This is a genomic window from Rhodoferax antarcticus ANT.BR (assembly GCF_001938565.1).
Taxonomy (GTDB): Bacteria; Pseudomonadota; Gammaproteobacteria; order Burkholderiales; family Burkholderiaceae_C; genus Rhodoferax; species Rhodoferax antarcticus.
This window is the reverse complement of the sequence record NZ_MSYM01000017.1, coordinates 229,576-278,951: the sequence shown is the minus strand read 5'-3', so window position 1 is coordinate 278,951 and position 49,376 is coordinate 229,576. Positions and strand designations below refer to the sequence as shown.

Annotated in this window: 38 protein-coding genes, 2 tRNA genes and 3 pseudogenes (1 of these 43 running past the window's edge); 16 read left to right on the top strand and 27 right to left on the bottom strand. The window is 58.3% G+C overall.

Annotated elements, in window-relative coordinates:
- From BLL52_RS16220 to BLL52_RS16190, 7 genes are all read right to left on the bottom strand, one after another.
- The coding region (locus tag BLL52_RS16220; protein WP_139313428.1) for a hypothetical protein at positions 1–379 on the bottom strand (379 nt) is incomplete at its 3' end.
- Positions 376–1,614, bottom strand: coding sequence for a tyrosine-type recombinase/integrase (locus BLL52_RS16215; protein WP_075587677.1), 1,239 nt, complete (start codon positions 1,612–1,614; stop codon positions 376–378). The genes BLL52_RS16220 and BLL52_RS16215, both read right to left, overlap by 4 nt.
- A 900-nt stretch (positions 1,615–2,514) precedes the next feature.
- On the bottom strand, positions 2,515–3,333 hold the full coding sequence (locus BLL52_RS16210) for a sulfite exporter TauE/SafE family protein (RefSeq protein WP_075587676.1): 819 nt from the start codon (positions 3,331–3,333) through the stop codon (positions 2,515–2,517).
- A gap of 282 nt (positions 3,334–3,615) precedes the next feature.
- Entirely contained in the window at positions 3,616–3,849 is a 234-nt protein-coding gene (locus BLL52_RS16205) for a septum formation initiator family protein (protein WP_338065746.1), read from the bottom strand.
- 50 nt (positions 3,850–3,899) lie between these two features.
- Complete coding sequence (eno, locus tag BLL52_RS16200) at positions 3,900–5,186, bottom strand: phosphopyruvate hydratase (RefSeq protein ID WP_075587674.1); 1,287 nt, start codon at positions 5,184–5,186, stop codon at positions 3,900–3,902.
- Positions 5,187–5,245: 59 nt separating this feature from the next.
- Positions 5,246–6,103, bottom strand: coding sequence for a 3-deoxy-8-phosphooctulonate synthase (gene kdsA, locus BLL52_RS16195; protein WP_075587673.1), 858 nt, complete (start codon positions 6,101–6,103; stop codon positions 5,246–5,248).
- On the bottom strand, positions 6,103–7,770 hold the full coding sequence (locus tag BLL52_RS16190; protein ID WP_075587672.1) for a CTP synthase: 1,668 nt from the start codon (positions 7,768–7,770) through the stop codon (positions 6,103–6,105). Before BLL52_RS16190 ends, kdsA begins: the two co-directional genes overlap by 1 nt.
- A 113-nt stretch (positions 7,771–7,883) precedes the next feature.
- On the opposite strand from BLL52_RS16190, the gene coaBC reads away from it, so the two are divergent.
- Both coaBC and dut read left to right on the top strand, forming a co-directional pair.
- Positions 7,884–9,104: a bifunctional phosphopantothenoylcysteine decarboxylase/phosphopantothenate--cysteine ligase CoaBC gene (gene coaBC, locus BLL52_RS16185; RefSeq protein WP_075587671.1), complete on the top strand. Its 1,221-nt coding sequence runs from the start codon at positions 7,884–7,886 to the stop codon at positions 9,102–9,104.
- 2 nt (positions 9,105–9,106) lie between these two features.
- Complete coding sequence (dut, locus tag BLL52_RS16180) at positions 9,107–9,556, top strand: dUTP diphosphatase (RefSeq protein ID WP_075587670.1); 450 nt, start codon at positions 9,107–9,109, stop codon at positions 9,554–9,556.
- 27 nt (positions 9,557–9,583) lie between these two features.
- On the opposite strand, the gene BLL52_RS16175 is transcribed toward dut, so the two are convergent.
- The 5 genes and pseudogenes from BLL52_RS16175 to tnpA form a co-directional block, all read right to left on the bottom strand.
- On the bottom strand, positions 9,584–10,117 hold the full coding sequence (locus BLL52_RS16175; RefSeq protein WP_075587669.1) for an FKBP-type peptidyl-prolyl cis-trans isomerase: 534 nt from the start codon (positions 10,115–10,117) through the stop codon (positions 9,584–9,586).
- 733 nt (positions 10,118–10,850) lie between these two features.
- Positions 10,851–11,598, bottom strand: a pseudogene (locus tag BLL52_RS22165) (IS66 family transposase); the annotation flags it as partial.
- Between the two features lie 19 nt (positions 11,599–11,617).
- Positions 11,618–12,094: a transposase domain-containing protein gene (locus tag BLL52_RS22160; RefSeq protein WP_476748462.1), complete on the bottom strand. Its 477-nt coding sequence runs from the start codon at positions 12,092–12,094 to the stop codon at positions 11,618–11,620.
- A 110-nt stretch (positions 12,095–12,204) separates the two neighbouring features.
- Positions 12,205–12,528 carry an IS66 family insertion sequence element accessory protein TnpB gene (gene tnpB, locus BLL52_RS16145; RefSeq protein ID WP_274534905.1) on the bottom strand — a complete coding sequence of 108 codons (324 nt, stop codon included), beginning with the start codon at positions 12,526–12,528 and terminating at the stop codon, positions 12,205–12,207.
- Entirely contained in the window at positions 12,483–12,743 is a 261-nt protein-coding gene (gene tnpA / locus BLL52_RS22040; RefSeq protein ID WP_406681642.1) for an IS66 family insertion sequence element accessory protein TnpA, read from the bottom strand. Before tnpA ends, tnpB begins: the two co-directional genes overlap by 46 nt.
- 179 nt (positions 12,744–12,922) lie before the next feature.
- Between tnpA and nhaD the strand changes: the two genes are divergently transcribed.
- The 4 genes from nhaD to BLL52_RS16125 all read left to right on the top strand — a co-directional run bounded on the left by nhaD (position 12,923) and on the right by BLL52_RS16125 (position 18,072).
- Entirely contained in the window at positions 12,923–14,209 is a 1,287-nt protein-coding gene (nhaD, locus tag BLL52_RS16140; protein ID WP_075587665.1) for a sodium:proton antiporter NhaD, read from the top strand.
- A gap of 4 nt (positions 14,210–14,213) precedes the next feature.
- Positions 14,214–15,197 carry a 2-hydroxyacid dehydrogenase gene (locus tag BLL52_RS16135; RefSeq protein WP_075587664.1) on the top strand — a complete coding sequence of 328 codons (984 nt, stop codon included), beginning with the start codon at positions 14,214–14,216 and terminating at the stop codon, positions 15,195–15,197.
- Positions 15,198–15,385: 188 nt separating this feature from the next.
- Positions 15,386–16,801 (top strand): DNA recombination protein RmuC, encoded by a 1,416-nt coding sequence (locus BLL52_RS16130; RefSeq protein WP_075587714.1) that lies wholly within the window; start codon positions 15,386–15,388, stop codon positions 16,799–16,801.
- A gap of 161 nt (positions 16,802–16,962) precedes the next feature.
- Complete coding sequence (locus BLL52_RS16125; RefSeq protein WP_241839226.1) at positions 16,963–18,072, top strand: MFS transporter; 1,110 nt, start codon at positions 16,963–16,965, stop codon at positions 18,070–18,072.
- Between the two features lie 7 nt (positions 18,073–18,079).
- Here BLL52_RS16125 and BLL52_RS16120 read toward each other — a convergent pair whose 3' ends face one another.
- The 3 genes from BLL52_RS16120 to earP all read right to left on the bottom strand — a co-directional run bounded on the left by BLL52_RS16120 (position 18,080) and on the right by earP (position 20,829).
- Positions 18,080–18,955: an LOG family protein gene (locus BLL52_RS16120; RefSeq protein WP_075587663.1), complete on the bottom strand. Its 876-nt coding sequence runs from the start codon at positions 18,953–18,955 to the stop codon at positions 18,080–18,082.
- A 91-nt stretch (positions 18,956–19,046) separates the two neighbouring features.
- Positions 19,047–19,601: an elongation factor P gene (efp, locus tag BLL52_RS16115; protein ID WP_075587662.1), complete on the bottom strand. Its 555-nt coding sequence runs from the start codon at positions 19,599–19,601 to the stop codon at positions 19,047–19,049.
- 91 nt (positions 19,602–19,692) lie between these two features.
- Entirely contained in the window at positions 19,693–20,829 is a 1,137-nt protein-coding gene (earP, locus tag BLL52_RS16110) for an elongation factor P maturation arginine rhamnosyltransferase EarP (protein WP_075587661.1), read from the bottom strand.
- A 27-nt stretch (positions 20,830–20,856) separates the two neighbouring features.
- Here earP and uvrC point away from each other — a divergent pair, with 27 nt between their 5' ends.
- Both uvrC and pgsA read left to right on the top strand, forming a co-directional pair.
- On the top strand, positions 20,857–22,896 hold the full coding sequence (gene uvrC / locus BLL52_RS16105) for an excinuclease ABC subunit UvrC (protein WP_075587660.1): 2,040 nt from the start codon (positions 20,857–20,859) through the stop codon (positions 22,894–22,896).
- Between the two features lie 132 nt (positions 22,897–23,028).
- Complete coding sequence (gene pgsA / locus BLL52_RS16100) at positions 23,029–23,595, top strand: CDP-diacylglycerol--glycerol-3-phosphate 3-phosphatidyltransferase (protein WP_075587659.1); 567 nt, start codon at positions 23,029–23,031, stop codon at positions 23,593–23,595.
- Between the two features lie 98 nt (positions 23,596–23,693).
- Here the strand turns inward: pgsA and BLL52_RS16095 are convergent, their stop codons facing one another.
- Positions 23,694–25,736, bottom strand: a complete 2,043-nt coding sequence (locus tag BLL52_RS16095) for a 3'-5' exonuclease (protein ID WP_206744495.1) — start codon at positions 25,734–25,736, stop codon at positions 23,694–23,696.
- Positions 25,737–25,861: 125 nt separating this feature from the next.
- Between BLL52_RS16095 and BLL52_RS16090 the strand changes: the two are divergent.
- Positions 25,862–26,956, top strand: a pseudogene (locus BLL52_RS16090) (tartrate dehydrogenase).
- 90 nt (positions 26,957–27,046) lie between these two features.
- Here the strand turns inward: BLL52_RS16090 and bamC are convergent.
- The 5 genes and pseudogenes from bamC to BLL52_RS16070 form a co-directional block, all read right to left on the bottom strand.
- A complete protein-coding gene (gene bamC, locus BLL52_RS16085) occupies positions 27,047–28,132 on the bottom strand; it encodes an outer membrane protein assembly factor BamC (protein ID WP_075587657.1) in 1,086 nt (361 codons plus the stop codon).
- Between the two features lie 37 nt (positions 28,133–28,169).
- On the bottom strand, positions 28,170–29,063 hold the full coding sequence (dapA, locus tag BLL52_RS16080) for a 4-hydroxy-tetrahydrodipicolinate synthase (protein ID WP_075587656.1): 894 nt from the start codon (positions 29,061–29,063) through the stop codon (positions 28,170–28,172).
- 61 nt (positions 29,064–29,124) lie between these two features.
- Positions 29,125–29,637, bottom strand: a pseudogene (locus tag BLL52_RS16075) (class I SAM-dependent methyltransferase); the annotation flags it as partial.
- Positions 29,634–29,759, bottom strand: coding sequence for a hypothetical protein (locus tag BLL52_RS21780; RefSeq protein ID WP_264567884.1), 126 nt, complete (start codon positions 29,757–29,759; stop codon positions 29,634–29,636). The pseudogene BLL52_RS16075 and the gene BLL52_RS21780, both read right to left, overlap by 4 nt.
- 13 nt (positions 29,760–29,772) lie before the next feature.
- Positions 29,773–30,993, bottom strand: coding sequence for an MFS transporter (locus BLL52_RS16070; RefSeq protein WP_075587712.1), 1,221 nt, complete (start codon positions 30,991–30,993; stop codon positions 29,773–29,775).
- Between the two features lie 168 nt (positions 30,994–31,161).
- Here BLL52_RS16070 and BLL52_RS16065 point away from each other — a divergent pair, with 168 nt between their 5' ends.
- Both BLL52_RS16065 and parC read left to right on the top strand, forming a co-directional pair.
- The gene (locus BLL52_RS16065; protein WP_075587654.1) at positions 31,162–33,132 is read left to right on the top strand and encodes a DNA topoisomerase IV subunit B; all 1,971 of its coding nucleotides are present in this window, start codon (positions 31,162–31,164) and stop codon (positions 33,130–33,132) included.
- A 578-nt stretch (positions 33,133–33,710) separates the two neighbouring features.
- Complete coding sequence (gene parC, locus BLL52_RS16060; protein WP_075587653.1) at positions 33,711–36,113, top strand: DNA topoisomerase IV subunit A; 2,403 nt, start codon at positions 33,711–33,713, stop codon at positions 36,111–36,113.
- A 142-nt stretch (positions 36,114–36,255) separates the two neighbouring features.
- Here the strand turns inward: parC and BLL52_RS16055 are convergent, their stop codons facing one another.
- From BLL52_RS16055 to BLL52_RS16040, 4 genes are all read right to left on the bottom strand, one after another.
- The gene (locus BLL52_RS16055) at positions 36,256–36,609 is read right to left on the bottom strand and encodes a carboxymuconolactone decarboxylase family protein (RefSeq protein ID WP_075587652.1); all 354 of its coding nucleotides are present in this window, start codon (positions 36,607–36,609) and stop codon (positions 36,256–36,258) included.
- 118 nt (positions 36,610–36,727) lie between these two features.
- Positions 36,728–39,073, bottom strand: coding sequence for an RNA polymerase sigma factor RpoD (rpoD, locus tag BLL52_RS16050; RefSeq protein WP_075587651.1), 2,346 nt, complete (start codon positions 39,071–39,073; stop codon positions 36,728–36,730).
- Between the two features lie 247 nt (positions 39,074–39,320).
- A complete protein-coding gene (dnaG, locus tag BLL52_RS16045) occupies positions 39,321–41,189 on the bottom strand; it encodes a DNA primase (RefSeq protein WP_075587650.1) in 1,869 nt (622 codons plus the stop codon).
- Positions 41,190–41,279: 90 nt separating this feature from the next.
- The gene (locus BLL52_RS16040; RefSeq protein ID WP_075587649.1) at positions 41,280–42,038 is read right to left on the bottom strand and encodes a 3-hydroxyacyl-CoA dehydrogenase; all 759 of its coding nucleotides are present in this window, start codon (positions 42,036–42,038) and stop codon (positions 41,280–41,282) included.
- Between the two features lie 134 nt (positions 42,039–42,172).
- Here BLL52_RS16040 and BLL52_RS16035 point away from each other — a divergent pair.
- The 3 genes from BLL52_RS16035 (at position 42,173) to rimO (ending at position 44,409) form a co-directional block, all read left to right on the top strand.
- Positions 42,173–42,249: transfer RNA gene (locus BLL52_RS16035), tRNA-Val, on the top strand.
- Between the two features lie 207 nt (positions 42,250–42,456).
- Positions 42,457–42,996 carry a polyhydroxyalkanoate synthesis repressor PhaR gene (gene phaR / locus BLL52_RS16030; RefSeq protein ID WP_075587648.1) on the top strand — a complete coding sequence of 180 codons (540 nt, stop codon included), beginning with the start codon at positions 42,457–42,459 and terminating at the stop codon, positions 42,994–42,996.
- Between the two features lie 18 nt (positions 42,997–43,014).
- Positions 43,015–44,409: a 30S ribosomal protein S12 methylthiotransferase RimO gene (gene rimO / locus BLL52_RS16025; RefSeq protein WP_075587647.1), complete on the top strand. Its 1,395-nt coding sequence runs from the start codon at positions 43,015–43,017 to the stop codon at positions 44,407–44,409.
- Between the two features lie 111 nt (positions 44,410–44,520).
- On the opposite strand, the gene BLL52_RS16020 is transcribed toward rimO, so the two are convergent.
- Positions 44,521–44,605: transfer RNA gene (locus BLL52_RS16020), tRNA-Leu, on the bottom strand.
- Between the two features lie 50 nt (positions 44,606–44,655).
- Between BLL52_RS16020 and rnr the strand changes: the two genes are divergently transcribed.
- Positions 44,656–46,929 carry a ribonuclease R gene (gene rnr, locus BLL52_RS16015; protein ID WP_241839218.1) on the top strand — a complete coding sequence of 758 codons (2,274 nt, stop codon included), beginning with the start codon at positions 44,656–44,658 and terminating at the stop codon, positions 46,927–46,929.
- A 118-nt stretch (positions 46,930–47,047) separates the two neighbouring features.
- Positions 47,048–47,803, top strand: coding sequence for an SDR family oxidoreductase (locus BLL52_RS16010; protein WP_139313427.1), 756 nt, complete (start codon positions 47,048–47,050; stop codon positions 47,801–47,803).
- A 115-nt stretch (positions 47,804–47,918) separates the two neighbouring features.
- Here BLL52_RS16010 and BLL52_RS16005 read toward each other — a convergent pair whose 3' ends face one another.
- Positions 47,919–49,376, bottom strand: the 3' portion of a protein-coding gene (locus BLL52_RS16005) for a bifunctional ADP-dependent NAD(P)H-hydrate dehydratase/NAD(P)H-hydrate epimerase (protein ID WP_075587645.1). Its footprint extends 9 nt past the window's final position; only the last 1,458 of its 1,467 coding nucleotides appear in the window; its start codon lies beyond the right edge, outside the window — the gene reads right to left on this strand; the stop codon is at positions 47,919–47,921.

Below are 49,376 nucleotides of genomic sequence, written 5' to 3'. Positions count from 1 at the left end.
CGGTAACGGTTTTCAATAGATCAGCGGTTTTTGTGAAAGCTGATTCAGTTTCAGGGTAGTTATTTGGATTCAGGAGCGGATAGCCTTGCTCACTGAATGATTGAACATGAAATTTCACGTTTGAGCGGTGCGTTTCATGCTTTTCGCGCTGCTTTTCGCGCTGATTAATTGCACACCCAAAGGGAGTAGCCAGATCATCAAACAAGCCGTCGCGGTAGCTCATAAACGCTTGCTCAAGCCGTGCGATTAGGTAGGGTGATGCTGGCGCTCCAATGTGCAAAACCATCATTAGGGCGGCCTCCAGGTCGCAGTCGCCCTGCATTAGCTTTTGATCCCATAGGTCGCGCTCTGCTAGCTGTGCTGCACCGATGGTAATCATGCTGCAACCCCTTGAAACGGAATCACCTTGGCATCCGTGGTGATGCGGTCGCAGTGATCTGCCCAGGACTGCATCAGCGCCCGGCGTTTCTCTAGTTGGTCTGAGCGTAGGTAAGCGGCCTCGACCTTGTCTTCTAATTTGTGCGCCAGCGCCTGCTCTGCCAGCTCTCGCGGGAAGTTGGTACGCTCTGCAGCCCAATCGCGAAACGTCGATCTAAAGCCGTGTGGGACGGCATCAATGCCCATGCGCCGGGTTAACGCGGTCAGTGTCATATCTGAAAGCACGCCACCACGCGGCGCGGGAAACAATAGGTCATCTGGTTTTGCGTCTTTTGAACGCTCGTTCAGGATTTGAATCAGCGGTGCGCTTAATGGGACGCGATGTTGTACTTTGGCTTTCATGCGCACTGCGGGAATGACCCAGATTGCCGCGTCCAGATCAAACTCTGACCACTTCGCGCCCCTGACTTCACCTGAGCGTGAAGCGCACAGAATCGCAAACTCAAGCGCCCTTGCAGCCGTGCCTTCGCGCTGGCGCAGGTCTGCCATAAACGCGCCCATCGCATCAACGGGCAATGCTCGGTGGTGCTCGACCTTGGTGATCTTGCCGGGTGCCGGTAGCAGTTGCTCAAGGTGGCCTTTCCAGCGGGCAGGGTTTTCGCCGGTTCGGTACTTGCGGACGGTGGCATAGTCCAGAATTTTCTCTATGCGCCCGCGAACCCTCGTTGCAGTCTCGGTTTTGGTTTTCCAGATTGGTTCAAGTGCGGCAAGTACATGCGCCTGCCCCACGTCACACACCAGCAAATCACCCATGAAAGGGAATGCGTATGTCTCAAGCGTTGCTGTCCATTGTGCAGCGTGCTTGACATTGGCCCAGGTGTCGCGGTGGGTGTCGATATATTCAAGCGCCGCCTGCCGGAACGTCTTTTCAGTGGCTTGCTTGGCAGATAGGGCGCTCTTGGCTTGTTTGCGCTCGGTGATAGGGTCAATGCCAAGCTCGATTGAATCACGCGCTCTGCGGGCCTTTTCTTTTGCCCCTGCCAGGGTTACATCAGGAAACCCGCCTAGACCCATATCGCGGCGCTTGCTGCCGATCTTGCTTCGCAGTATCCATGACTTCGCGCCAGATTTATTGATGTGCAGATACAGCCCGGCCACGCCACCCACGGCCACCATGCCGGGCGCATTCAGGCGGCTAATTTCTATGGCGGAGACTTCTTTGGCTTTTTTTGGCATTTTCGTTTCCTGTTGTCCTATCAATGTTCCCATCATAAACGATAAGATTGAATGAGACAATAGGTAATCTCATGTTGCATCACATCATTGGTTTATCGTTGTAAATCAATGGCTTATGACGCTATATGAGACTACCTGAAACGCTAAAATAGCGGCCTCCGTTTCCGCCAGGATAAAGCCTAAGCAATTGAATTGCTTAGGCTTTTTTTGTGGGCTTACAGCATGGGCGCCCCCTACGGGTGCAAGTCCCGTCGTAAGTTGATCACAACGAGTGAAGCGCATGCGCAACTGCACGACGGCGACTGGTTGTGGGAAGGAAGCCTAGAACACAAATTGTGAGCCGATAGCCAAGAATCAGATAGAAGGCGTTGCCAAGCAGGGCGAGCAGGCATTTGACCGCAAAACTCACGTGATGAAGGCGAAATGGCGTAAATCCGGCGGTTGTGCAATGAAGGAGCGTGTTTTTATCTGGGGAGATTTCGCCTCATGCTTGAAAGAGCGACTGGGCAACCTGGAGTGCGAACCCGAAACCCGAATGGGAGGCGCGGTTGGTGCGAAGGACCGAACCAGAGTGAGTGATCAAGGATCAGGGGATGTCAAAGGCCATGCGTCAGATGCCGGGCGACCTGAGCGGGTGGGCGTAGCGCACGGTGCAGCCGGACGCGATCCCATCAGCGACGAAGCCTGTGGGGCCCGCCTCTTGCATGGTGGGACACGGCGTTGGAATTGCACAAGACGAGGACTGGTTTCTCGTTGGATACCGAGCCAAGACTCAAACTCTCGAACCGCCCGCGCTTGCCGGGTGGCGTGTGGCAGGGGCGCAGTCACAATGACTGCCCTCTATGCCGATAACCGAAAAAATGTGTTGGCCCGTTCATACGGGACTGCTCACAATAAAGTTCACAAGCTAGCCAAGCCCCGGTACAACATGTATGCTGCCAATAGGTAAAGAATGCTGGCAAACACCCGCTTGAGTTTCTTGACCGGTAACCTGTGCGCTGCGGCTGCGCCCAGTGGCGCTGTCAAAACGCTGCAACTTGCGATCACCGCGAGCGCTGGCAACCAGATGTAGCCCACCGAATAGGGCGGCAAGTCTACCAAGCCTCTCCCGCCTATGACGTAGCCAACCGCGTTGGCCAGCGCGATGGGGAAGCCGAGAGCGGCAGAGGTCGCTACGGCGTTGTGTATAGCGACGTTGCACCAAGTCATGAACGGAACGCTGATAAAGCCACCGCCCGCACCGACCAGCCCTGACAAAAATCCGATCACGGAACCGGCGCCCATCAGGCCAACCGTGCCAGGCGCAGAACGGCTGGGCGTTGGTTTTTTGTCGAAAAACATCTGGGTGGCGGAGAAACTCACAAACGAGGCAAAAACAAGCGCCAACGCAGAGCCTTTGAGAATGGAAAAAACACCCACGCTGGCGATGGCAGCGCCCAAGACGATGCCGGGCGCCAAACTTTTGACCAGATCCCAGCGAATCGCACCGCGCTTTTGATGCGCCCTCACGCTGGAGATGGAGGTGAAAATAATGGTGGCCATGGAGGTGGCAATTGCCATCTTTATAGACAACTCAGCACCCACGCCGCGATTGGACAAAATCGCAGTGATGAACGGCACCATGATCATGCCGCCGCCAATGCCCAACAAACCCGCCAAGAAGCCGGTGGCCAAGCCAAGAAGGCACAACGACAAAATCAGGGAGGGCTCAAATGGCATGACAGGGTGGGAGGGGTGTCTGCCGCGTCACCGGACCGGCATCCTGAACCGGGGTTCAGGTGGGCGAGGTCAGTGCTATCTTGGGTTCATCTAACGCGAGATGATCACGCTGACAACACGATGTTCCAAGCCCTGGCTCGATGAGCATTGGTTCAAGAAATATACAGCCCAGCAAACACGACAGACGTCCCCATTGTAGAGCGCTGCATGGGTAGCGGGTGGGTCAAGTGTCCAGAAACCTGGAAGAGCGCAGTCCCTTAAGTGGACTCCGCAGCCGATGGCTCAGCGAGAAATTTGGACGTAAATCTCGTTCGTTTTCACCATGCCCAACGCCATTCGGGCGTGTTCCTCAACCATCTCCAGACCCTCTTTCAGGTCGCGAACTTCAGCTTCAAGCTGGTCATTGGCTTGTACTGCTTGATCATTTCTCTGCTTTTGCTCAGCAAGATCCGAGCGCAGCAGTGCAATGCTGGGCAGGCTACCGCGCCCATACCACAGCTGCGCGTGCAAGACCACGAGCAGCGTGATGAGAATGGCTGGAACAAGACGCCTGCCCACAGGCCGACTTAGCGCAGGTTGTAAAAGGCGTCACGGCCAGGATAGCTGGCGACATCACCCAAGTCTTCTTCGATACGCAGCAGCTGGTTGTACTTGGCCATGCGGTCTGAGCGGCTCAGTGAACCGGTTTTGATCTGTCCTGCATTCATGCCCACAGCGATGTCGGCAATGGTTGAGTCTTCGGTCTCACCTGAGCGGTGGCTGATCACGGCGGTGTACCCGGCGCGTTTGGCCATCTCAATGGCGGCAAAGGTTTCGGTCAGCGTACCGATCTGGTTGATCTTGATCAGGATGGAATTGGCAATGCCTTTGTCGATGCCTTCCTTGAAGATCTTGGTGTTGGTCACAAACAGGTCGTCGCCGACGATCTGCACGTTTTTACCCAATCGGTCGGTTAAGACTTTCCAGCCGTCCCAGTCGCCTTCTGCCATGCCGTCTTCAATGCTGATGATCGGGTATTTATCGACCCAGGTGGCCAGCATGTCGGTCCACTCCTCGGCGCTTAAGACCAAGCCTTCACCTTCGAGATGGTACTTGCCGTCTTTGTAAAACTCGCTGGCAGCACAGTCCAGACCTAAGGCGATGTGTTCACCCGCTACAAAACCAGCCTTGTCGATTGCTTGCAAAATCAGCTGGATCGCGGCTTCATGGCCACCTTCCACCTTGGGGGCAAAGCCACCTTCGTCACCCACGGCGGTGCTGATGCCCTTGTCATGCAGGATCTTTTTGAGCGCATGGAACACTTCCGCGCCATACCGCAAGGCTTCACGGAAAGATGGTGCGCCCACCGGGATGATCATGAACTCCTGCAGATCCAAGTTGTTGTTGGCATGCTCGCCACCGTTGATCACGTTCATCATTGGCACCGGCATCTGCATGCCACCCATGCCGCCAAAGTAGCGGTACAGCGGCAGGCCAGATTCTTCTGCTGCAGCACGGGCTACCGCCATAGAGACTGCCAGCATGGCGTTAGCGCCCAGGCGGGATTTGTTCTCGGTACCGTCCAGATCAATCAGGGTCTTGTCCAGGAAGGCTTGTTCCGACGCGTCCAAACCGAGCACGGCTTCCGAGATCTCGGTGTTGATGTGCTCAACGGCTTTTAAAACCCCTTTGCCCAAGTAACGGCTTTTGTCGCCATCGCGCAGTTCAATGGCTTCTCGGCTACCAGTGGAAGCACCCGACGGGACAGCAGCACGCCCCATGGTGCCGCTTTCCAGCAACACGTCGCATTCGACCGTGGGGTTGCCACGGGAGTCCAAAATTTCACGGCCTACGATATCTACGATTGCACTCATTGGCTTCTTTCAGTAGTTAAAAACGAGGAAAATGCGCCTGGTGAACATCACCAATTTAATTACGCAGCGAAATCATTTTCAAGAAAACCATGTTTCTTGGTGACTTGGTCCAATTCCAAAAGGGTTTCCAGCAGGGCTTTCATGTGTCTGAGCGGAACAGCGTTAGGCCCATCACTCATGGCTTGCGCCGGATTTGGGTGGGTTTCCATGAACAAGCCCGCCACGCCGACGGCGACAGCAGCGCGCGCCAGCACTGGAACCATCTCGCGTTGACCGCCACTGGTGGTGCCTTGGCCGCCAGGCAGTTGGACCGAATGCGTCGCATCAAACACCACCGGTGCACCGGTGTCGCGCATGATGGCAAGGGAGCGCATGTCACTGACTAGGTTGTTGTAGCCAAAACTCACGCCACGCTCGCAGGCCATGAAGTTGTCTTCAGGCAGGCCGACCTCACGTGCTGCAGCACGGGCTTTTTCAATGACATTTTTCATGTCACCTGGGGCCAAAAACTGCCCTTTTTTGATGTTCACCGGCTTGCCACTTTGGGCCACGGCGCGAATGAAATCCGTTTGGCGGCACAAAAACGCTGGCGTTTGCAACACATCAACCACCGACGACACCTGAGCAATCTGTGCTTGCGAATGGATGTCGGTGAGCACCGGTAAGCCCAACTCACGCTTGACCTTGGCCAGAATTTCCAGGCCCTTGTCGATACCTGGGCCACGGAAGGTGCTGCCGCTGGAGCGGTTGGCTTTGTCAAAGCTGCTCTTGAAAATAAATGGGATGCCCAGGCTGGTGGTGATCTCTTTCAAGGTGCCAGCGGTGTCCATCTGGAGTTGTTCAGACTCAATCACACAAGGCCCGGCAATCAGAAAAAATGGCTGCTGCAGCCCAATCTCAAAACCACAGAGTTTCATCAGGCCAACGCTTTCTCAGGTGTGGTTGCGACCTGCTGGTCCAATGCGGCGCGAATGAACGCGTTGAACAGGGGGTGACCGGCCCATGGCGTGGACTTGAACTCGGGGTGGAACTGCACCCCCATAAACCAAGGGTGAACCTCTTGTGGCAGTTCCACAATTTCAGTCAGGTGTTCACGCTGGGTCAGCGCCGAAATCACCAGCCCGGCTTGGCGCAGCGCGTCAAGGTAATTCACATTCGCTTCAAACCGGTGGCGGTGCCGCTCGGTGACCACATCGCCATAAATTTTTTGCGCCAGTGTGCCCTTGACCACGTCGGAGCTTTGCGCGCCCAGGCGCATGGTGCCGCCCAGGTCAGAGTCTTCGGTACGCGTTTTGATGCTGCCATCCGCGTCTTTCCACTCGGTGATCAGGGCAATAACAGGGTTGGAACAGTCGGGCGCGAACTCGGTGCTGTTGGCATCTTTCAAGCCGGCCACGTGGCGGGCGAATTCGATGGTGGCCACCTGCATACCCAGGCAAATGCCCAGGTAAGCAATCTTGTTTTCACGGGCAAAACGTGCCGCGCAAATTTTTCCTTCGACGCCGCGCACGCCAAAGCCGCCCGGCACCAGAATCGCATCAAACTTGGCCAGCTGTGCCACGTTGTCAGGTGTAAGGGTTTCGGAGTCGATATAGCTGATTTTTGCCCGCACATGGTTTTTCATGCCTGCATGACGCAGCGCCTCGTTGAGCGATTTGTAGCTGTCGCTCAATTCAACGTATTTGCCCACCATGGCGATAGTGACCTCGCCCTTCGGATTCTCTGTCTCGAACACCAGATCGTCCCAGCGCTTGAGGTTGGCGGGTGGCGTGTTCAGACGCAGCTTGTCGCAGATCAGGCCGTCCAGCCCTTGCTCGTGTAGCACGCGCGGCACTTTATAAATAGTGTCTACGTCGGGCATGGAGATCACACCCCACTCTGCGACGTTGGTAAAGAGCGAAATTTTTTCACGCTCATCATCGGGAATATAGCGGTCAGCGCGGCACAGCAGGGCGTCGGGCTGGATACCGATCTCGCGCAGTTTTTGCACCGTGTGTTGTGTCGGTTTTGTTTTGAGCTCACCGGCGGCGGCAATCCACGGCACATAAGTCAGGTGCACAAAGGCCGTCTGATTAGGCCCCAGGCGCAGGCTCAACTGGCGCACGGCTTCCAGAAACGGCAGCGATTCGATGTCTCCCACCGTGCCGCCGATTTCCACAATGGCCACGTCCACCGCATCCGGTGTGCCGAAGTCGGCACCGCGCTTGATGAAATCCTGAATTTCGTTAGTCACGTGCGGAATCACCTGAACGGTTTTACCCAGGTAGTCGCCGCGGCGCTCTTTTTCCAGCACGCTTTTGTAAATTTGGCCAGTCGTGAAATTGTTGGCTTTTTTCATGCGCGTTTCGATGAAACGCTCATAGTGGCCCAAGTCAAGGTCGGTTTCAGCACCGTCATTGGTGACAAAAACCTCACCATGCTGGAACGGTGACATGGTGCCAGGGTCGACATTCAGATACGGATCCAGTTTGATCAGGGTGACTTTGAGGCCACGCGATTCAAGGATGGCGGCGAGTGAGGCAGAAGCGATTCCCTTGCCCAGGGAAGACACCACGCCGCCGGTGACGAAGACAAATTTGGTCATGTCGAGCTGAGCTGCACGCTCAAGGAGCTGGTAAAAAAAGATTATAGAAGCCTGTTCTTACAGCGCTTGCTTTTGACGTGGCGCCTGGATACGCCTCTGTTACATTGCGGCGCATGAAAGACCTTGCTGGAAAACACATTGTTTTGGGCCTCACCGGCGGCATTGCCTGCTACAAGTCTGCCGAGCTATGCCGACTGCTGATCAAGGCCGGTGCCACGGTGCAGGTGGTGATGACCGCCGCTGCCGAGCAATTCATCACCCCAGTGACCATGCAGGCGCTCAGCCAGCGGCCGGTGGCGACTTCGCAATGGGATGCGCGTGAGGCCAACAACATGGCGCACATCAATTTGAGCCGCGAAGCCGATGCTTGCCTGATTGCCCCTTGCAGCGCTGATTTCATTGCCAAACTGGCGCACGGCCAAGCGGATGATCTGCTGAGCCTGATGTGTCTGGCCCGGCCTTTGGACATATTGCCGTTGCTGCTCGCGCCCGCCATGAACCGGGAAATGTGGGCGCACCCCGCCACCCAGCGCAACCTGACTCAGGTAGCCGCCGATGGCGCCCATGTATTGGGTGTTGGCGCAGGCGATCAGGCTTGTGGCGAGACTGGCGACGGCCGCATGCTGGAGCCGCCAGAGTTGGTGGACGAGCTGATTGCGCTCTTTCAGCCCCAGGTGTTGAAAGGCCAGCATGTGCTGGTGACCGCCGGGCCGACTTATGAGGCCATCGACCCGGTGCGTGGCATCACCAATTTGTCCAGCGGCAAGATGGGTTTCGCCATCGCCCGCGCGGCGCGCGAGGCCGGTGCGCAGGTCACGCTGGTGGCGGGGCCAGTGAGCTTGCCAACACCCAGGGGCGTGCAGCGTGTGGACGTGCGTTCAGCATCAAATATGCTTGAAGCCGTTATGGATAAAGCGCCAGTAGCTAGTATTTTTATAGCTACTGCCGCGGTTGCCGACTGGCGGCCAGCGCACGCTTCAGAACAAAAATTAAAGAAAGACGGCTCAAACGCCACGCCCACATTGAGTTTTGTGGAAAACACCGACATCCTGGCCACGCTGGCGCAGTCGCCGCGCGCTCAAAGCGGTGCGCTGTTTTGTGTCGGCTTTGCCGCCGAGAGCCACGACCTGCTGGCCAACGCCCAGGCCAAGCGCCTGCGCAAAGGTGTGCCGTTGCTGGTGGGCAACATCGGCCCAGCGACCTTTGGCCAGGACGACAACGCTTTGATCTTGGTAGACGAGCGCGGTACGGTGGAGTTGTCGCGTGACAGCAAGTTGGCGTTAGCTCGTAAATTAATAGCTGACATCGCAGACAGAATAAGGGCTAGAGACTAATAATGCTTGATATTGACATCAAAATCATCGACCTGCGTATGGCGGATCAGTTGCCCGCCTATGCCACGCCGGGCAGCGCCGGGCTGGATTTGCGTGCCTGTTTGGCCGAGCCTTTGACGCTGCAAGCCAATGCCTGGCAGTTGGTGCCCACTGGCATTGCGATCTATCTCAAAGACCCGGGTTATGCGGCCATCATCTTGCCGCGCTCAGGGCTGGGCCACAAACATGGCATCGTCCTGGGCAATCTGGTTGGGCTGATTGACAGTGATTACCAGGGCCAGTTGATGGTCAGCGCCTGGAACCGCAGCGACACGGCTTTCACCATCGCGCCGATGGAACGCATCGCCCAACTGGTGGTGGTGCCGGTGATGCAGGCGCGCTTTCATCTGGTGAAAGCGTTCCCCTTGAGCGAACGCGGTGAGGGCGGTTACGGGTCTACCGGCAAGGCTTGAGCCGCGCTCCGCGACCAACCTGCAGGTTCAGTGCAGCGCGTCGCTGGGGGGTGCCAGATTCACAATTGGCGTGATCCTGAAAAAACCGGTGCCCGCCGTGCCGCAGCCGATTTCTTCCTCGGTGGCTTCACGCACCGCGCGCACCGTCAGGCTCAGCCGCAAGGCGATGCCCGCCAGCGGGTGGTTGCCGTCCAGCACCACATGCTCAGGGTAAATTTCGGTCACGGTGTAGAGCGCATCCTGCGGGGTGTCTGGGCTGCAGCCAGCGGGCAGGGCAGTGCCATCAAACTTCATGCCTTCTTCCAGCTCGGCCGGAAACACCGCACGCGGCTCCAGAAACACCAACTGCCCGTTGTATTCACCAAAACCCTGCTCGGGCTCGATCTGCAGGTTGATCGTGCTGCCGGCACTGCAGCCTTGCAGGGCGTCTTCTATGACATCAAACAGGTCGTCTCCGCCAATCAAAAATTCGACCGGCTCCTCGAGCACGTCCAGTTCTTCGCCCAGCGTGTCACTGAGCGTCCAGCTTAAAGCAGCCACGCATTGTTTGGTTATCTTCATGCCGAGAATTGTCTCATTACAGGATGTGTCGATATAAAAAGCGATGAACCGTGTTTTCTCGCCTTGACGCCGCCAGGGCGCTTCGCAGTGCTGATGCGCCGCTTGGACAACCAGCGCCAGCTCTGTCAAAACACGCAGCACCAGGCCAAAGAACTGATCGCTGTCTGGGCTATGACCGGTTGACCTACCACGGTTTAGGCCCCAAACACAGTAGGTGCTTGACGTCAATGGGGCTAACCATCAAAGATCTGCCTATAATCAAGGGCTGAGCAAATTTCGCGTTAGCGTGGTGTGCTTGGTCGAAGCGGGAAACCGCATCAACAGTTTCCGGAAAATTGAATTTTTAAAATCTAGGTACTAACAAATGAACAAATCTCTCGCTCTGATTGCTGTGATCGCTGCTGCTGCGGCCTTGTCGGCTTGTGGCAAAAAAGAAGAAGCAGTTGCACCTGCACCTGAACCCGTTCCTATGGCTGCACCTGCTGAGCCAGTCGCAGCACCTGCTGAGACAGTTGCTTCTGATGCTGTTGCCGTTGACGCTGCTGCTACAACCGACGCTGCTGCCGCTGCTGCTGCCGCAGCTGCCGCTGCTTCCAAGTAAGCCGGTCGTTCCGCAAAAAAAGCCACCTATAGGTGGCTTTTTTATTGCTTGAATGCTGGCGCAAGGTTGTAAGCGCTTCAGCAACCCCAGTAGCTCAGGAATCGTTTTGGCCGCCAAATCTGCTAGACGCATATTCCAAGGCAGCAGCGCCTCCACTACTTCAACCGTATTGGCGGCTGGCAAGTCGCGCAGCACCCGGCGCAGCCAGGCATAGGGCTCCAGCCCATTGGCTTTCGCGGTCCGCACCAATGCGTAGATCACCGCACTGGCATGCGCGCTGGCCGACGTATCACTGAACAACCAGGCCTTGCGACCCATCACAAACGGGCGGATCGCGTTTTCACAGCGGTTGTTGTCGATCGGCAAATCCCCGCGCTCGGTATAGCGCGTCAGCCGACTCCACAAATTGCCCATGTTCGCCATCGCGGTACCCAAGGTGCTCTTGGGGGTCACCAATGACTGGTTTTTCTGTAACCACGCCTGCAACTCAGCCAGAACCCCCACACTGCGACTCTGACGCGCGCCATAGCGATCCTCATCACTGGCATCTTTGAACTCACGCTCAACGCCATACAACTTGCCGATCATTGCCGCCGCATCATCGGCCAGGCCACGTTTACCCTTGGGCTGCAGCAGGCTTGAGCGGTCGATCACCCAGCGCGCCAAGGTTTGCCGGGGCACCACCACATCATGGCGACTCCAAACATGTTCGAAACGCGCCAGTGGCAAACCATCAACGAACACGGGCGGCCAACAACATGGCCAGAAAGTCTGAACTGGCGTTGCTCTTGGGCAGTGGCTGAGGTGGCAGTGCTGCCGTGATCGGGGCATGCACGCTGGCCGGGCAGCCGTAGCGCTTGCGGATGTTGCGGATCACACGCACTTGCATCGGCACGATATCAATCTGCTCGCTGATGTCTTGGCCTTGTCTGCACCATGGGGGTGCCGCAGTCACAAGTGCGATCAGCTTGCGGGACATCATGAATCACGTCCACACGTGGCAACTCTGCGGGCAGTGGGCGGCGTTTGCCGCGGGCCACGGGTTGGGCTGGCTTGGTGGGGGCACCATCTTCAGCGCTTGCCTGTGGCGCTGGCGCGATGATGGCCTGGTCTTGGCTCTCAGGGTTGAGTTGCACCAGTACCTTGGCCTCATCGAACAAGCGGCTCTGGGCTGAGAGTTGTTCGGAGCTGGCACCAAACAGGCAGTGCCTAACCAAGGTGGCCTGCTCAAGCATGCGAATGATGTATTCATGGGCTTGCTGCCGGATGCTCTGAACGGCTACCTGGTAAGCCTCTTGACAGGCCTTTTCGCAGACCGCCTGGGTGTCTGCAAGCAGTGCTTCAAGGGTGTCTTGGGTGGCCGGTAAAACGCCCACTTCAGACGGCTTTGGAAAGACGATTTTTAAAGGAGAAAAGGTGGCATCCAAACGGCTAAAAGACAGGCTGTATTTAAGCTTTTTCTCAGCTCTTTTCTCAGCTCTTTCTCCTATGAAAAACGCTCAAAATTGAGCGTTTTATGAGGTATGTTTTTCGACAAGTCAAAGCCCTCCAAAAGCCAGCCAAATTCTTGCAAACTGCAGCTGGCGGTGGCCGCTTTTTGATCCACAGGCCAGGCGAATTTATCGGCCTCCAAGCGCTTTTGCCACAAGCAAAATCCGTTGCGGTGCCAGTACAGGGCTTTGAGCTGGGTGTGCCTGCGGTTGGTGAAGACGTACAGGGCACTGGCAAAGGGGGATAAGCCCAGCTCTTGTGCAACCAGCACGCTTAAGCCATTGATGGCTTTTCTGAAGTCAATGGGTTGTCGGCACAGGTAGACCTGATCGATGCTGCAGCCCGGATGCCGACTGGTGGGCCAGCGTTTAACAGCCCGTTAGCTGAATTGCAATTTGCCGAGCTGAGCCTTTGCTGCCACCGGTACAGGGTAGAGGCACTCAGACCGTGCTTTTTGGCATAAGCACCAGCGCTGAGGGCTTCAAATTTTGCGGCCGCTATGTGCTGCGACCAGTATTGCCAGCGATTTTGCATTTGCGCTTTTCCATCTGTGTTGAGATGGTGCGAACGTGCTGAATTCACACGCGCTTCGCAAGTCTGGGGTTCGTGGAGCGCTTGCGCAAGGTCTGCATTGTTGGACTTGCGACGTGGGCCATTTGGTGTCAGTCGCAGGCCATAATTCACGACTTGCTTTTTTACCCGAGGTAATCTTCATGCTGACTGCACTGGTCATTGTTTTCGTACTGGCGTACGCCGCTATTGCGCTCGAACACCCCCTCAAAGTCAACAAATCCGCCTCGGCTCTGATTGGGGCGGGCTTGCTGTGGACGATTTACGCCCTGGCCAGTGGCGATTCTCATCTGGTGAGTGAGAACTTGTCCGAGTCGCTCATGGGCACCGCACAAATCGTGTTTTTCCTGATGGGGGCCATGACCATTGTGGAGGTGGTGGATGCACACAATGGTTTTGAGGTGATCACTTCGCGCATCAAAACCACCAAACTCTCCACGCTGATGTTGATGGTCGGCTTTGTCGCATTTTTCCTCAGTGCCATGTTGGACAACCTGACCACCACCATCGTGATGGTGTCGCTGATGAAAAAGCTGCTCGCCAAGCGAGAAGATCGACTTTTCTTCGCTGGCATTATTGTGATTGCCGCCAACGCCGGCGGCGCCTGGACGCCGATTGGCGACGTCACCACCACCATGTTGTGGATTGGCGGGCAGATTACCGCGCTCAACATCATGAAAGAGCTATTCATACCCTCCATGATCAATCTGCTGGTGCCGCTGGCGGTGACCGCCTTCATTCTCAAGGGCAAGCCCGTGGCGTCACCTGCAAGGCAGACCGAGTCGACGGATCTGGCTTCGACCGACGCTGAGCGCAACATCATGTTTTTTCTGGGTCTGGGCATTCTGGTCGCCGTACCGGTGTTCAAGACGGTCACGCATTTGCCGCCGTTCATGGGCATTTTGTTTGGTTTGGGCATTTTGTGGCTGGTGGGTGATTTGCTGCACCACAACAAGACCGACGAGGACAAAGAACACTTCACCCTTGTGCATGCCCTGTCCAAGATCGACATGGGTTCCATCGTGTTTTTCATTGGCATTCTGTTGGCCGTGGCTTCGCTGGAACACACGCATATCCTGGCCTCCATCGCAGAGTGGCTGAACACCACCGTGGGCAGGCTCGATGTCATCATTTTGATCATCGGTCTGGTCAGTGCGGTGGTCGACAACGTGCCGTTGGTGGCAGCTTCGATGGGCATGTATGACCTAGCGCAGTTTCCAGCGGACAGTTTCCTGTGGAAATTCATGGCCTATTGCGCCGGGACCGGTGGCTCAATCCTGATCATCGGCTCAGCGGCTGGTGTGGCGGCCATGGGCCTGGAGAAGATCGACTTCTTCTGGTACATGAAAAAGATCAGCGGGTTGGCTTTGCTGGGCTATTTTGCCGGTGCCGCGTATTACATCGTTGAAATGCGTTTGACAGGGCTCTAACCGCATGGCCAAACCTGCCGTACTGGTTGCGCGCGCCATTTTCCCGGAGGTGCTGGGAATACTGGCACAGCACTTTGAGGTCGCCAACAACCAAGACGATGTCATCTGGTCGCGCGCTGATCTGATGGCGCGTTTGCAGGGCAAAGTGGGTGTCTTCACCACTGGCAGCGAGCGCATCGACGCCGACATGCTGACCGCTTGCCCAGACCTGAAAATCTGCGCCAACATGGTGGTGGGCTTCAATAATTTTGATCTGGACGCCATGACCGCGGCCGGCGTGCTGGCCACCAACACCCCTGATGTGCTGACCGAGACCACCGCAGATTTTGGCTTTGCGCTGCTGCTGGCAACGGCGCGGCGCATCACCGAGTCCGAACACTTTTTGCGCTCTGGCTCGTGGAGCCGCTGGCGCTACGACATGTTTGCCGGGCCTGATGTGCACGGCAGCACGCTGGGCATTTTGGGCATGGGCCGCATCGGGCAAGGCATTGCCAAACGCGGCGCACATGGTTTTGGCATGAAAGTGGTTTACCACAACCGCTCGCAGCTGGACGCGGCGTCTGAGGCGGCCTGTGGCGCGCGCTATGTCAGCAAGCCAGAGTTGCTTAAAACCTGTGACCACCTGGTGCTGGTGCTGCCTTACAGCGCTGCGTCGCACCACAGCATTGGCGCGGCGGAGCTAGCGCAGATGAAACCCAGCGCCACCTTGGTCAACATCGCGCGTGGCGGCATTGTGGATGACGTGGCGCTGGCCAGCGCTTTGCGCCAAGGCGTGATAGCAGCGGCCGGGTTGGACGTGTTTGAAGGCGAGCCCGTGGTTCACCCGGAGCTGCTGGCGTTAACCAACGTGGTGCTGACCCCGCATATTGCCAGTGCGTCCCTGCCCACCCGGCGCGCCATGGCCAACCTGGCGGCTGACAACCTGATCGGCTACCTGGTGCACGGCATGCCGCTAACGCCACTGAACCCGCAAGTGCTGGCGGCTTGAGAGAGGTGCTGCTGCCAGGCAGCGGCAGGCCAATTCTTTCACTGCATAAAGTATAGCTATTAGCGCTTTATTTATAAGGGCTAGAGCGGTATTTTTCATATAAACGTTGTGCCGACCGGTGCCAGCTGGTGCCGGTTTTTCGCCCACAATAGCGCCCAAGGAGATCTTCTAACGTGAGTGATTTTGTGATGTGGGGCGCGCTGGTGCTGGGTTTGGTGAATGCGGTGTTGTTGGTATTTTTGCTGACTCGCAAGGCAGATACGGCGGCGCAGGAGGCACAGGTGCAAGCCCAAGCACAGGCGCGCTTGGCCGAGCAACAGGCCCAACAAACGCGGCAGCAGGCACTGCTGATGCACATCAACACCCGCACTGAGGCGCTCGCCACAGACTTGCGCCGAGACATCAGCGACTCCGGGCGCGAGGCGCGCAAGGAGCTGGCGAACAACCTGGCCGCCTTCCAGCAAGCCTTGGTGCAGCAGGCCGCCGAGGCCACGCGCACGCAAAACACGCAGATCGACGCCTTTGGCCAGCAGCTCGCGATGCTGCAAAAAACGCTGTCAGACACGCTCTCCCACCAGCTCAACAGTCTGAGCGAATCCAATGTGCGGCGCATGAGCGAGATTCGTGAAACGCTGGACGCGCAGCTGGCCCAGCTGCAAACCAGCAACGCCGCCAAGCTCGATGAAATGCGCGCCACGGTCGACGAAAAGCTGCAAAACACCTTGCAAACCCGCTTGGGCGAGAGCTTCAAGCAAGTGGCTGACCGGCTGGAGCAAGTGCACAAGGGCCTGGGCGAGATGCAAACCCTGGCGCAAGGCGTGGGTGACCTGAAACACCTGCTGACCAACGTCAAAACACGCGGCATCTTTGGCGAGGCACAACTCGCTGGCCTGTTGGAGCAGGTGTTTGTGCCCGACCAGTACGCCGCGCAAGTGGTGACCCGCCCAGGCAGCAAAAACGTCGTGGACTTTGCCATCAAGCTGCCCGGCAAATCCGATTCCGGCGAGCCGCTGTGGCTGCCGATTGACGCCAAGTTTCCGAACGAAGACTACGAACGCCTGCTTGACGCGCAGAGCCGGGCCGACGTGGTGGCGGCCGAGGTGGCCGGGCGGGCGCTGGAACAGCGCATCCGGCTGGAGGCCAGATCCATCTCTGAAAAGTATGTGGAGCCGCCGTACACCACTGACTTCGCCATTCTGTTTCTGCCCACCGAGGGGCTGTATGCCGAGGTGCTGCGGCGCCCGGGCCTGATGGAATCGCTGCAGCGCGACTGCCGCGTGACGCTGGCCGGGCCGACCACCTTGCTGGCCATGCTCAGCTCGCTGCAGATGGGTTTCAGAACGCTGGCACTGGAAAAGCGCTCCAGTGAGGTCTGGCAGGTGCTGGGCGCCGTCAAAACCGAGTTTGGCAAGTTTGGCGACGTGCTGGCCAAGGTCAAAGCGCAGACCGAAACCGTGCTCAAGACGCTTGACAGTGCCCAAACCCGCAGCCGTGCTATGGGACGCGCTCTCAAAACCGTAGAAGCCTTGCCCGACACCCAGGCCCAGAGTCTGATCGCGCTGGACAAAGACTTTGACGCTGCAGAAGGTTCGCCCCTGGCGTGAATCCGCCTGACCTGCCCCCGCACAAGCCCGAAACGCCGCACGCTTCGGCGCTGCCACCCACGCCCGCTGCAGCCAACGCAGCGTTTCCACCGGGCTTGAGCCAATGGGGACTGTTTCGGCTGATTGCCGGGCACATCAGCCTGCACGCCTGCATGGCCGGCATGCGCATGGCCGCACCCTTGATGGCGCTGCGCGAGGGCTACAGCCCGCTGGCGGTGGGTTTTCTGCTGTCCCTTTTTGCTTTGACGCAGGTGTTTCTGGCCTTGCCCGCCGGGCGTTTTGCGGATCGTCACGGGTTCAAGCGGCCGGTGGGCCTGGCGGTGATGGTGGCCAGCAGCGGTGCCGCACTGGCCTGTGTCTTTCCGGTGTTTCCGGTGCTGTGCCTGAGCGCGCTGATGACCGGTGGCGCCATGGGCGGGGCCTCCATCAGCCTGCAACGTTATGTGGGGCGCTCGGCACAAAACACCGTGCAGCTCAAGTCGATGTTCAGCTGGTTGTCAATTGGCCCGGCGCTGGCGAATTTTGTCGGGCCGCTGACCGCTGGGCTGCTGATTGATCTGGGCGGCTTTCGGCTGGCGTTTTTTTGCCTGGCCACTTTCCCGCTGATGACCTGGGCTTGGGTGCGCCATACCCGCGAACTGCCGCCGGTGGTGAAAAAAAGTGGTGAGAAAAAAGGCCGCGCCTGGGATTTGCTGCGCCAGCCGATGATGCGCCGCCTGCTGCTGGTGAACTGGCTGCTGTCGTCTTGCTGGGATGTGCACACCTTTATCGTGCCAGTGCTGGGGCATGAGCGCGGCTTAAGCGCGTCGAGCATTGGTGCGATTCTGGGCGGCTTTGCGCTGGCGGCGACCGTGGTCAGGGTCGCGATACCGCTGCTGGCGGCGCACGCCAAAGAGTGGGTGGTGGTGACCGGTGCCATGGTGAGCACTGCGCTGCTGTTTGCGACATACCCGTTCATGCAGACGGCGCTGGCCATGGGCGTGTGTTCGGTTTTGCTGGGTCTGGCACTGGGTTCGGTGCAGCCGATGATCATGAGCACCTTGCACCAGATCACGCCTGAGGCGCGCCATGGCGAGGCGCTGGGCTTTCGGCTGATGGCCATCAATGCCTCCAGCGTGCTGATGCCGCTGCTGTTTGGCACCGCGGGCGCGGTGATGGGGGTGTCGCTGGTGTTTTGGACCGTTGGTGGCGCTGTTGCCCTGGGCACCCGCTCTGCCTGGCGGCTGCGGCCACCGCCCACGGTTCGCGCCGGGTCGGCCACGGCAAAGTGATCAAGGCTTACAGCGCGTAAAAGCGCCGGATCACCTCCCAGGCGGCGTCGGGCGTATCCACCAAGTGAAACAAGTCCATGTCTTCGGGGGAGATCACGCCTTCCTCGACCATCACTTCCATGTTGAGCAGGCGGTCCCAATACTCGCTGCCAAACAGCACGATGGGCACGGGCTGCGATTTGCGGGTTTGCACCAGGGTCATCACTTCAAACAGTTCGTCCAACGTGCCAAACCCACCTGGGAAAGCTACAAGCGCCTTGGCACGCATCATGAAGTGCATCTTGCGCAAGGCAAAGTAGTGAAACTTGAAGCTCAAGGCCGGTGTGACATAGGGGTTGGCGCTTTGCTCGTGCGGCAGGGCGATGTTCAGCCCCACGGTGGGGGCGCCGAGTTCATGCGCGCCGCGGTTAGCGGCTTCCATGATGCCTGGACCACCGCCGGTGCAAATGTGCAGCTTGTCCTTTGCATGCATGCCTTCGCTGTACTCGGCCACGAGCCGGGCAAATAACCTGGCCTGGTCGTAATACCGGGCGTTGCGCAAGTGGCGTTCGGCCAGTTTGATGGCTGCCGGGTTGCCGCTGGCCTGGGCGGCTTGCATGCTTGTCTGGGCGGTCTCGGGCGAGGGAAATCGCGCACTGCCAAACACCACCACCGTTTGGTCCACGCCTTGTTCGCGCTGGTTGAGGTCGGGCTTGAGCATTTCCAACTGGAGTCGCATGCCGCGTGTTTCACGGCGCAGCAAGAACTCAGGGTCAGCAAAGGCTAATCTGTAGGCATTGGGGCTCATGCCCGGCGCATCGGCCGGTTGTTTGAGTAAATCGGCCAGCGCGTCGGCCAGCTTGGGTACGCTCAGGGCTTGGGGGAGATCTTGGTTGTGTTCCATGGGCACGCTTTATGTGAGGATTGAAGTGGGCAAAAAAAAGGGCCTCACCGTGTGAGGCCCTTTGATTGGCGGTGAACACCTTTGGCGTCGATTAGACGCGCTTGCGATACTCACCGGTGCGGGTGTCGATTTCGACCTTGTCGCCTTGCGCCACAAAAATCGGCACACCAATATCAAAACCGGTGGCGAGCTTGGCGGGCTTCAAGACCTTGCCTGATGTGTCGCCCTTGACAGCGGGCTCGGTCCAGGTGATTTCACGCACCACGGTGGTGGGCAGCTCGACCGAAATGGCCTTGCCGTCGTAGAACACCACTTCGATTTCCATGCCATCTTCCAGGTAGTTCAGCGAGTCGCCCATGTTTTCGGCTTCGACTTCGTACTGGTTGAACTCGGCGTCCATGCACACATACATCGGGTCGGCAAAGTAGGAGTAGGTGCAATCCTTCTTGTCCAGGATGACTTGGTCCATCTTGTCGTCGGCCCGGAAAACCACTTCGGTGCCGAAGTTGGCTATCAGGCTTTTGAGCTTCATGCGCACAGTAGCAGCGCCTCGGCCGCCTCGGGCGTATTCGGTTTTCAGGACGACCATCGGGTCTTTTCCTTGCATGACAACGTTGCCAGCACGAATTTCTTGAGCGATTTTCATAATCAGAGAGTGAAGTTAGGCCGCGCATCTGGCGGCGAGGGCGGCTGAAGCACTCGATGAAAATCGACCACACGCCGCAAAGCCCGCTATTTTAATGGTTTTTTTTCGCCACAAAATCGAGCAACTGGCTGGTCAGATCACGTTGTTGTTGTAGCGTTTGCTGAGCTTGGGTGAATGTGGCCTGCCAGCTTTGCAGCAGCGCATCACTGATAAGAGGTTGCTCAGTGGTCGGTGGCGCACGGTTTGGCAAACCATTCCACACCTCATGGGCGTGGCGCAGCGACGGCGGTGCTTGCAGCCAATCCAGAAACGCCTGCAGCTTGGCGTGGTGTGCGTCGTCGTCCTGCGGGTAAAGCTGCCAGATGAAGGGTTTGCCCGCCCACAGCGCGCGCGCCAGTGAGTCTTCACCACGCACAAAATTCAGGTCGCAGGCCCACAGTAGGTGGTCGAAGTCGGTTTGCGTCAAGGCAGGAAGATATGAAATAGATAGCTGCTGGCGCTTATCAGATAAGGGCTGGAGGCTGATTTCGTTATGAATGATCTGGCACACCGCAGCGCTGGCCCGCCCGGCAGTCACCAGCAGCAAAGTGGGCAGGTCATCGGCTGCGAGTGCGCGCAAAAACGCGGGCAAGGCAGTGGGCTCGTAACAAAACAGCGAGATCAGGCGCTGGCCCTGCCAGCAGATCCTCTGCTGCGCCAGCCAGGCGGCGCGCTCAAAGCGGGCTTGCCTTGGCAGCAGGTCAGCTTCGTGCAGCAAGCCGCCGGTGTCAACGGTGAAGCCGGGGTAGAAAAAATGTTTGATCAGACCCTTGCCAGGGCCGCTCATCAGGGGCGAGGGCAGGCCGTGGCAGCGTTCGGCATACCTTTCAGCGGTGAGGTATTCCAGGTTAATCCATAAGCATTTTCTACCTCTAGCCCTTATGCAGTCTGCGTAAGAAGCTATGAATTCAGGATCAATGTCGCAGCCGAAGGCTTCTACCAGCACATCGCCAGGTGTCACGTCATGGCCACTGAAGGGCGTGGTCCAGGCCAGCACCTGTACGTCGGGCGCGCCAAAGGGAGCCATCCAGGCCAGGGCTGACAGATCATCTACCCACAGACGCACGGTTTGGCCGCGCTGCGCCAGGTTCACGCATAGCCGCCAGCACACGCCAATGTCGCCAAAGTTGTCAATCACACGGCAAAAAATATCCCATCGCAATTTGGGGGGAACAGGGGGCTGATGCATGGCCAGGATTGTCCACAATAGCGGCCTATGTCTGATCTGCCTGAAATTCCCACGTCGCCTGAGAGCGCGCACCCCGAACAGTTGCTCAGCGACGTGGCCAGCCTGCCCGCGTTGCCGGGCGTGTACCGCTACTTTGACGCGCAGGGCCAGGTACTCTATGTGGGCAAGGCGATCAACCTGAAAAAGCGCGTGTCGAGCTATTTCCAGAAGAACCATGGCGGCACGCGCATCGGCCACATGGTGAGCAAAATCGTCCGGCTTGAGACGACCGTGGTGCGCTCCGAGGCAGAAGCGCTGCTGCTGGAAAACAACCTCATCAAGACGCTCAGCCCCAAGTACAACATTCTGTTTCGGGACGACAAGAGTTACCCGTATTTGAAAATCAGCGCACCTGCACCGTTGTCAAGCGATACAAAAGAGATAGCTGTCAGCGCTTTACCCATAAGGGCTACAGGCCAATTAAGCACTCAAACGCCGGGCGTCAGAATGAACGCCGACTGGTTTCCCCTGGTGTCTTATTACCGTGGTGCGGTGGAAAAAAAGAACCGCTACTACGGCCCCTACCCAAGCGCCTGGGCGGTGAAAGAGGCGATTTTGCTGATGCAAAAAGTGTTCAAACTGCGCACCTGTGAAGACAGCGTGTTCAGCAACCGCACCCGGCCGTGCTTGCTGTACCAGATCAAGCGCTGCTCGGGCCCGTGCGTGGGGCATATCTCGCCCACTGCTTATGCGCAGGATGTGGCGGATGCCGAGCGCTTTTTAAATGGTGACGCCCAAGAGGTGATGCTTGAGCTGGAAAAACGCATGATGGCGCACGCCGACAAACTTGAATTCGAGCAGGCCGCCGAGTTGCGCAACCAGGTAGCGGCGCTGTCCAACGTGTTGCACCAGCAGTCGGTAGACAACGTGAGTGACCGTGACGTGGACATTCTGGCGGTGAAAGTGCAGGGCGGTCGTGCCTGCGTGAACCTGGCCATGGTGCGTGGCGGGCGGCATCTGGGCGACCGGCCCTACTTTCCGGTGCAGGTGCTGGATGGCGCGGGCATGGATGTGGAAGACGACGGCACGCCGCGGCGCTCGGTGGAGTCGCAAATTCTGGACGCCTTCATCGCCCAGCACTACCTGAATGTGCCGGTGCCGCCATCGCTGGTGGTGAGCAACCCGGTAGACAAGGGGTTGCTGCAGGCCCTGATTTTGCAAACTGGCGTCAAGGTCAGCGCCGAGCACCACCCGCGCGGCCAGCGCCGTGTCTGGCAGGAAATGGCGCAGACCAATGCCAACCTGCAGCTGGCCCGGCTGCTGTCCGAAGAAGGCTCGCAGCAGGCGCGCACCCGCGCGCTGGTTGAGGCGCTGGACCTGCTCATCGACAACCAGGACGAACTGCGCATCGAGTGTTTTGACATCTCGCATACCGCCGGTGAGTCAACCCAGGCGTCTTGCGTGGTGTTTCACCACCACAAAATGCAAAACGCCGAATACCGGCGCTACAAGATCACCGACATCACCCCCGGCGACGACTACGCCGCCATGCGCCAGGTGCTGCTGCGCCGCTACAGCAAACTCGCCGAGGTGTTGCAGGAGGCCAAACGCAGCGGCGAAACCCCGCCAGGCACGGGTCGCCTGCCGGATCTGGTGCTGGTCGATGGCGGCAAAGGCCAGGTCAGCATGGCGCGCGAGGTGTTTACGCAACTGGGGCTGGACCTGTCGCTGATTGTGGGCGTGGAAAAAGGCGAGGGCAGGCGCATTGGCCTGGAAGAGCTGGTGTTTGCCGACGGGCGCGAGAAGGTTTACCTAGGCAAGGATTCGGCCGCGCTGATGCTGGTGGCGCAGATCCGCGACGAGGCGCACCGTTTTGCCATCACCGGCATGCGGGCGGCGCGTGCCAAGGTGCGCATGGATGGCGGACGGCTGGAAGAAATCCCGGGCATTGGCCCCAAACGGCGCGCCCGCTTGTTGCAGCGCTTTGGCGGCGTGCGCGGCGTGGCACTGGCGTCAGCTGACGACATTGCAACAGTCGAGGGCATTTCACACGAATTGGCCGAACAGATTTACCGGGCACTGCATTGAAGGATTCGGTCAAGGCCAAGGCTGCCGCCAGTGCCAGGCGTTCGGTGCAGGCTTCTTGCCACTGGATTGGCAAGCTGCGCATGTGCAGAACGGTGTGACTAAAGGCACATGGCTGCATGCCACAATTACCCTATGTTCTGGACCATTCCAACCCTCATGACCTGGGCGCGTATTGCGGCCATCCCGCTGATTGTTGGCGTGTTCTATTTGCCCCTGGAGCAGGCGCATCGCAACGAAATCGCCACCATCATGTTTGTGGTGTTTGCCGCCACCGACTGGCTTGACGGCTATCTGGCGCGCAAGCTCAATCAGGTCTCGGCCTTTGGCGCGTTTCTCGACCCGGTGGCCGACAAATTTTTGGTGTGTGCCTGCGTACTGGTGCTGGTTCACCTGGGCCGGGCCGATGTGTTTGTCGGGCTGATCATCATTGGCCGCGAAATTGCCATCTCGGCACTGCGCGAGTGGATGGCGCAGATTGGCGCCTCGCGCAGCGTGGCGGTACACATGATCGGCAAGCTCAAAACCACCGCACAAATGGTGGCGATTCCGTTCCTGCTGTTTGATGGCATGTTGTTCGGGGTCATCAATACCCATGTCTGGGGTGTCTGGCTGATCTGGATCGCCGCCATCATGACGATCTGGTCGATGGTCTATTACCTGCAAAAGGCCTTGCCGGAGATTCGTGCCAAAGTGAAGTGAGGCAGTTCACGCATTATTCTTGTCGGTGAACCTGGCTTGCCCGTTGAAGACCCAGGGCTTTCACGGTCTTGCTGGCAGAGCGGCCAGGTCAAGCGCGCTCAGTTTGACTCAAAGTGGCGAAGATAGCTGCTTGGATGGCCCGCACGGTAGGTCAGCGTCAGCATTGTTTTTGCGCGGGATGCGGCCACGTAGAAGAGGTTACGTTCATCCCTGCTGTCGCCATCAAAATCTGTCGCGTTAACGTCAGGAACGATGACGTGTTCAAACTCAAGTCCTTTTACGGCCTCAATACTCGACAGAATGATTCGATCTCCCGCAAATCTGGCTGCACGTGCTTCATAGTCATGCGCCATAAGGCTGCGCATAAATTGGCTGATCGAAACATACTTTTCACTGGCTTTCAGGAGTCCCGTCACTGAAGCTCTTGCATCCTCAGCCTCTTGTTCTTTGACATAGACACGGCGCGCCAAATTACCAATGTCCAGAAAGTCAAACACGCCTGCTAGACAATGGATGTCATCGGAGGCTGCCAAATCGATAGCCTTGCAAATTCGCCTGCGCACGGCGTCGTCAACCGAGGTGTACAAATATCTTGTGGCTCTTGGATCGTTGATGCCCAAAGCATCGGGCAACATATATTCGAGGAAGTGTTTAAGAGATGCCCCATTCACCTTCAGCGATTTTTCGGTCTGTTCCTCTGCGGTGACCGAGGCGTTGGCGCTGAGGAACGCCCAAGTAGCGCGTTTGGCGAGGGCATCGATACCTGTCCTGAAGGGTTCCTGCAGCCCCACCGCCCATCCAAGCAACAAGCGTACAAACAGAACTTCGGATCGTTCCAAGTATGTTGTGAAATCAATGGTTTGGTAGCGTATGCAGCGCTCGCGCAGGGCGTGCTCCAGTTCAACGGAGGCACTTGGATTGCGCAGCAAAACCGCAAGTTGGGATTTTGGTGAATCCGGTTGTAAACCAGGGCGTGCCGTCATTGCATGGTTGATCAAGGCCAGAACGTCAAGTGCTGACCCGGTTTTCTTGACCTCCACCCTGGAAATGTGCGCGCGATTGGCTGCATAGTTTTTCGCTGAAAATCCTGCCAGCGGTTGTGAGATTGCGCCCCCAAATCGATAGGACTCCGTCAATGGCAGTCGCTCGGGTTTCCCAATGTATGTATCGAACCCTTCGCCCATGAAGTAGGCGTCAGCGCCATGTTGCGCATGAATGACCTGGTCACGATCGCCAACCCCCAAAAAGCTCGCTCCTTGGTTGAACTGCAGCAACTGTTTCAACACTGTAAACATAGCCCAGTTTGTGTCGTGCATTTCGTCCAGGAACACAGCTTGTAGACCTAGCCGCAGTGGATTTGTCTCCCAGGTAAAGCAAGGGTCATCGGCCTCAAGGATACGGGCTAGATCGTAGGTGGCATCTCCAGAATACCGAAATTTCGTCTGCTCGCTATCGGCGTCAACGCTGACGCAGCGTTGCTTTTCATAAGCCCTATAGATCGCCAAGGTTGTGAAACTGCGACCAATTTCAACGGCACATTCAGGCGAGATTTGAAAGTACTCGCCTTGACGCAGCAGCTGCATGGAACCCTTGATCTCGCCAAACTCATAAAGCAAGCCCTCCACGGCCAATTCGCCACTCCCTTCAATGGACAGTTCCAAATTGAATCGGTCTGACGCCCAAACTCTTGCGCCAGGGATGGCGGCAAGCACAAATGCACGCACTTCCTCAGGCCTTGTTGGCCGCTTGACTTCAAGGCCCTCTAGCCGCATTAACCATGAGGCACAGAAATCCTCGAATGTCCCAACCTGTACCGCTTTGGCCGCTGCCAGCGACATGCCAATCCTTTTGAATGCATCTCGGTAGGCCTGGACCCCTGGCGCGCTGAACGACAAGGCAACGATCCTGCCTGGATCGACGCCTTCTGCAATGAGTTGATTGATTTTCATCGCTGCGGTGGTGGTCTTTGCCGCACCTGCATTGGCCTCGACAACAAGAAGTGGGTGCTCGGAATCGCAAATCGCCTTTTGCTCGTCTGTTTTGAGAATTTGTGTCGCCATTGTCATAAATGCATCTTCGTGTTCGTTGGAGAAGTTTGTTGGGCTCGCTGCTTGCCGCCGTGTGATACCGCCAGCTTCCATTTGCCCCCTTGTGCTGGTCGCCCATGGACCATGGGTATCCATTTGGAAAAGTTCATTGTGACTTGATTGTTCAGAGAGCCGCGTCGATAGACAATCATGATTTCGACCTTCAACAAGGTGAAAATATGAGTAGCCACACGATCGCAGTCATCACCGGTGACGGTATCGGCAAAGAAGTCATGCTCGGGGGTATGCGGGTGCTTGAAGCGGTGGCCAGCAAGTTCAATATCGGTCTGCAATTCGATCACTTCTATTTTTCCAGCTGGGATTATTTCGAACGACACGGCAAGATGCTGCCCGACAACTGGAAAGAGTTGATAGGCGCGCACGATGCCATCTATTTCGGCGCGATCGGTTGGCCGGAGAAGTCGCCACACCACGTGTCGCTGTGGGGGTCGCTGCTGCAGTTCCGCCGTGAGTTTCACCAGTATGTGAACCTGCGCCCGGCGCGGCTGATGCCGGGCATCACCTGCCCGGTGGTGCGCCTTGATGGAAGTGCCCGTCAACCTGGCGAGATCGATATGGTGATCGTGCGCGAAAACACCGAAGGCGAATACTCCAGCATTGGCGGGCGCATGTACGCCGGTACCGAGCGCGAATTAGTCGTGCAGTAGACGGTGATGTCCCGCGTTAGCGTGGACCGGGTGCTGAAATTTGCGTTTGAGTTGGCGCAGTCGCGCCCTAAAAAGCATCTCACCAGCGCCACCAAGTCCAACGGCATCGCCATCACCATGCCGTACTGGGACGAACGCGTGAGCGAGATGGCCAAGCGTTACCCCGAGGTCACAGTCGACAAATTTCACATGGACATCCTGACCGCGCATTTTGTGCAGTGGTCGGATTTTTTTGATGTGGTGGTCGGCAGCAACCTGTTTGGCGACAGCCTGAGTGACCTGGGCCCGGCTTGCACAGGCACGATTGCCATTGCGCCCAGCGCCAACCTCAACCCCGAGCGCAAGTTTCCGTCGCTGTTTGAGCCGGTCTACGGCTACGGGCCCGACGTTGCTAGCCAATCAATAGCAAACCCGATTGGGCAGATCTGGAGCGCAGCGATGATGCTGGCCCTTTTGGGTTACCGCGCCGCGCACGACGCGATGCTGCAACCGATCAAGCAGGTGCCGCAACCTTGCAGTGGTGCGCCACGCGCTGCGGACCTGGTTGGCACCGCCAGCACGCAAGACCTGGGTCAGGCCAGCACCGAATTACTACAAAGTAAATAGCTTATAGCCATTAATTTATAAGGGCTAGAGCCTGATTTGACCATAAAAAGCCACCTGCCAGAATCCAGCAGGTGGCATCGTCAAAGCGGTTTACTTCAGGTCTTCAGCCAGCACTTTGATGATGCGCTGGGCATCGGCTGGGTTTGCCGCCGTGCCGTCAGCGTTTTGCACCGACACGGTGGCAGCGTTGTCTACAGCGACCACTGACACCCGGTACTTTTGCGGTTTAGCATCGGGCTTGGAACGGCTGAACAGCTTGCTTAAAAAGCCTGGTTCAGCCTTGTCGGCGTTGGGCGCGACATAGCGCACAAAGTAGATGCCTTTGCTGCGGTCGCGGTCTTCCACGGTGAAGTTGGTGCGGTCCAGCGACAGGCCGACCCGCCGCCAAGCGCGGTCAAAGCCGTCGGCCAGCTGAATCACCGGCTGGCCACCCTGGGTCGCAACCTGGGTCGTTACCTTGGTCACTCCGGCGGCCACCAGCGCTTTGGACTGCTCTTGCGAGACACCGAGCTTGACCATCAGACGTCGCAAAAACTCCGCCTCCAGCTCGGGGTCAGCAGCGCGGGGCTGCCAGACGGTGCGGTCTTCTTCCTTGCTGTCATAGACCTCGATCATGCCGCGGTGGCTGATGAAAATCTCAGTGCTGCCATCGGCACCGCGCTCCAGGCGGGTGCGAAACTTGTCGCGCTCACCGGTGGAATACAGCGAGTCAAACACCTTGCCCAGCGTGGCGCGGACAAAATCCTGCGGAATTTTGGCGCGGTTTTCGGCCCAGTCGGTTTCCATGATGCCCAGGCTCTGCTGGTCCATGGCCAACAGAAAACCGTTGTCTTGCCAGAATTCTTTGACCGGCTCCCAGAGCTTGTCAGCCGGGCGGCTGACCACCAGCCAGCGGGTGTTGCCCGCACGCTCAATGCGCACATCGCCCAGCGACGCGGTGGCCGTGGGTGCCACTTGCGCGGTGGTTTGTCCAATCTGGAAGCTTGACGCTGTGACCGCAGCACCCGGCGTGTTGTAGCGGGTGTTTTTGGCGAGCTGGGTCAGGTCTGGCGGCACTTCCAGCGTCGGCGCCTTCACCGCTGCGCTTTTGTAGTCCACCTTGTCAGTCTGCAGCACGGTGCAGGCGCTCATCGCAAGGGTCAGGCCAAGCAACGCAAATTTGGGGGAATGGTTCACAAAAAGTCCTTCAGTAAAAGAGTTCAGCGGGTGGGGCTTACAGCAAGCCCACGTCGTGTAGGGCCGCTTCTACCAGCGACTGGTTGGCGGGGGTCAGTTCGGTCATGGGCAGGCGCAAGCTTGGGCCGCACAGACCCAGTCGGCTGGCAGCCCATTTCACGGGAATCGGGTTGGCTTCTACAAAGAGATTTTTGTGCAGCGGCATCAGCTTGAACTGAAGTTCCATGGCGCGTTTGACATCGCCCGCAATGGCAGCCATGCAGAGATCGTGCATCAGGCGCGGGGCCACGTTGGCGGTGACGCTGATATTGCCCTGGCCGCCGCACAGCATCAGCGCCACGGCGGTGGGGTCATCGCCAGAGTAGATGGCAAAGCCCTCAGGCGCTTCGCGAATCAGCCACTGGGCACGGGCGATATCACCGGTGGCTTCCTTGATGCCGATCACACCGGGAAGTTGCGCCAACCGCAGCGCGGTTTCCACTGCCATGTCGGCCACTGAGCGTCCCGGCACGTTGTACAACACCATCGGCAGGTCCACCGCCTCGGCGATGGTTTTGAAGTGCTGGTACTGGCCTTCTTGCGTGGGCTTGTTGTAGTAAGGCACCACCTGCAGCTGGCAGTCGGCACCGACTTTTTTGGCAAAACCCGCCAGCTTGATGGCTTCGGCAGTGCAGTTGGAGCCGCAGCCGGCCATGATTGGCACCCGGCCAGCGGCTTGCTCGACAGACACGCGGATCACTTCGCAGTTTTCTTCAATGCTGACGGTGGGTGACTCGCCTGTGGTGCCGACCACACCAATGCAATCGGTGCCCTCAGTGATGTGCCAGTCGATGAATTGTCGCAATGCCGGGTAATCCACGTCGCCGCTGGGCAACATTGGGGTGATCAGGGCAACAATGCTGCCGGTAATGGGGCGGGTCAGAGAGGTCATCTTGTGCGCTGGCTCCAGGGTTAGCCCGATATTCTAGCGAGTGAGGGGCGAACGCTATTAAGGGGCTTGCAGCGCCAATGCGCTGAACAACGCGCGCCGGATTCGACAAAAAACCGGCTTCATACGCCACCACCTCCAGACCGGCGCAGACACGCAGCAGTTCGCCAGGTTGCAGCAAAAAGTCGGGTCGCGTCGGCTTTCCCAGTGTCTCGTTGCCCATGGCAAAGGTTTCATACAGCAGCAAACCACCGGGTGCCAGACTGGCCAGCAAGGTCGGAAACAGCGGCCGCCACAGGTAGTTGGTGACGACGACGACATCAAATTTCCTGGGCTGACCCGCGTCCAACAGCGGCCAGGCGGCGTTTTCGATGTCTGCTTTCAGGCAAGTGCCGTAAGCGCTGGCGGCAACGACAGCCTCCGGGGAGCTGTCCAGCCCGGTGACTTGGCAGCCGAGCCCAGCAAACCAAGCCATGTGCCGCCCCGAGCCGCAGGCCACATCCAGCACGCTGCTGCCCGCTTTGACCAGATGCGACCAGCGCCTGACCCAGGCTGAGGGTTCGCGTGCGCCGCTCAAAAGCAGCCCCACACCTGGTTGGCCATGCTCATCACAAAATCGCCATGCCCGTAAAAACTGAACACCGCAGCCAGCACCCCTAGGGCGGCGGCCGTCAGCATGAGTTTGGTGAAAATGCGCATGAACACAGTGCTTTCAGGCAGCCTGGGGTGCCGGGCTGCGGAAAATGGCAGCCTCTTTGATCGGCAAGTTCAGCAGCGCCGCCAGCACACCCAAGGCGATGGCGATGTACCAGACGATGTCGTAACTGCCGGTGCGGTCATACAGCACACCGCCCAGCCAGACCCCAAGAAATGAGCCGACCTGGTGGCCGAAAAACACAAACCCGCCAAGCATCGACAAATGCGCTACGCCGAATATTTGCGCCACTGCCGCATTGGTGAGTGGGACGGTTGACAGCCACAGCAAGCCCATCACCGCTGAGAAGACGTAGACGCTCACCGGCGACAGTGGCACCAGCAAAAAGACGCTGATCACCACCGCACGGGTGAAGTAAATGAACGCCAGAATGTTTTTCTTCGGCAGGCGCTGCCCCAGAGTGCCTGCAATGTAAGTGCCAAACACGTTGAACAGCCCAATCAGCGCCAGTGAATAGCTCGCCACCTGGGGTGACAGACCGTGGTCTTTCAGGTAGCTGGGCATGTGCACGCCGATGAACACCACCTGAAAGCCGCAAACAAAATAGCCCGCCATCAGCAACTGAAAACTGCGGTAGCCAAGGGCCTCGCGCAGCGCCTGCATGATGGACTGCTCGCGAAAGTGCCCGGCACCGCCTCTGAAATCAGGCTCGCGCAGCCACCAGGCCAGCGGCGCCATCAGCAGCGCACCCAGCGCCAGTGCCACCAGCGCCTCTTGCCAGCCCAGACGGTCAATCAGAAAACCCTCGGTGGGCACCATCAGAAACTGGCCAAACGAGCCTGCCGCAGCCGCAATGCCCATAGCCCAGGAGCGCTTGCTGGCGGGCACATTACGGCCAATCACGCCGTACACAATGGCATAGGTGGTGCCCGCTTGCGCCAGTCCGATCAGCACCCCAGCGGTGAGGGCGAACCCAAAAGCTGTAGTGGCGTAGGCCATGCCTACCAACCCCAGCGCGTAAAAAACCGTGCCGGTCACAATCACCCGAAACGCGCCAAAGCGATCCGCCAACATGCCGGCAAAAATGCCCGCAATCCCCCAAGTCAGATTCTGTAATGCCAGGGCAAAGGCAAAGGTTTCGCGGCTCCAGTCTTGGTCTTGGGTGATGGGCTGCAGCCACAAGCCAAAACCGTGGCGAATGCCCATAGAGACGGTCACGATGGCGGCACTGCAGATCAGAATCTGGTTTAAAGAGAGTTTTCGGGCGCTAAGAGGCATGGTGCGAATATAGCGAATCAGCACACAAGTTTTGCAGCAAGGGATGGTGATCAGGACGGTGTTTGCAGGGATGGTTGGGCGGCTCCGAGCTGGCTGGCACGCCTATTTTCTTTGGTTAACTGGGGTTGCATCCAGTGAAAAAGCGGCCCGTCACTACAATCGCCCGCCATGGCAACCAAACCCAATCTCGAATACTCTGAAGGCTCGATCCGCGTGTTGAAAGGGCTGGAGCCCGTCAAACAGCGCCCGGGCATGTACACCCGCACTGATAACCCGATGCACATCATCCAGGAAGTGCTCGACAACGCCGCCGATGAAGCCCTGGCTGGTCATGGCAAAAAAATCAAGGTGACGGTGCACGTTGATGGCTCAGTCAGCATCGAAGACGATGGCCGCGGCATCCCGTTTGGCCTGCACCCGACCGAGAACGCGCCGGTGATCGAACTGGTGTTTACCCAGTTGCACGCCGGTGGCAAGTTTGACAAGGGCAAGGGCGGTGCCTACAGCTTTTCTGGCGGCTTGCATGGCGTGGGTGTGAGTGTGACCAACGCGTTGAGCACCCGGCTCGAAGCCACCACTTACCGTGAAAACCAGGTGGCGCGGCTGGTGTTTTCGGGCGGTGATGTGATTGAGCCCCTGACCGTGCGCCCTGCAGGCGACGGCGAGCGCCGTAGCGGCACGCTGGTGCGCGTCTGGCCAGACGCCAAATATTTCGAGTCGATGACCTTGCCGATGGCCCATTTGGAACACCTGCTGCGCAGCAAGGCGGTGCTGATGCCTGGTGTGACGGTGTCGCTGCTACAGGAAAAGACCAAAGAAGCCCAAACCTGGGTGTTCAAGGGCGGCCTGCGTGACTACCTGACGCAAACCCTGGCGGGTGAGCCGATCATTCCGGTGCTGGAAGGCGAAGGTTTTGCCGATGCCCAGCACGACAGTTTTGCCGACGGAGAAGGCGCTGCCTGGTGCGTGGCCTTCACCGAAGACGGCCAGCCAGTGCGGGAAAGCTATGTCAACCTGATTCCCACCACCGCGGGCGGCACGCATGAGTCCGGTCTGCGTGACGGGCTGTTTACGGCGGTGAAAAGTTTTGTGGAACTCCATTCGCTGCTGCCCAAAGGCGTCAAGCTGTTGCCCGATGATGTGTTTGCGCGCGCCAGCTATGTGCTGTCCACCAAGGTGCTGGACCCGCAGTTTCAGGGCCAGATCAAGGAGCGCCTCAATTCGCGTGACGCGGTGCGGCTGGTGTCGAGCTTTGTGCGCCCAGCGCTGGAGTTGTGGCTGAACCAGAACGTGGAGCACGGCAAAAAACTGGCCGAACTCGCTATCAAAGCCGCGCAAAGCCGTCAGAAAGCCGGCCAGAAGGTCGAAAAGCGCAAGGGCTCGGGTGTGGCGGTGTTGCCAGGCAAGCTGACCGACTGCGAAAGCCGCGACATCACCGAGAACGAGGTGTTTCTGGTAGAAGGCGACTCCGCCGGTGGCAGCGCCAAGATGGGTCGCAACAAGGAAAGCCAGGCGGTGCTGCCGTTGCGCGGCAAAGTGCTCAACACCTGGGAGGTCGAGCGCGACCGGCTGTTTGCCAACAACGAAATTCACGATATTTCTGTGGCTATCGGTGTGGACCCGCATGGCCCCAATGACACGCCCGACCTGAGCGGCCTGCGTTACGGCAAGATTTGTATCCTGAGTGATGCTGATGTGGATGGCTCGCACATTCAGGTGCTGCTGCTCACGCTATTTTTCAAACACTTTCCCAAGCTGGTGGATGCGGGGCACATTTTTGTGGCGCGTCCGCCGCTGTTTCGGGTGGACGCGCCGGCGCGTGGCAAGAAGCCCGCGTCCAAGGCCTATGCGCTGGATGACGGTGAGTTGACGGCGATTCTGGACAAACTGCGCAAGGAAGGTGTGCGCGAGGGCGCCTGGAGCATCAGCCGCTTCAAGGGCCTGGGTGAGATGAACGCCGAGCAGTTGTGGGACACCACGCTGAACCCCGACACCCGCCGTTTGCTGCCAGTGCACTTGGGTGCGATAGATTTTGCGCAGACCTCGGCGCTGATGACCAAACTGATGGGCAAGGGGGAAGCCGCTGCCCGGCGCGAGTTGATGGAACTGCATGGGGATTCAGTAGAGGTGGATATTTAGCTTCTATTTTTATAGCTGCTTGCGCTTATTGCATAAGGGCTAGAGGCTTATTTCTTATATGAAATTTTGTTTTGGCTGGGTGGCGTTTGATGTTTGAGAGGGTGGTGCTTTTCGCGTTGCTTGAGCTGCTGGAACGCTTGGGTACGGTTTTGGTGTGCGCTGCACAGCGGCCGGATTTGGCGGGCTCCGCATACTGGGGTACCAGAAATTGTCGCCCGCCAAATCCGGCCACTGCGCGACGATCGGTTTGCGACGTGCCTCTAAAGCCAAGACATTTAATAGTTTCCAAAGACCAGCACCTTCCAGCGCAGGCACTTCAAGCATGTTTTTCGGGTCGTGCCTTCAGTGCATTGAGACTATGCCCACCACACACTCGAAGCAGTAAGGGGTATGGGCGGCTGACGATTTCTGGTACTCCAGTATGAGAAAGCCCCCATACCCCTTGCGGCGTAGCGCTGACCAACAGGCCACCAGACAAAGAACATTCAGAAGTACACCGACAGCAACTCGCTAACTGACGACCGTCACCGAAGCAGCGTCTAGCCCCAACTATTCAAAAAAATTCAATCGACTGACTTATGACCGACCAACCCATCATTGATTTGCTGACGCCTTCAGAACCAGGCAGTGACGACGAGCTGAATCTGGCCAGCTATGCCCAGCGCGCCTACCTTGAGTACGCCCTGAGCGTGGTCAAGGGCCGCGCCTTGCCCGATGTGTGCGACGGCCAAAAGCCGGTGCAGCGGCGCATTCTTTACGCCATGTCGCGCATGGGCCTGGGCTTTGGCGGGACCAATGGCAACGTCGGCGCCAAGCCGGTCAAGTGTGCGCGCGTGGTGGGCGATGTGCTGGGGCGCTACCACCCGCACGGCGACAGCGCCGCGTATGACGCGCTGGTGCGCATGGCGCAGGACTTTTCGCAGCGCTACCCGCTGATTGACGGCCAGGGCAACTTTGGCTCCCGGGACGGCGACGGTGCTGCTGCCATGCGTTACACCGAAGCACGGCTGGCGAAAATCACCAGCCTGCTGCTCGACGAAATCGACGAAGGCACGGTCGATTTCACCCCCAATTACGATGGCTCAACCGAAGAACCGCGCCGGTTACCCGCACGCCTGCCGTTTGCGCTGCTTAACGGTGCCAGCGGCATTGCAGTCGGTTTGGCCACTGAAATCCCCAGCCACAACCTGCGCGAAGTGGCCGATGCCTGCGTGGCGCTGATCAAGTCACCCACGCTCACTGAAGACGAGTTGTTCGCGTTGGTGCCCGGCCCGGACTACCCCGGCGGCGGCCAGATCATCAGCAGCGCGGGCGACATTGCCGATGCCTACCGCAGCGGTCGCGGCTCCCTCAAATGCCGTGCGCGCTGGAAGATTGAAGACCTGGCGCGCGGCCAGTGGCAACTGGTGGTGACCGAATTGCCGCCCGGCGTCAGCACCCAGCGCGTGCTCGAAGAAATCGAAGACATCAGCAACCCCAAGGTGAAGGCGGGCAAGAAGGCCTTGAGCCTGGAGCAAAACCAGCTCAAGGCCACGCTGCTGTCGGTGCTGGACGGCGTGCGCGACGAGTCCAGCAAGGACGCGGCTGTGCGCTTGGTGTGTGAGCCCAAAACCAGCCGCATCAGCCAGCAGGAGCTGATCAATACACTGCTGGCCCATACCAGCCTGGAGACCAGCAGCCCAATCAACCTGACCATGATCGGTCTGGATGGCCGGCCCACGCAAAAGTCGCTGCGCCAGATGTTCACCGAGTGGATTGCGTTTCGCCAAACCACCATTGAGCGGCGTTCGCGCCATCGGCTGAACAAGGTGCTGGAGCGCATCCACATCCTGGAGGGCCGGGCGCTGGTGCTGCTCAATATTGACGAGGTGATCGCCATCATCCGCCAGGCGGACGACCCGAAGGCGGCGCTGATCGAGCGCTTCAAGCTGTCCTCCGCCCAAGCTGAAGACATTCTCGAAATCCGCCTGCGCCAATTGGCCCGGCTGGAAGCCATCAAGATTGAGCAGGAACTTAGCACGCTGCGCACTGAGCGGCAAAAGCTGGAAGAGATTCTGGGCAGCCCGGCCACATTGCGCCGCCTGATGATCAAGGAAATCGAGCTTGATGCCAAAACCTTTGCCGACCCGCGCCGCACGTTGATCCAGGCTGAAAAGAAAGTGGTTCTTGAAGTCAAAGTGGTGGACGAGCCCGTCACCGTGGTCGTCAGTCAAAAAGGCTGGGTGCGTGCGCAAAAAGGCTGGGCCAAGGACAAGGTCGCCGCAGCCGCAACCAATGGCACCAGCAGCGCCACACCTGCCGACTTCACCTTCAAGGCCGGCGACGCGCTGTACGGCAGCTTTGAATGCCGCACCGTGGACACCCTGCTGGCCTTTGGCTCCAACGGACGGGTGTATTCGGTGCCGCTGTCACTGCTGCCCGGTGGCCGCGGCGACGGTCAACCCATCACCAGCCTGATCGAGCTGGAGGCCGGGACACAACTGCTCTACTACTTTGCCGGTCCAGCCAGTGCCAGCTTGCTGCTGTGCAGTTCGGGCGGCTATGGCTTCATGGCAACGGTCGAGCAGATGACATCCAAGTTCAAGGCGGGCAAGGCATTTGTGACGGTCAATGCGGGCGAAACCCTGTGCGCGCCTTCGGTGGTGGTTTGCGACGCTGGCTCGGTGCCGCTGCCCGCAGCCAGCCATGTGGCCTGTGCGTCAACCGGTGGGCGCATTCTGAGCTTTGAGCTCAGTGAGTTGCGCACCATGCCCAACGGCGGGCGTGGCCTGATGCTGATTGACCTGGAAGACAAAGACACGCTGGCGGGGGCTTGCGCCTACATCCGCAGCGTCAGCATCGAAGGGCTGGGCAGAAGCGGCAAACCGCGCGAGGAAACCCTGGAGATCCGCAGCCTGAACAATGCCCGCGCGGTGCGTGGCCGTAAAGGCAAGCTCGCCGACCTGGGCTTTAAGCCGCAGCGCGTGAGTCGGGTGCTGTAAAAGCGATCTCATTGCTACAAATAAAAGAGCTTCTAATCCTTATTTTATAAGGGCTAGAAGCTCTTTTTGTGCTTGATGGCAAGAGACTTGGCTCTTGCCCGGTGCGATGCGGCAGGCGGTTTTTAGGCGACCGACTTCAAGCTCAGGCAGCCGGGCCGGTGATCTCGTCCCAGGCGCTCAGAGCGTCTGCCACCATCATCAGTCCGGGGCCGCCTGCCATGTAAATGCACACGTTCAAAGTTTCCTCGAACTCGGCGCGGGTGCAACCCAAGCGCTGCAGTGCCTTGATGTGAAAGGCGATGCAACCCCCGCAATGCGAGGTGATGCCAATGGCCAGCGCAATCAGTTCCTTTTGCTTGGCACTCACAGCGCCTTCAGCCATGGCCGCTTTGGCCATCTGGCCGAATCCCAGCATGGTTTCGCTTTGGGTTTTGCGAAACGGGCCCAAGTGCTCGTTAATGCCTTGCATCAGGTTTTTGGCTTCGAATGTGTGCATGGGTAACTCCTTCATTGAAAAAAATCAGAAAAATTTAAAAAATGGGTCGACGTGTAGTCGCCTGAACTGAGCCACAGCGCCGTGTTGATGCACTTTGTGGCTTGTGACTGCAGACGCTTTACAGGTTGTCAGTAAAGCTGCGCAGCTTGTCGGAGCGGCTGGGGTGTTTGAGCTTGCGCAGCGCCTTAGCCTCAATCTGGCGGATGCGTTCACGCGTCACGTCAAATTGTTTGCCGACTTCTTCGAGCGTGTGGTCGTTGGTCATCTCGATACCAAAACGCATGCGCAGCACTTTGGCTTCGCGCGGGGTCAGGCTGTCGAGGATGTCTTTGACCACATCGCGCAGGCCGGCTTGCATGGCCGCTTCCATCGGCGCGGTGTTAGCACCGTCTTCGATGAAGTCACCTAAGTGGCTGTCGTCATCGTCGCCAATCGGGGTTTCCATCGAAATGGGTTCCTTGGCGATTTTCATGATCTTGCGGATCTTGTCCTCGGGGATTTCCATGCGCTCGGCCAACACGGAGGCATCGGGCTCGTAACCAAATTCCTGCAGGTGCTGGCGGCTGATGCGGTTCATCTTGTTAATGGTTTCGATCATGTGCACCGGAATGCGGATGGTGCGCGCCTGGTCCGCAATGGAGCGAGTGATCGCCTGGCGTATCCACCAGGTGGCGTAGGTACTGAATTTGTAGCCGCGACGGTATTCAAATTTGTCCACTGCCTTCATCAGCCCAATGTTGCCCTCCTGGATCAGATCCAGGAACTGCAGGCCGCGGTTGGTGTACTTTTTGGCAATCGAGATGACCAGGCGCAAGTTGGCCTCGATCATTTCTTTTTTGGCGGCGCGTGAGGCGTATTCGCCTTCATTCATGCGCTTGTTGATGTCTTTGAGCTTGTCCAGCGGCACCACCACTTTGGCCTGCATGTCCGTCAGACGCTGCTGCAACTCCTGAACCGGCGGAATGTTGCGGCCCATGGTTGCGCTCCATAGCTTGCCGGTCGCCGCATGCTTCTCGATCCATTTCTGGTCGAGCAAATGGCTGGCCACCTTGTTGTGGTGCTTGTCACGACCGCTGAAGTCGGCAATGAAACTGGCTTGCGGGTAGCCGCATTTGTCCACGATGATGCGGCGCAGTTCGCGTTCTTTCTTGCGCACGTCATCGACCTGGCCACGCACCATGTCGCAGAGTTTTTCGATGGTCTTGGCGGTGAAGCGGATCGACATCAGCTCATCGGACAAGGCGCGCTGGGTCTTCAGGTAGCTAGGGCTGCCGTAGCCTTCCTTGTCGTTGATGGTGTGGATCTGACCGAAATAATCGCGCATCCGATCGAAGCGGCTCATGGCTTCTTTTTTCAATTCTTCAAGCTTTTTCGTCAGCGCTTTTGAGCCACCCTTGCCGTCGTCGTCGTCGTCCGCGTCAAATTCGTCAAAGTCTTCTTCGGCCACATAGTCGTCGGCCTCGTTGGGGTTGGTGAAACCGTCAACGATGGTGGTGATCACCACCTTGTCACTGCGGATGTCTTCGCCAAGCGCCAGGATGACCTCAATGGTGGCGGGCGAGGCGGAAATAGCTTCCATCATCGCCATCAGGCCGCCTTCGATGCGCTTGGCAATCTCGATCTCGCCCTCGCGGGTGAGCAACTCGACCGTGCCCATCTCGCGCATGTACATGCGCACCGGGTCGGTGGTGCGGCCAAACTCGCTGTCCACCGTGGACAGCGCCGCTTCGGCTTCTTCCTCAGCTTCTTCTTCGGTGGCAGCGGTGGGGCCGTTCTGGTTCAACAACAGCGTTTCGGCATCCGGCGTGTGCTCGTAGACGGCGACACCCATGTCATTGAGCATTGAGATCACCACTTCTAGGGTTTCCGCATCCACCAGCTTGTCGGGCAGGTGATCGGAAATTTCGCCGTGGGTCAGGTAGCCGCGTGTTTTGCCGAGCTTGAGCAGGGCTTTGAGGCTCAGGCGGCGTTTGACGACTTCTTCTTCTGACAGGACGGTCTCGTCCAGGCCAAATTCTTTCATCAAGGCGCGCTCTTTGGCCTTGCTAATCTTCATGCGCAAGGGTTTGACTTTTTCTACTGTCTCGACAACTTCTGGGGTTTCTGCAACGGGTTCACCCGCCAAGTCTTCCTCAATGTCGGACATGTCCATGTCATCGACCGAGGCAGCATCTTTGCCAGCCTTGGGTTTGCGACCGCGCTTGGCACCGGCGGTGGCAGCGGTGGGCACGCCTGCGGTTGTGGCAGCGGCAGCCTTGGGTGCCTTGGGTGCCTTGGCGGCTTTGGTCTTCACAACCGGTTTGGCAACAGGCTCGACCTTGATTTCTTCAACGACAGCTTTGACTTTGGACTTGGATACGGGCACGACGGGCTCTTTCGGTGTAGTAGGTTTGCTGGCTGTTTTTTTGACAGCGCTGGTCTTGGCTGCAGGTGCGGCAGGCGTCTTTGACTTGGAAGCAGGCATGTAGAAACCTTAAAACGAAGAAAGTGAAACGCTGCGGGCGGACCAGCGGCTGGAAAAACATCGCAAAAAATGGGCAATGTCCGGCAAGACGGGTGGGCGAACATTTGGTATGCAGTCCTTGCGGCAAAGTGACCAGATGCATCTGTACGCATCATGTTGGCCGGGTCCGGAGGTGCTGCTGTCGCGCTTGCCTGAGCGAAAGCGCCGGATTATACCTTTTCGGCGGTGTGAGCTTCTGAGATGGTGCCTATGCCGCAGGTTTCAAGGCCTTGCGTCTGATCAGAAATTCTCGGTAACGCTGCAGCGCAGAGGGATCGGCCTTGGAGGCTTCAAGCGCCTCGGTCTCTGCCACTTTGAGCTGGTCAATCAACATCAGGTTGAGCAACCGGCGCAATTCGTTGGCCGCTTCAGCCGCGTCGTCGTCCACACCCAGTTCATGGCCGGCCATCAGCTTCAAGGCAAAGGCCTCACTCTCGTGGCCTTGCAGCCCTTCGCGCAGCGCCACCCAGGGTTGCGCGCCGTGCTCATGAAACTGCGCTTCCAGCCAGGCAAACAGCGGCCCGTAAGGCGCCTCCAGGCCACACAGCAGGCCGTGGTCTTCGCCAGACAGGGCATCGAGTGCGGCCATGTTGTCCAGCAGGATACGGGCGGCGTGATCGGCGCGGCTGGCGGGCAGGCGGCTATTGCCGATGGGGCGTGGATTGCTTTTGGATTTATATGATTTAGGGCTGTAGCCACCGTCCTTGTTGCGGTAGTCACTATCATTTTGATAGTTTTCCCTGCGTGCGCGTTGCGACTTGGCTTTGGTTTGTGCCGGGTACCACACGTCGGTGAGTTCGCGGCTGGAGAGTTGCACCAGATCGGCGATCTCAGTCAGCAACTGCTGCTTCAGGGCACCAGCCGGCAACAACTCCCACAGCGGTTTGGCATTGCTGGACAGGTGCGAGCGCCCCTCGGCGGTGTGCAGATCACAGCCGTCACGGGCAGCGTCCAGCAAAAAGCGGCTCAAGGGCACGGCTTCGCTGACATAGCGGGCAAATGCCTCCTTGCCATGTTCGCGGATAAAGCTGTCGGGGTCGTGCTCGGGCGGCAAAAAGAGGAACTTGATGCTGCGCACATCGCTGGCCAATGGCAGGGCGGCGTCCAGCGCCTTGCGTGCAGCACGTCGGCCTGCGCTGTCCCCATCAAAACTGAACACCACCGAATCGGTAAATCGAAACAGCTTGTGCACATGCTCAGCCGTGCAGGCGGTGCCCAGGGTTGCCACTGCGTTGGGAAAACCCAGTTGAGCGAGCGCCACCACGTCCATGTAGCCTTCGGTGACCAGCGCGTAGCCGTGTTCGCGCAAAGCGCCCCGGGCTTCAAACAGGCCGTAGAGTTCGCGGCCTTTGCTGAACACCGGGGTTTCGGGGGAGTTGAGGTACTTGGGTTTGTCGTCCCCCAGCACGCGCCCACCAAAACCGATGCATTCACCCTTGATGTTGCGGATCGGGAACATCACACGGTCGCGAAAGCGGTCGTAGCGTTTGGCTTCTCCGCCGTCTTCCTCGTTCAGGATCACCAGACCGCTTTCGACCAGCAGTGGATCGTCATAGGCCGGGAAGACACTGGCCAGGCTGCGCCAGCCCTCGGGTGCGTAGCCCAGGCCAAACTGTTTGGCCACCACGCCCGACAAACCCCGGCCCTTGAAGTAGCTCACCGCCCGTGGCGAGACTTTCAGGTTTTTTTGGTAGGCATGGCAGGCTTTTTCCAGCACGTCGTTCAGGGTGTGCTGTTTTTGTCGCTGTTCGGCGGCGCGGGCGCGGTCCTGCGGGCTGGCGTCGTCTTCGGGCACCTGCATGCCAAACTGTTGGGCTAAATCTTCTACTGCTTCAACGAAAGTCATGCCCGCGTGTTCCGTCAAGAAACTGATGGCGTCTCCGCTTTTGCCGCAGCCAAAGCAGTGGTAGAACTGCTTGGTCGGGCTGACCGAGAAAGACGGCGACTTTTCGCTGTGAAACGGGCACAGCCCCATGAAATTGGCGCCGCCCTTTTTGAGCTGCACATAGCGGCCAACGATCTCCACCACGTCGGCGCGCGCGAGTAACTCCTGAACAAAGGTATGTGGGATGGACATGGCTCGATTGTAGGAATGCCCGTTTCTCGCTGACCAGAGCGCACGGTTGGGTGGTCAACCGCTGGCGGCGCTGACCGCCGCCCCAAGCGCTTAACGCGGCGCCAGGCGGATGGCACCGTCCAGACGGATCACCTCGCCATTGAGCATGTCGTTCTCGAAAATATGGACTGCAAGCTTGGCATAGTCCTGCGGCGTGCCCAGGCGGGAGGGGAAGGGCACGTTGGCGGCCAGCGCGTCCTGCACCTCTTGCGGCATGCCAAACAACATGGGCGTGCCGAAAATACCCGGGGCAATCGTCATGTTGCGGATGCCGTTGCGCGCCAGATCGCGGGCAATCGGCAGCGTCATACCCACAATGCCGCCTTTGGACGCGGCGTAGGCAGCTTGCCCCATTTGGCCGTCATAGGCAGCGATTGAGGCGGTAGAGATCAGCACCCCACGCTCGCCTGTGGCCTCGGGTTCGTTTTTACTCATCGCATCGGCACACAGACGAATCATGTTGAAGCTGCCGATCAGGTTCACGGTGATGCATTTCTGAAAGCCCGCCAGCGTGTGCGGGCCGTTCTTGCCAATAGTTTTTTCGGCAGGCGCAATGCCGGCGCAGTTCACCAGCCCCATCAACTTGCCCAGCGCGGTGGCTTGGGCCACCACCGCCTGCGCATCTGCCTCGTTGCTAACATCGCATTTGACAAACGCGCCACCAATCTCGCTGGCCACGGCTTGCCCTTTTTCTGTTTGCATGTCAGCGATCACCACAGTGGCGCACTTGGCCGCGAGCGCACGGGCCGTGCCTTCGCCCAGACCCGATGCGCCACCAGTCACAATAAAAACCTTGCCTGCGATATCCATGTGAAAGTCTCCAAAAAAATCGTTGACGTTAACGTAAACGTCAATTATGAAGCGAGTAGAGACAGAAAAATCTGGCAATACGTGGCAGTTGTGCAAAATATTGACGCTATACTTGCGGTTTTCCTGATTTCCTCAGGCGCGTAGCTCAGCTGGTTAGAGCACCACCTTGACATGGTGGGGGTCGTTGGTTCGAGTCCAATCGCGCCTACCAAGGTTTTCTGAATGTGACCAGATTCAGAGTCAACAAACCTTGACGTAATCCTAGTATTTTTGTTTATCTGGTTCAACTGGCGCTCGTCGTGCGTGTAACGGGATGCAGACAGGGGTAAATCTTGACGTCTGGTCCATGGTTGGTCTTTAAAACGATATCAGTCCCAAGTGATTTAACCTTGCTCTAGCCCAGCCCCCAGGATGACCCATGAATAACGCCACCGCAGCGCAGGCGCCAGAACCACAGCGCATCATCAAAAAATATCCTAACCGGCGTCTCTATGACACGGTGACTTCCAGCTATATCACGCTGTCTGAAGTGAAAACGCTGGTGATGAAGCATGAGCCGTTTGAAGTGCTGGACGTCAAAACTGGCGAAAACATCACCCGCAGCATTTTGTTGCAGATTATTCTGGAAGCAGAAGCCAGCGGTTCACCGATGTTTACCGCGCCGGTGCTTGAGAGTTTGATTCGCTTTTATGGCAACGCCATGCAGGGCATGTTGGGCGGTTATCTGGAAAAAAATATTCAGTCGGTGATCGACGTGCAGACGCGCTTTGCAGAACAGTCCAAGGGTTTTACCCCTGAAATGTGGACGCAGTATTTGTCTTTGCAGCCACCGGTTCTGCAAGCCATGATGGGCGGCAGCCTGGAACAGTCGAAAACCATGCTGGCGCAAATGCAAGAGCAGATGCAAAAGCAAACCGGGCAGTTGTTGGGCGCGTTTGGCATCAAAAGCAGTCCCTGATATTTGAACAATCAACGCATGAATAGTGTGACTTCGAGTGGGGCGCAAGCGCCCAAAGTTGGTTTCGTCAGCCTGGGTTGTGCGAAGGCACTGACTGACTCCGAGTTGATTCTGACGCGACTCAGCGCAGAGGGGTACCAAACCGTCAAGACCTTTCAAGGCGCTGATCTGGTGATCGTCAACACCTGTGGCTTCATTGACGACGCCGTCAAGGAAAGCCTGGACACCATCGGCGAAGCGTTGGCTGAAAACGGCAAGGTCATCGTGACCGGCTGCCTGGGTGCCCAGACAGGTGATGCAGGCGGTAACCTGGTGCGCCAGATGCACCCCAGCGTGCTGGCCGTGACCGGCCCGCAAGCCACCCAGGAAGTGATGGACGCCGTGCACGCGCACCTGCCCAAGCCACATGACCCCTTCATGGACCTAGTACCCAATGCGTTTGGCAGCGCGGGCATCAAACTGACACCCAGGCATTACGCCTACATCAAGATCAGCGAAGGTTGCAACCACCGCTGCACCTTTTGCATCATTCCCTCCATGCGGGGCGATCTGGTGTCAAGGCCGATTGGCGATGTGCTCAAAGAAGCGCAGGCACTGTTTGAAGGCGGCGTTAAAGAGTTACTGGTAATCAGCCAAGATACCTCGGCCTATGGGGTGGATGTGCAGTACCGCACCGGGTTCTGGAATGGCAAGCCGATCAAGACACGGCTGTTTGAGCTGACGCAAACGCTGGGCGAGATGGCGCAAACTTATGGTGCCTGGGTGCGTTTGCACTATGTGTACCCGTACCCGAGCGTGGACGACATCCTGCCACTGATGGCTTCTGGTCTGGTGTTGCCGTATCTGGACGTACCGTTTCAACACAGCCACCCGGACGTGCTCAAACGCATGAAACGCCCCGCCAGTGGCGAAAAAAATCTCGAGCGGATCCAGCGCTGGCGCGAGGCCTGCCCCGATATCGTCATTCGCAGCACTTTCATTGCGGGTTTTCCGGGCGAGACGGAAGACGAGTTTGCGCATCTGCTGAATTTCATGCGGGCAGCAAAAATTGACCGCGCCGGTTGTTTTGCGTACAGCCCTGTCAAAGGCGCTGCTGCCAACGATTTGCCAGGCATGTTGCCCGCGGCGGTGCGTGAAGAGCGTCGTGCCGCGTTCATGGCAGTTGCCGAGGAATTGTCCGCCGCCAAACTCCAGCAGCAAGTGGGTGCCACCCTGCAGATTCTGGTGGACCAGGCGCCGGGCCTCGGTAAAAAAGGTGGCTTGGGCCGCTCTTATGCGGATGCGCCTGAGATTGATGGTGTGGTGCGCTTGTTGGCACCCGAGAAAATCAGCAAAACACTCAAGGTGGGCGAATTCACCAAGGCGAGAATTGTTCAGGCTCAAGGCCACGACCTCGTTGCCCAACCGTTTTGACGCACACGTTGACAGCCTTTTCCCAAACAAAAAGGCCACTGTTGTCACAGCGGCCTTTTATTCAAAACCATCGGGTTGTTGGTATTAAAAACAACCCAATTTCATTTATATTGGTGCCCAGGAAGGGACTCGAACCCCCACGAAGTTACTCGCTAGTACCTGAAACTAGTGCGTCTACCAATTCCGCCACCTGGGCATTTCAGGAAAGAAAGGCAGTATATCAAAAATATTAAGCAAACCAGCGCCTTGCTGGAAGAAGTTGAAGGAGTTGTTCAAGGTCATCGTGATGGCCATGGCTTCGTTATTCGCGACGATGGCGAGTCAGATATCTATCTGCCGCCCAACGAAATGCGCGCCGTGCTGCACAAGGATCGCGTCAAAGTACGCGTCGTGCGCAGCGACCGCAAGGGCAGGCCCGAAGGTCGGGTGCTGGAGATTGTCGAGCGCGGCAGCCAAGTCATTATTGGCCGCCTGCTGCACGAGAGCGGCATCTGGATCGTGGCGCCTGAAGACAAGCGTTATGGCCAGGACATCATGATCCCTAAAGCCGCCACAGGCGCAGCGCGGGCCGGTCAGGTGGTGGTAGTGGAACTCACCGAGCCGCCATCACTGTTTGGTCAACCGATCGGTCGCGTCAAAGAAGTGCTTGGCGAAATTGACGACCCCGGCATGGAGATTGAGATCGCGGTGCGCAAGTACAGCGTGCCGCACGAGTTTTCTGAGGCGTGTATTGCCCAATCGCGCACCTTGCCCGACCAAGTTCGCCCGCAAGACAAGCGCCAACGCGTGGACCTGACCGATGTGCCGCTGGTCACCATCGACGGCGAAGACGCGCGTGACTTTGACGATGCCGTCTATTGCGAACCCACCAAGATCGGTAAGGGCAGGGCGGCTACATCTGGCTGGCGCTTGCTGGTGGCCATTGCCGATGTGAGCAACTACGTGGAAAACGGTTCAGCGATCGACGTGGACGCGTATGACCGCGCCACCAGTGTGTATTTCCCGCGCCGCGTCATCCCGATGCTGCCCGAGAAGCTTTCCAACGGCTTGTGTTCACTGAACCCCGATGTAGAGCGCCTGTGCATGGTCTGCGACATGCTGGTGTCAGAGGACGGCGAGGTCTCGGCCTACCAGTTCTACCCGGCCGTGATGTTCAGCCACGCGCGCTTCACTTACACCGAAGTGGCGGCTATTTTGGCCAACACGCGTGGCCCGGAGGCGCTCAAACGCAAGGAGCGCATTGACGATTTGATCAACCTGCACGACGTGTACCACGCCCTGCTCAAATCCCGCGCGCGCCGGGGTGCAGTGGATTTTGAGACGGTCGAGACACAGATTGTTTGCGACGAAGCTGGGCACATCGAAAAAATTGTGCCGCGCACCCGCAACGATGCCCACAAGCTGATTGAAGAAGCCATGCTGGCGGCCAACGTGTGCAGCGCCGACTTCATTGCCCAAAGCAAGCATGCGGGCCTGTACCGTGTGCACGAAGGCCCTACGCCAGAAAAAATCGAGGTGCTGCGCAACTACCTGAAGGTGACTGGCGTTGGTCTGAGCATCAGCGATAACCCGTCTCCAGGCGACTTTCAGGCCATCGCCAACGCTACCAAAGAGCGCCCGGACGCTGCCCAAATCCACATGATGCTGCTACGCGCCATGCAGCAGGCGATGTACACCCCGGTGAACAACGGCCACTTTGGTCTGGCGTTTGAGGCTTACACCCACTTCACCAGCCCGATCCGGCGCTACCCCGATTTACTGGTGCATCGGGTCATCAAGGCAATTCTGGCCAAAACCAAATATGTCTTGCCGGTGTTGCCCACACCGGGTGAGGCGCATGCCAAGCTGTCAAAACGGTTGGAGAAGAATCTGGCCGCCAAGGTGGCTGAGCCTGGCCAGAAGCCGCGCAAACTCAGTGCTGACATGTTGGCCTGGCAGTCGGCCGGACTGCATTGCAGTGCCAACGAGCGCCGCGCCGACGAAGCCAGCCGCGACGTGGAGGCCTGGCTCAAGTGCAAGTACATGCGCGAGCATCTCGGTGAAGAGTTCTCTGGCGTGGTCAGTTCGGTCACCAGTTTTGGCTTGTTCATCACGCTGGACGCGATGTACGTGGAAGGCCTGGTGCACATCACCGAACTGGGCGGCGAGTATTTCCGTTTTGACGAGGTACGCCAAGAACTGCGCGGCGAGCGCACCGGCATTCGCTATGCGCTGGGTAGCCGGGTGCGCGTGCAGGTCAGCCGCGTTGACCTGGACGGGCGGCGTATTGATTTTCGGCTGGTGCAAGAGGGTGAAGCGCTTTCGCCTCGGCCTGTCAAAGACAAAGAGTCTCTGCGTGAAGATGACCAGTCGGCGGGTTTTGATGCAGATTCAGACGCCCTGCCACCCGGGCGACGCAGCCACAAGATATCTGAGCCACTGGCGCGCGCGCCGAAGCCTGCCGCACCCGGTGGCAAGTCTTCACGGCGCACGCCTGCTGCAACTAAGCCCAAGGAAAAAAGTGGTAAAAAAAGGCGATAGACCTTATTGATAAAGGGGATAGTGCTATAAAAATTAAAGTTGAAGGCAGCCATCATTGCGAACGCATTGACGCTGCTTTTCATCTTTTGGGTTGGCTTATCCTTCAATGAAAGTTCATATGAACCAAAGATCCATTGTGGCCATCGTCACCGGCGCGGGTTCTGGTATTGGCAAAGCGGCAGCGCTTACCTTGCTGCAAGCGGGCTACCAGGTGGTCTTGGCCGGGCGGCGCGAGCAGGCGCTACTAGAAGTGGCTGCGTTGAGCGGCGCGGCTGAGCGAGCCTTGGTCGTGGTGACCGATGTATCAGATGAAGCGTCGGTAATAGCGCTGTTCGATGCGGCGGTGCGCGCTTTCGGCCGGGTTGACTTGCTTTTCAACAATGCAGGCACCAGCGCGCCAGGCGTGTTGCTGGAAGACCTGACGCTCGGCCAGTGGCAAGACGTGGTGAATGTGAACCTGACTGGCATGTTTTTGTGCCTGCGCCAGGCATTTCGGGCGATGAAGGCACAGACGCCACGGGGCGGGCGCATCATCAACAATGGCTCGATTTCAGCCACCACACCGCGGCCCAACTCGGCGCCTTATACCTCGACCAAGCATGCGGTGACTGGCCTGACCAAATCTGCCTCGCTCGATGGCCGCAAGTACAACATTGCCGTGGGGCAGATCGATATTGGCAACGCCGCTACCGAGATGACGCAGAAGATGCAAGCAGGCATCTTGCAAGCCAGCGGGCAGATTGCCGTGGAGGCGGTGATGGACGTGGCCATCGTTGGGCAGTCCGTGCTGTACATGGCCAATCTGCCGCTGAGTGCCAATGTGATGTTCCACACCGTAATGGCGACCCAGATGCCGTTTGCCGGGCGTGGCTAGTTTATATAAGAAATAGGCCTCTAGCCCTTATAGATAAAGCGCTAGTAGCTACATTAATAATAGTTTCTAACTGAGCGCAAGCAGCGCTTCTGGCGTTTTGTGCTGCGCGCTGACGTCAGCGGCAAGCGGTGTCACAGCCGCCAAGGACCAGCAGTTGCGCGGTTAGCGGCGCCCCCGGCGGCCAGGTGTCTGCCAACGCACCATGCCGATAAACCGCCCGGCAAGCTGCTTCGAACCCGGTCTTGCCTGCTGCCAGTTCCGCACCCACCATGCCCGCCAGCACATCGCCGGTGCCAGCGCTGGCCAGGCGGCCATTGCCGGTGGGGTTGATCACCGGTAGGTGATCCGGGCTGGCAATGATGCTGCCTGAGCCCTTTAGCACCACGGTACAGGCAAAACGCTGCGCCAGAGTTTGGGCGGCGGTCAGGCGATCGCTTTGCACCTGTTGCGCGGTCTGGCCGAGTAAGCGCGCAGCCTCGAGAGGGTGCGGCGTTAGTACCGTCACGGCCTGGCGGGCGCATCGGGCGAGCAATTCGGTCTGTAAAACATTGTCGGTTGCTATGACATTTAAAGCATCTGCATCAAGCACAACGGGGGCTGGTGAGGACAAAACGTCACACAAAACGGGCTGCACCGCCTGCCCACCGCCGCAGCCACAAACGACCGTCATGGCGGAGAAGTCCAGCGATTGGATTGGTCGGAACATCAGCTCTGGGTGGCGCACATCAACTGTCACGGATTGGTCATTGAGCAAACCCACAAAAACCCGGCCTGTACCGGCGTACAGCGCGGCACCAGCTGCCAGCAGAGCAGCACCCGTCATGCCGTGTGCGCCACCAATCACCGCCACGTCGCCATAACTGCCTTTGTGGGAGGCATGTGGCCGGCGCGTCTTGATCGGCTGGGCATTCAGATAAGCAGTGGGCGCAAGCGCCGTCAGCACGTTGAGCTCAAGCCCCAATGTGTCGCACCAGACGGTACCCGCCGCGTCGCGCCCCTGGGCGGTGAAAAGTCCGGGCTTGAGTGTCAGCAGGTTTAGGGTATGACTGGCCTGCACGTGCACAGCAGTGGCCTGGCCAGTGTCAGCATGCAGCCCGGTGGGCAAGTCCACTGACAAGATTGGCGCGCCGCTGGCGTTGATCTGCCGGATCCAATCGGCCATGAGGCCCTGCGGCTCGCGCAGTTGGCTGCCAATGCCCAGCAGCGCGTCAATGCACAGATCGAAGTCGCCGCTGGGCATAGATTCGACCAATATTCCAGCATCCTGCAGCCGCAAACGGGCTGCAACCGTGTCGGCGGGGGCTGATTCAGTTTGACCCAGCCAGGTCACCACCACTTGTTTGCCCCAGCGCTGCAGATGAATGGCGGCCTCTAGGCCATCGCCGCCGTTGTTGCCGGGGCCACAGGCAATCCAGATGCGCTGCGCGTGCGGCGCAATGGCCAGTGCCAGACGCGCCACGGCAAGACCGGCGCGTTGCATTAGGGTGTGGGCGGGAAGTGCCTGCGCAGCGGTCTGCTCGATACGCCGGGTTTGATCAACCCCGTGCAGCGGATGGCGTGTACCTGGGATGGT

What these genes read in the sequence shown, in the direction of transcription:
- BLL52_RS16215 (WP_075587677.1), bottom strand. Translation starts at nt 1,614, where the DNA reads ATGCCAAAAAAAGCCAAAGAAGTCTCCGCCATAGAAATTAGCCGCCTG.
- BLL52_RS16210 (WP_075587676.1), bottom strand. Translation starts at nt 3,333, where the DNA reads ATGCCATTTGAGCCCTCCCTGATTTTGTCGTTGTGCCTTCTTGGCTTG.
- eno (WP_075587674.1), bottom strand. Translation starts at nt 5,186, where the DNA reads ATGAGTGCAATCGTAGATATCGTAGGCCGTGAAATTTTGGACTCCCGT.
- kdsA (WP_075587673.1), bottom strand. Translation starts at nt 6,103, where the DNA reads ATGAAACTCTGTGGTTTTGAGATTGGGCTGCAGCAGCCATTTTTTCTG.
- BLL52_RS16190 (WP_075587672.1), bottom strand. Translation starts at nt 7,770, where the DNA reads ATGACCAAATTTGTCTTCGTCACCGGCGGCGTGGTGTCTTCCCTGGGC.
- coaBC (WP_075587671.1), top strand. Translation starts at nt 7,884, where the DNA reads ATGAAAGACCTTGCTGGAAAACACATTGTTTTGGGCCTCACCGGCGGC.
- dut (WP_075587670.1), top strand. Translation starts at nt 9,107, where the DNA reads ATGCTTGATATTGACATCAAAATCATCGACCTGCGTATGGCGGATCAG.
- BLL52_RS16175 (WP_075587669.1), bottom strand. Translation starts at nt 10,117, where the DNA reads ATGAAGATAACCAAACAATGCGTGGCTGCTTTAAGCTGGACGCTCAGT.
- tnpA (WP_406681642.1), bottom strand. Translation starts at nt 12,743, where the DNA reads ATGCAAAATCGCTGGCAATACTGGTCGCAGCACATAGCGGCCGCAAAA.
- nhaD (WP_075587665.1), top strand. Translation starts at nt 12,923, where the DNA reads ATGCTGACTGCACTGGTCATTGTTTTCGTACTGGCGTACGCCGCTATT.
- BLL52_RS16135 (WP_075587664.1), top strand. Translation starts at nt 14,214, where the DNA reads ATGGCCAAACCTGCCGTACTGGTTGCGCGCGCCATTTTCCCGGAGGTG.
- BLL52_RS16130 (WP_075587714.1), top strand. Translation starts at nt 15,386, where the DNA reads ATGTGGGGCGCGCTGGTGCTGGGTTTGGTGAATGCGGTGTTGTTGGTA.
- BLL52_RS16125 (WP_241839226.1), top strand. Translation starts at nt 16,963, where the DNA reads ATGCGCATGGCCGCACCCTTGATGGCGCTGCGCGAGGGCTACAGCCCG.
- BLL52_RS16120 (WP_075587663.1), bottom strand. Translation starts at nt 18,955, where the DNA reads ATGGAACACAACCAAGATCTCCCCCAAGCCCTGAGCGTACCCAAGCTG.
- efp (WP_075587662.1), bottom strand. Translation starts at nt 19,601, where the DNA reads ATGAAAATCGCTCAAGAAATTCGTGCTGGCAACGTTGTCATGCAAGGA.
- earP (WP_075587661.1), bottom strand. Translation starts at nt 20,829, where the DNA reads ATGCATCAGCCCCCTGTTCCCCCCAAATTGCGATGGGATATTTTTTGC.
- uvrC (WP_075587660.1), top strand. Translation starts at nt 20,857, where the DNA reads ATGTCTGATCTGCCTGAAATTCCCACGTCGCCTGAGAGCGCGCACCCC.
- pgsA (WP_075587659.1), top strand. Translation starts at nt 23,029, where the DNA reads ATGTTCTGGACCATTCCAACCCTCATGACCTGGGCGCGTATTGCGGCC.
- BLL52_RS16095 (WP_206744495.1), bottom strand. Translation starts at nt 25,736, where the DNA reads ATGGAAGCTGGCGGTATCACACGGCGGCAAGCAGCGAGCCCAACAAAC.
- dapA (WP_075587656.1), bottom strand. Translation starts at nt 29,063, where the DNA reads ATGACCTCTCTGACCCGCCCCATTACCGGCAGCATTGTTGCCCTGATC.
- BLL52_RS21780 (WP_264567884.1), bottom strand. Translation starts at nt 29,759, where the DNA reads ATGCGCATTTTCACCAAACTCATGCTGACGGCCGCCGCCCTAGGGGTG.
- BLL52_RS16070 (WP_075587712.1), bottom strand. Translation starts at nt 30,993, where the DNA reads ATGCCTCTTAGCGCCCGAAAACTCTCTTTAAACCAGATTCTGATCTGC.
- BLL52_RS16065 (WP_075587654.1), top strand. Translation starts at nt 31,162, where the DNA reads ATGGCAACCAAACCCAATCTCGAATACTCTGAAGGCTCGATCCGCGTG.
- parC (WP_075587653.1), top strand. Translation starts at nt 33,711, where the DNA reads ATGACCGACCAACCCATCATTGATTTGCTGACGCCTTCAGAACCAGGC.
- BLL52_RS16055 (WP_075587652.1), bottom strand. Translation starts at nt 36,609, where the DNA reads ATGCACACATTCGAAGCCAAAAACCTGATGCAAGGCATTAACGAGCAC.
- rpoD (WP_075587651.1), bottom strand. Translation starts at nt 39,073, where the DNA reads ATGCCTGCTTCCAAGTCAAAGACGCCTGCCGCACCTGCAGCCAAGACC.
- dnaG (WP_075587650.1), bottom strand. Translation starts at nt 41,189, where the DNA reads ATGTCCATCCCACATACCTTTGTTCAGGAGTTACTCGCGCGCGCCGAC.
- BLL52_RS16040 (WP_075587649.1), bottom strand. Translation starts at nt 42,038, where the DNA reads ATGGATATCGCAGGCAAGGTTTTTATTGTGACTGGTGGCGCATCGGGT.
- phaR (WP_075587648.1), top strand. Translation starts at nt 42,457, where the DNA reads ATGAATAACGCCACCGCAGCGCAGGCGCCAGAACCACAGCGCATCATC.
- rimO (WP_075587647.1), top strand. Translation starts at nt 43,015, where the DNA reads ATGAATAGTGTGACTTCGAGTGGGGCGCAAGCGCCCAAAGTTGGTTTC.
- BLL52_RS16010 (WP_139313427.1), top strand. Translation starts at nt 47,048, where the DNA reads ATGAACCAAAGATCCATTGTGGCCATCGTCACCGGCGCGGGTTCTGGT.